The organism is Mucilaginibacter rigui (genome assembly GCF_014773275.1).
GTDB classification, from domain to species: Bacteria; Bacteroidota; Bacteroidia; order Sphingobacteriales; family Sphingobacteriaceae; genus Mucilaginibacter; species Mucilaginibacter rigui_A.
On record NZ_JACWMW010000004.1, the window covers coordinates 1 to 57,671 of the forward strand.

A 57,671-nucleotide genomic window follows, 5' to 3' on the forward strand; every position below is an offset into this window, starting at 1 on the left:
CCTTAAAACGCCCCCAAAACGTCCTTAAACGCCCTCGGACCTCACCGGGTGTTCACGTTCACTGCCGTGAACACTTGTCAATACCATCAATAGGCTTATTATCAGCTGTTTATTGTACGCGATACTGACAATGTTATGCCAGACCGGGTAACCTAAACCCGATAGCAGCGGATACCGGCCCCGTGCCTAAGGCCGATGTGGCGTATGAGCGGATAGCGGGGCTACAGCATCCATGTGCAACACTACCGCACATTTTCAGAATATTGATTTTCAATAAATCAGAACTAAACCGCAAACGGCTTGTTAACTTACAAAACAACAGTTATGAAAAATCCATTTAAAAAACACGATAGCAGCGGTAAATTATTAGCAGGTTTGGCCCTTGGGGTAGCTTTTGCAGGTGCAATTGTATACCTGTATATTAAACGTAAAGCAGATATTGATGCTGCCGCTGCTGAACTTAAAGAGCATGCGCAGGATTACCTTAAAGAAAGAGGCAAGGGTGCTAAAAAGATAAAAACCGACGTAAGCGAACTGGCAAACGTTATTCATCACTAAGCGGCAGTAAAGTTTAGAGGTATTTTTATAAATGCCTTGCCTGGTAGTTTCTTGCCCAAAAGCTGATACAGCACAAGGCAATGTTTAGGATTAGCACAGTGTAAAGTATCTGGCTATTATGGGCAATGGCGCCAAGATAGTCTACCAGCGGTAGTTTTTGGGTAACCAGATATGTTATGAGAAAAAATACGATCTCGTAAAGTTTTTTGCCACCGCTAACTATGCCCATACATACGGCCAGCAGCACAATAAAAACAGCGCCCAATAAAATGTTAACTATAGCAAAGCCATTTAATACCAACAAATAGCGTATTATTAAAGGCAGGGCAAGGGTTACCATCAGGGTTACACCTGCAAGGATCTGGGCGGGTAACATGCGTTGTAGTGGTTTGTATGACGACCATGTGAAGTAATGCAAACGGTTGGTTTTCTCTTTTGTGGCCAGCTCACTCAGGCGGGTTACCTGTAAAAACCATAGCACAGGTAAAAGGTAAGTATGCGATATGTTCAGTGGTGCAAACAGCATGCTTACACATAAACCGGCATTAAGCAGCCAAAGCCATTTAGATCCCTTCCTGATCAACAGCATTAGCTCGGTTTTAATAAGCGGGACAATGCTGTAATTTTTTATTATGGCTGGCAACGCCGCCATACTGATTGCGGTAATGGCCGGTGTTATCACTGGTATGTTATCAGCATATTGGGTTGCTTTTTTCTTTTTGTGGGCTATCTGCTTAAAATCGAACCGGTGAAAAAAGAAAGAGGAGATATATACCAGGCTAAATGCAAGTATGATCCATAATAACCGGCTAAACATAAATACAGGTGTCCAGGTAATCCCGTTCCAGGTAAAAGTACGGAAGGCATTATCTTTTTTATGAAAGGTGAAACCCATTGATACGCCGTCTACGTGGGTATGGAACTCGTTATTTACCTGGTTTTGGATGCTCATGGTCATGGTGCGTAAACCAAAAGGATCGGTAACTACAGCTATGGTATCGTTCGTTTCTCCTTTGGTATGCCCCATAATTGCACCAAAAAGAAATACAAAACCAATATATTGCAGTATAGCGCGCTTGCCTAAAAATACCTCACCAACCACCGCTATAGCTGATATGAACAGCAATGCCGGTAAGGCAAGTAATAAAAATGGGACAATAAAATTGCTGATAACAAATGGGTAGCCGCTGCTGCGTAAAAAAAACATGGCAAGGCTTACCACAAACGTGGTACCTGCAATGGTGAGCAAAACCAGAAAGTTGCTTAGCATTTTACTAAGCAGATAACCAAAATTGCTGATAGGGGTTGTTGCTATTATTAAGCCCACTTCGGTATCAACATCTTTTTTGATGCCACCGGTAACCAAAAAGAACCCATACAGCGATAGCATAACAGTAGTCATCATGGCCGACAGGTGGCCTACCCACGCGGAATTATATACCCCTTTAAAGCCCACAATATTTAAGGTGGTGTAATGCGCGCTTGGCGGTGGTACAAAAGAATAAGCCGCATAAATAGTGATAGCCATAGTTATCAGAAATACGTAGCTGCGCGTGCGTTGCAGATAATCGGCCTTAATAATGCTGTAGATGTATTTCAAGGTTAGGCGTTGCTATGGGTTAAAAATAGGTAAGCGTCTTCCAGGGTGGCAGTAAGTGCTGTTGAACCTGCAAGCGGTGTTGTGGTAATATAACGTACCCTTGTTTTATCCTTTTGGCGGTTGGTATCTATAACCAGGTGTTTCGTTTTAAAATCGGGAAGGTGGCTGCTATCTATCAGCGTTTCAAAAACGCGGCCTTCTACACTTTTTATAATATCGGGTTGTATGGCTTTGGCCAGCAAACGGCCGTTTTGCATAATGGCCACCTCATCGGCAATAGTTTCAATATCTGATACAATGTGTGAGGAAAGGATGATGATGCAATCATCGGCCAGGTCTGATACCAGCTGCCTGAAACGTACCCGCTCTTCGGGATCGAGCCCAACGGTGGGCTCATCAAATATTAATATTTTAGGATCGTTAAGCAATGCCTGGGCTATGCCTATCCGCTGTTTCATCCCGCCGGAGTAAGTACCTATCGGTCGTTTGGCATCGGCGGTTAAATTAACCCCTTCCAAAAGCATATCTATGCGCTTACGCAGGTCATTGCCACCCAAACCTTTCAGCGCGGCTATATAAGTTAAAAATTCATAAGCGTTAAGGTTGGGGTAAACGCCAAAGTCCTGTGGTAGATAGCCTAATACTTTACGGATGCGGCCGGGGTTGGCTACAATATCCTCGCCATCTAAAAAAACGGTACCCTGTGTAGGTTTGCTGATGGTTGCAATTATCTTCATCAGGGTAGATTTGCCGGCGCCATTTGGCCCTAATAAACCCAGTATACCTTTATTTATGGTGATGGAGTAATCGGCTAAGCCGGTTTTGTGTTTATTGTATTGCTTGGTAAGGTTGGTAATTACTAAAGCCATTTATGAGAGTTATGACCTTAGGACGCCGGCATGAAAAATAAGTTACATCAATACTTCAAATAAACATCCCCGAGGGTTACCTTACATACCGGGTATGTCTATTTTCTGATCAGCCTGCTATCAAAACCACCCTCGGTAGCGTTGGTTATTACACGGTAAACAGTCCAGTCGTTGGTTTCATATACCTTGCGGAAGTTAACATTGGGGATAGTGTGGCGGATGCTGATAATGTATTTGTTATTGAGCTGTGTATAGCCCGATACTATGTTTTTGGCAGTTGCAACCACCACGTAATCTACATACTTATCAGGCGACTCCAGCGCACTTAAAAAATTGCCCTGATAAGGCATTATCACAGGTTTAATATCGGTGGTAAAAGCTATTATGCCATAAGCAATGGCATCGTCTGCCAATACATGCGCATCTCCGGGTAAGCTGTTCAGATAGTTGGCAACGTCAACATTATCCTGTTGTACTGTATCATCCTTATTTTCAGTTAATACTTTTACAAAGTTACGCTCTTCGGGAACAAGTGAGTTTTTTAAGTAATCCCAACCAAAATAAAGCTGAAATAGTATGGTTACAGCCAGCAATAGTTTAAAGCTTTTGTGATTTTTTACAGTATGCGCTTTGAATATTACGCACAGGTACGCCAGTATCAAAAATATCATGTAATACTGGTAGGCTAAAAATACCTTATCATACTTAATGTGCAAAAACTCGATGAATGCAAAAGGGATCAGTATGGTTAGTACCTGGTAGGTACTTTCCCTAAACAGGTATATGGCAATCAGGATCATGGGGGCAAACAACACCACGCGGGCCGATAGCAGGATAGATGTTTCAGGGATCTGATATTTAGAGTTGGTGGATATCTGGTCAAAACTCAGCTTATCTATCAGCACGTTCCAGGTGGCGTAAGGGCTTTCTGCAAAGTAGTTAAGATCGCTGGCGTGGGTAAGGTTTAGCAGCTTATAACAAAGTACTGCGGCCAATGGCAAACTAAACAGTATAATATAAAGCGCAAAGGTTTTATTAACCAGCTTACGCCTTAACGACGGGCTGTTGAAGCTTAAGAACAGCCTGAAGATAGACTCCTGCTCGCCCAGGTTTAAACTGTGTATGGTGATGGATAATACCAGCGGCAAAAAGAAAAGCGTAAGCCAGATAAACTTGTAATCGCAAAATATAAGGATAACCAAACACAGGCTGGCAATAGATACGTGGAAGGTAGTGTTTGACCGGTAAAACTTAAACAGGTTGAGGAAAAATAAAAAAAAGAAAATGAGTATAAGGTAGATGCTTTTACCCGATGCTGCCGTATAGATAATGCCCGGGTGAAACAGGAAGATGATGAGCAGTAACCAGATGTAACCATCATCATTCAGCCGTTTGGTAATGGTGCTTGCTATTACATAAAACAATACTGCCGTACCCACTGCCGATGCCAGTACCGGTGCCAGCGTTGCGCTAAAACCGGTAAATATAAACGTAGCGTAAAAAGGGATCAAAGGGGCAGTTAGCCCCATAACTTTAAGGCGATTGCCTGTGCCTTCAAAAACAATCTTGGCTTTCTCAATATAAAACAGCGACTCGTGGTTGTAGTAGCCCAGATTATTGAGGTAAATACCACAAACCAGGTAGTATATTACCAGTATAAGGGTAAGTATAGATAAATATATGCCACTGGTTAGCTTCATTATTTTACAACGTTTGTTGGGCTGTTAACTTTACTTAAGCCATGATTTGTTTTTTCCCAGTAGAAGGGTTTTACAATTAACTGGTATAAGCCTTTATATGCCGATATAGAGTGCATTAACCAGTAAATAGGGTTGGCTATGGCAAACAATATCAGTTCATAATAACGGCGCTTAAATACCGCTATCATGTTAATATATATCATCAGTATGTTACCCACCATCAGGTTAAATATCGACATGAACAGCACCCAGTCCGGAAAGAGCGTACGGATGGTAGACAAATCGAAAACTACGTAGCAGATAAAAAAGGTTAACAGCAGCGGGTAAACTAAAAAAGTTATTGGCGTAGCGCCGATAAAGAAGTTAAAGCCCAGGAAACCCTTCCAGCCAATTTCTTTCCAAAGGGCTACCGGGTCGCGCATGTGTACCAGGTAAGTTTGCATATACCCCTTTATCCAGCGCGAGCGCTGGCGGATCCAGTTAAACGGTTCGTTGTTGGCTTCCTCGTAAGTGGTAGAGTTGATGATGGCAATTTTATAACCCTTAGCATAAGCACGTACACCAAGGTCGGCATCTTCGGTTACATTAAACGGATCCCATGCGCCAAGGTCAACCAGCTCATCAAGCTTAAAGTGGTTACTGGTACCACCCAGTGGGATGGGGATATCCAGCGTATCCAGACCGGGCAGCATATAATCAAACCAATACGAGTACTCAAGTGTAAACATACGGGTAAGGAAGTTCTCGTTACGGTTAAAGTAATTTAAGGCACTTTGTATGCAGATATATTCATCTGGCAGTTTGCCAAAAAGCGATACCACTTTCTTTAGCTGATCGGTATCGGGTATATCCTCTGCATCGTAAATGGTGAGGTACTTGCCACGGGCAAAGTGCAGGCCATAGTTACAAGCTTTGGGCTTGGTTTTTGGCATGTGGAAAGGCACTACTATCACCTCAAATATGGCGGGGAAATCAAGATTTTTTACCGCGTTAAAAGTTTTATCGTCATCTTCCTCTATCAATAGTTTTATATCAAGCTTGTGGCGCGGGTAATCTATTGATTGCAGGTTCCAGATCAGCTTTTTTATCAGCTTATCTTCCTTATATACCGGTAGTAATATGGTGTATATCGGTAACTCGTCATCAACAACCAGTTTAAGCTCTTCTTTGGTAACGGCCTGGTGCAGCTCGAAACGGGAGCCTACAAGCGCCAGGAAAAGCTTAAAGATAATGGCTACCAAAAAGAACGAGCTGATGATAACATTAATAATAATGGAGGTGTTTTTGAAACTGAGCACCAGCCCTATGGTAACCAGCGCTATGATAACAAATATGACAATAAGCTGTGTAGTAGAAAAGGTAACCACGGCTGAGCTATCCGGGTCGCGTTTCATGAGCTCAAATACTGCCGATTTTGTGTACTTCTCGCCCAGTAGTTTGTTGCTTAACCAAGTAATATCCAGATCGGAAGCGAGGATGATCTCGGGTTCCATATCATAGGTAAAACGGATAAAATCTATAAACAGGTCGTCATCCGGCGAAGCCATTAAAACCACCACCTTGCCATTTTCTATGCGCAGGGGCATAGCCAGGCGGTCGTGCGCAAAAGTAAGGTCTATCTTATCCAGCACATCCTGGTCGTACGCTTCATCGCGCGGGTGCTCATGGATCTGGTAACCCGCGTTTTGTATAGATCTGTCGTAATTTTTACGTGAGATGTACCCCGAAGTGAGCGCTATCTTGATGTAGGATAAACCCGAGGCAGCTGAGTGTTGCTCAATTGCCTCGCGGTCACCTGCTGTGATAAACCCATCATTAGTTAGCAATTCAGGAATTGATATCCTCATGAAAAAAATACTATATAATTAAAATCTTGCTAAATACACAGGAAACATTAGTCGTTAAACAGCTCCTGCGATTTTTGAACCTTTGAACGTATGTAAAGGAATGATAACAGAATGAGCACCAGTATACCTAATAAAATATACAGGTTATAACTATCCCAGAAACGGGTTAGCGCGCTCTTGGTGTCGATATACTCCAGGTTCTCGCTTGATTTATTTATATTAAACAGGTACTTGTTGTTGTTAACATCGGATATACAAACGTTACTGCTTAGTGTTGAGAGCTGCTCGGTTATTGATTTTGATGCAGCCAGGAACGCTTCAGACAGGTGCTTACCTGTGGCGGTTAATACCAATGTGGCGTTATTGCTTCGGCCGTAAAATATCTGGGCCAACCCGTTCGAGGTGGTGTCTGACAGGGAGTAAACCACTGTATTGTTATCGGTATTATAAAGCCTGAAATTGCGGTTAAACTTAACCGGCGCATCCGGAAACTCATTCAACAGCTTATCATCCTTGGCAAGCAGGGCAATAATATTGTTTTTCTTAAGCTCAGATGGGTTAGCTAACACATCATCAGAGTACATAAACTCGGGGAAATTATTGGCGTTGATGTTATTATTCAGCTCGTAAATGATCTCGCCCATTGCGCCGGCTGCATATTTTGCATATGGTTTTGATACCACTACGCGGGTTGTGCCGCTGTTAAATGCTTCGGGGTATTGATAAAAGCTCAAATCGCTTGTTATGAACGGGTTTTTTGATTCGAGGTATGATTTATCTACATCTATCTCTGAGAAGAAATTGGTGAAGCTGTTTTTACAGTTACCACTGTTAGGGTAAAACCTAAACTCGGCCTCCAGCGTATTATATTTATGGTGCTGGTACCTGTTAATAGTTACCGATGTATTTAGTTTACCGGATGCATCCAGTTTCTCGCTGCTTAATAATAAACCGTTAAGGTAAATGTTAAAGAAGCCGCGGTCGCCCGGGTTTAAGCTGCTGTAGTTTGCAACAATACGTATCTCAACTTCTTTTGGGGTAAAGCTAAAATCGGAGTTTTTAAAATTGAATGCGCTTTTTAACGAACCAATACCCGATAAGAAATCGCTTACACCACCAATTTGCTTTAACGATAATTTTGAGCGGTTCTCATCAATAGTTTTAAAGAAGGTGTTTTGCGCTTTATTAACTAGAAGGTAATCGCCAAAGGTGGAGTTTAGCACGTTCATATTACCTAAAGCGGTTATACTTTTTTCGTAACCGGCATCATCGCCACCGGTAACAAACAGTATCTCGGTAGGTACAGCCTCCTGCGATACGGATTTAACCGGTGTAAACCTGCCATGGTTTTCAACCATGCGGGTTATGGTATCTGTTACGGTAGTTACCGCTTTATGCAGGTACAATAAACCCTGGTTGGTTTGCGGTGTAACTTTTACCAACGCGCGTTTATCATCGCGCAGGGTTGGCATGCTTCCAACCATAATATAGTTGCGCACACTATCAGGTAGTTTGCTTATCTCAAATACGCCTATATTTCTTGTTTGGGTCTTTTTTAATCTCGCGTATGCCCAGGCAACAGCCTTAAGGTCATGCAGGGATGGATTACTGTTATACACAATAGCCGTTTTTGAATCGAAACAGTTACTGATATTGATGTTATTAAAGAAGTTTTTATTGCTTTTTATTAACGAGAGGTAAGAGTAGTTTTTGATCTTCACCCACATGGCGGGGTTATCCAGGTCGCGGCACTGGTCGTCGGTAATGGCCAGCAGGGTTTTAACCTGTATCTTTAGGTAATTATCGGCAGATACATCGGCTTTTGTAAGCGCAATAGTAATGTGCTGGATAGAATCTTTTGTTAAACGGCCGCTATAAACCGGTTTAGTACCCACGAACAAGTTAATGTATGACCTGTCGCGGATCAATGCCTGCGATGGCTCAAAGTAAATAACCAGCTTACTTCCAACTATTTCATATTGCGGGGTAATTTTAAAATAAAAAGAAGTAGCGCCGCTCATGCCAAATACAGGCTCATCATCATTATGGCCCATTGCCTTGAATGAAATAATGGACTGGGCAAACGAAGCTGTACTAAGTACTATTAAAGCCAGGAGTGTAAAAAATCTCTTCATCAGATATAAGCGTTAGTTTATTACGTAAAATTCTACTCTAAAATAATTTCCGTTATCGTCACTGCGGTAAACAAGCTCACCGCCAAGTTCCTTTGTCATTAACAGGGCTATTGAAAGGCCCAGGCCAAGCCTGCTCTCAATGGTGCCCGATGCATCATTAAGCGTTTTTAGCTTGTTGAACATCATATCCAGTTCTTGCTGGCCAATAGCAACACCTTCGTCAATAATTTCGAAAACAAACTTTTGGCGTTGCAAGCTGGTAACAACTTTAATATTGTTGTTTGTTTGCGAAAACTTGATAGCGTTTGAGAGTAAGTTCTGGAAAACCTGCCCAACAAAAACCTTGTCCAGCTTAACATTCAGGGGTAGTTTTAATATATTATCAACCAAATGGATGTTCTTCATCTGGGCGGTTTCAATCAGGCCTTTGTATACGTGCACCACCTCGGCGTTAATATCAAAGATCTCCATGTTGAATTTCATCTCAGGCGATTCTATCTCTTTAACATCCATCAGTTTGTTAAGCATATACTGCATTTTCTCTGCCGATTCTGATATGTAATGGGTGTATTCTTTCTGGTCGGCGCTTAAGCGATAGTCTTCTTCTTTAAGCATGTTATTGCACATTACAATAGAGCCTATAAGGTTTTTAAGGTCGTGGCCAGCAATGTTGATGAAGCTGTTCTTTTGGTCGTCAAGTTTACGCAGTTGCTCGTACTGGCGGTCAATAATGTTGTTCTTTTCGTTAATGTCGTGGTTTTGCTCTTTAAGCTGCTCGTTGCTTTTTTCGATCAGTATCTGTGAGCGTACCTCGCGTGCAATTACCTTATACCGCGCATTGGGGATAAGGCATGATATAAAAGCTACGATGAAGAACATTGAGCCACCGTTGCTTATTACAAGGTCTAAAGTGTAATCACTTAAAAGGTTATAGAATACGGCAAGCAGCAATAACGCTACTAAAGTTTGTACGATAGAATTTATAGGTTCCCAAAAAACCTGCAGGTTAAAGAACAGGATAATGGTGGCAAAAATTAAGTAGTAAGTTGCTTGCTGCTGTATATTTACTACATTACATAAAATGGCCGATGTGGCAGATAACAGGAAAAAACAAATATGGAGCAACGTTCGGTAGTTGTACTTACGTGCCTGGAAAAAGCTATACAAGCCGTATATGATAAGTATTGTAATAATTCTTACAATAAAAAATTGCAGCCATATATTATTAGCGTAAATAAAGTCAACAATACTAAATATGGGATATAGAAATATAATTGTCCAGATTATATTATTTGTTTGATACCAGGCTTTCTTTGATATCTCTTTTTTGTATTCCTCTTTTGAAATTTGAACAAACATTTGTATCCTTAATTATTAATATAAATAAGACCAGTTCTTAATAACCATTAAGATATTGAAAAAAACAGCCTTAACAAACACGTTCCCAAAACTGCCAATAAATCTGCTTATTATAATATTAATTATAATTATGCACTGTGGTAATGCAAAAAGTACTCCAACCCCGCTAACCGTAAGGCAAATTGCCTTTAAGCGCGCGCAAAGCTTAAACAACGGCGTTAGCGTTTCCTGGTTCGAACAGACCTGGAATAAGAACGTTTTAAGGCAAAACCCCCTTACAACTACAGATTTTAAGCTTTTTAAAAAACTTGGTTTCAAAAGTCTTCGCCTCCCTGTAGCATTCGAATACTTTACTGACGCAGGTATCTCGCCTGAGAAAGTATTTGCACAAATTGATGAAGTTTTGAAACAATGTAAGTTATACCGCATAAAGCTCATAATAGATTACCATTATGGTAAATTAAATGATAGTAATTATTTAACCGAAACCCAAAAAGCAATTGCGCTATGGTTAAAATTAACTAAAAGGTACGGTAATGAAAGCTACGATAGCCTGTTTTTTGAACTTTATAATGAACCGCCCCACATGAACCCCAAAGTGTGGAAGGACGCCGCATATAATATAGTTACCGCTATAAGGGGGGCCGACAAGAAGAGGACATTGATAGTAGGCGCATCAAACTTTAATAGTATTTATGAATTGAGCCGCATGGAAAGGCTGGCTGATGAAAATATTATTTATACGTTCCATTTTTATGAGCCGTTCTTTTTTACGCACCAGGGCGCCGATTGGGTAGGCGACCAGGTAGCAACCACGGGTGTGCCTTTCCCTTATAACGCCAAAACCTATCCGCCAATTAACCCTAAAGTGATAGGCACCTGGGGCGAGCATAATTATTATCAGTATAAAAATGATGGCAACGAGCAGTCTGTTCATGATAAACTGCAAATAGTTAAAAACTGGAGCAACAAATACGGCGTACCGGTGTTGTGCGGAGAGTACGGTGTATTTAATAAGTATACAGATGCCGATAGCCGTTGCAGATATATTAAGGCTGTACGCAAAAACCTAAAGGCGATGAATATGCCGGGGATATTATGGGATTATAACACCAATTTTTCGATATTTAATGGGGCGCCGGGTATAAATAATTTAAGCGACTGTATGAAACAGGCAATTGATTACACGGGTTCAAAATAATATTGTAGTTTTAAATGATTAACTTTGCCGACCTAAGATAGTGCTATGAAATTTTTTGAGGAAAAACGTAAGGAAGTAATGGGGCATATAGAGAAGTTCATGCTTGAAAAGATGAGCGAGTATCTAAAGCCTATTGATACCATTTGGCAACCGTCGGACTTTTTGCCGGATGCGTCCAGAGATACGTTTTTCAGTGAGATTAAAGAAATGCAGGAAAGCGCTAAAGGCTTATCATATGACCTTGTTGCTGTACTGATAGGTGATACCATTACCGAAGAAGCCCTGCCTACCTACGAATCGTGGTTAACCATGGTTGAAGGTGTATCTGATAACGAAGAAGGCGGCTGGATGAAATGGACCCGCCACTGGACTGCCGAAGAGAACCGCCACGGCGATCTGTTAAATAAATACCTGTACCTGAGCGGCCGTGTTAACATGCGCGCCATGGAGGTATCTACCCAATACTTAATTGCCGATGGTTTTGATATAGGTACCGGCCACGATCCGTACCGTAACTTTATCTACACATCGTTCCAGGAACTGGCTACCAATGTATCTCACCGCCGTGTGGCTTCGCAAGCTAAAAAGGATGGCGATACGTTGTTATCAAAAATGTGTGGTGTTATTGCCGGTGATGAGGCCCGCCACGCAAAGGCATACAAATACTTTATCCAAAAAATATTTGAGGTTGACCCTAACGAAGCCATGCTGGCCTTTGAGGATATGATGCGCAAAAAGATTGTAATGCCGGCGCATTTCCTGCGCGAAATTGGTTTAAAGATTGGCCAAACATTTGGTCACTTTACCGACGCGGCAGAACGCCTGGGTATTTATACCGCTATAGACTATGTTGATATATTAAAAGAACTAATAGAAGACTGGCACATTGCAAGCGTGGTAGACCTGAAAGAAGACGGCGAAAAAGCACGTGATTATATCATGAACCTGCCAGGCCGTTTAATTCGCGTTGCCGAACGTATGAAAAACCCAATGCTGGAATATAAGTTCAGCTGGATCTACGGATAAGCATGTTTGAATAATATTAATGAAACCACAAGGAGATGATCTTTGTGGTTTTTTTGCTTTAGCAGTATTGTCAGTCTGAGCTTGTCGAAGACTTATACGCCCGTGCATAATGGCTAATGGTTCGACAGGCTCACCATGACAATGTTCTACTTGTCCTTATTAAAGCCAAATCCCGGCGTTTTATACCCATCAGGCTTATAGTTATCTGGTATTTGTATGCCATTACCATCGCGCAGCGAAGTAAAGTGCGGCGACATGATCTCTACCCCGGCCTCGTTAAATTTATCCTGAATATTGCGGTTTAATGCAGAATAGGTAATAGCCATAATGCCCGGGTTATTGGTGTACGCATTTACCTGGTAGCTCACGTTAAAATCGTTCAGCGCGGTTTGTAATACAAAAGGTTTGGGCTCGGGTAAGATGCCTTCGGTAGCTTCGGCCGCATTAATTAGTAGCTGTTGTATTTGTTGCCAGGGGGCGTCGTACCCAATAGTAATGGTTGTGTTTAATATTAGCCCGGCAGTTTTAGCGGTTGATGAATAGTTAATGGTATGCCCGCCTAAAATTGTTGCGTTAGGGATGGTAATATCTTCGTTTTTAATGGTGCGCAAACGGGTAACCAGTATGTTTTTTTCTATAACTGTACCCATTATGTCACCAACCTTAACCACATCACCAAGTTTAAATGGCCGCATATAAGTAAGTACCAGGCCCGATACCATATTAGATATAGCAGATGACGAACCAAACGAAAACAGGATACCTAAAAATACCGTAACACCCTGAAATATCTTAGAATCGGACCCGGGCAGATAAGGGAATATCACCACAAACATAAAAGCGTAAAGTATCACTCTTATTATATTGTAAGTAGGCATTGCCCAATCCGGGTAAAAATTTTTGATGGTGAACGCACCGTTCTTTATTTCGGTGGCAATAAAGCCAATCAATTTTACAATATACCGGGTTACCATATAAATAACCAATACCGTTAGCAGGTTGGGGATGTACCGTAAAAACGCGAGCGCAATACTTTTTAGTGGGTTGATAACGTAGCCCAATAGTTGAGTGGCGATGGGCTTTGTCCACGGGAAGATGTAAAACAGTACCGGCAGGGCAAGGTATACCAGCAGGATAATAACAGCAAATTTTACTGCCCGCAACAGCGTATTTACAAAAGGCAGCAGCCGGTTTACATAATTTGCCGGTGCGCCTTTTTGTGCAAGAGCTTCCACCCGCTGGTTCCAACTGCCGATGATGCGCTTGCTTAGCCAGCCAAACGCGCGGTTAACCAGCCATATCAAAAGTATAAGCAGGGCAAATACCAATATAGCTTCGCCTACCTGTATGGCCAACTCTTTAAGGTTATAGCTTTCGGTAGCGGTTTTAAGGCGTTGTTTTAAAAGGGCATAGTAGTTATCTGCAAGGGCTTTGCGGCTTAGCTCGCTAAATTTGCTGTCTTGTTCATTTATGGCAAAAACAACTTCGGCCTTATAGGTTATAACAGATAGTGTGCTATCGTGGGTCAGTTTCAGCGAATCGGCAACAAAATCAAGCCGGCTTATCAATCCGTTTATCCTTTTGGTTACCACCTGTGCCCGTTCGGCGGGCGTAAAAAGCCCCTGGCCGGTGTAAAATGCAAAAAGGGTATCCTTATTAATAATAACCGGGTACCCTGTTGCAGTTACAGGCTTTTGCGCTTTAACCGGGTTAAGGGCTATACAAAGGCATATAAATAGCACATAAAATTTAGGCATAGCAGGTTTTTATGCTAAAGCTAAATATTATATTTAAGTATAAATAGTAAAAAGATCAACCTTCCTGCACCAGATCGGTGCCCAGGCCGTTGGACAGATCATCAAACAAACTGTTCAGTATTGATTCTAAGGTGATGGCGTTCACATCATCTACATAATGTTCGTTGCGGGTAATCCATAGTTCATCATCCTGCACAGTAATAGTAAACAAGGCGCCTTCATATAATTGCGGGTAGCTTATCTCTATACCGGTTGGCGTATTGGCTATATTAAAGCTGATATCGCTTTGCCTTTGCTCCTGAAAGATGGGGTTCAACCTTTCTTGCAGGTGGGTGTAAAGCTCGTTAATGTTAACCGGTTTATGCAGGGTGATGATCTTCATGGCTTATGTGTTTGATATATTTACAATTGGGTTACCCGTATTGTTTAACACACATTTTTATTTAAGCTTTTAAAACAGGAGTTTTGCTTACAGCGTTTATTATAAAACTACCACTATGAAATATAAATTACTGGGCCGGTCGGGCCTTAAAGTATCCGAGCTTTGTTTAGGCACTATGGGTTTTGGCACCGAAGGCGGGTGGGGAGCAGATGCTGCCACCAGCTTCGAGATAATGGATGCCTACGCCAATGCAGGCGGCAATTTTCTGGATACCGCTAATATATACAAACTGGGCACCAGCGAGAAGATCATAGGCGATTACCTTTCAACGCAGGACCGCGACTATTTTGTACTGGCTACCAAATACACCTTAAAGGATAACATTACCAACCCCAATGCCAGCGGCAACAGCCGTAAAAACATGATGCGCAGCGTGGAGGAAAGCCTGAAGCGTTTAAAGACCGATTTTATAGATGTGCTATACCTTCACATTTGGGATGATATTACCCCGATAGATGAAGTGCTGCGCGGGCTGGATGACCTGATAAAACAAGGCAAAGTAACCTATGCCGCCATAAGTGATACCCCTGCATGGGTAGTAGCCAAAGGCAATACCCTTGCCGAGTTAATGGGCTGGAGCCAATTCATAGCTCTGCAGGTAGAATACAGCCTGCTTGCCCGTACTGCCGAACGCGAGCTGATCCCGATGGCCAAACATTTTGGGATGACGGTTACTCCATGGGCGCCATTGGCAGGCGGCGCATTAACAGGTAAATACCTTAAAGGCGACAAAGGCCGTATAAAAGCCGACAGCAAACGCCTGGATGCCCGCGCCGAGAGCATCACCAAAGTGGTAATGGAAATTGCGCAAGAGCTTGGCGTATCTGAAAGCCATGTTGCCCTGCAATGGACCATGAGCAAAGGTTTCAGCTGCATCCCAATTGTAGGTGCCACCAAGATAGACCAGCTAAATGATAATCTTAAAACGGTAGATGTAACCCTTGAGCCATCGCATATTGCCAAACTGGACGAAGCCAGCAAAATTGAGTTAGGCTTCCCCGGCGATTTCTTTAACGAGGAAGCTGTGAAGGTTAATTCGTTCGGCGGGTTTTATGATAGGGTAGAGAAGAGGTGGTAATATATATAGGTCTCATAATATACCACGCGTCTTTGCGAGGAGCGATAGCGATGTGGCAATCTTCGATATGCTTGTCACCGACCTTCTATCGAATAGTGTCATGCTAAGCTCGCAAAATGGGTTGGCCGTAGAGACGCGATACTTCGCGTCTCTTTATATTTAGAATGTTGCGTTAGGGATTGCAGCGGATACCGGCCCCGCGCCTAAGGCCTGTGCAGTATGAGCGAAAAGCCCGGGCCGCAGGTAACGCCATAACATTTACCTCCTGGGTTAATATACAAAATCAACATAATATCTCTTTAAATATTACAGCCTTTGCCTTTCCAACCCTCTCATAATATTATAAATAACTACCTTTAATAACCAGTTTAACCACCTAATTAACCCACCATACCAAACCTTAAACAATCTCCCTAATAATTCCTCAAAAACCATTTGTTAATTAAACAATTAAGCCTATCTTTGCAGTCCCGTAATTACGGGGTAAAGTATACGTTTAATAAATTTAATTAAAAGCAAGTGAATACGTTAAGTTACAAAACTGTCTCAGCCAACAAGAAAACCGTTAATAAAGAATGGGTTGTTGTTGATGCAAACAATGAGATTTTGGGGCGCTTGTGTACTAAGATCGCGATGATGATCAGAGGTAAACACAAGCCAGGGTTCACCCCACACGTAGACTGCGGCGATAATGTAATTGTTATCAATGCAGACAAGGTTAGACTGACCGGAAACAAATTCAGCGAAAAGCAGTATGTTTCTTACACCGGTTACCCGGGTGGTCAGCGTTTCATTTCTCCAAAAGAGTTAATGGCAAAGCATCCTGAGCGTGTGATTGAAAAAGCCGTACGTGGTATGTTACCTAAAAATCGTTTAGGCCGTGCTATTTATGGTAACCTGCATGTTTACGCAGGTGCAGAGCATCCTCATGCAGCTCAAAATCCAACAACCATTTAATTTTTAATCACAAGGAGAAAAGAAAATGCCAACAACTAACACTTCAGGCAGAAGAAAAACCGCTGTGGCCCGTATCTATTTGAACGAAGGCAGTGGCGTAATTACCGTAAACGGTAAAGATTACAAAGAGTACTTCCCTACCTTACCATTACAATACATCGTTATGCAATCAACAGAAGTTTCTGGCTCTGCCGGTAAATTTGATGTTAAAGTAAACGTTGCAGGTGGTGGTGTTAAAGGCCAGGCAGAAGCCGTTCGTTTAGCTATTGCGAAAGCTATTGTTGAACTGGATCCGGAGAAAAAACCAGCTCTACGCGCTAAAGGTTTAATGACACGTGATGACCGTATGGTTGAGCGTAAGAAACCAGGACGTAAGAAAGCACGTAAGAAATTCCAATTCAGTAAACGATAATTTAAGGAGGACACAAACAATGGCAAGAACAACATATCAGGACTTACTGGATGCAGGTGTACACTTTGGTCACCTTACCCGCAAATGGGATCCGAAAATGTCACAGTACATTTTCATGGAGCGTAACGGTATCCACATTATAGATTTAAACAAAACCTTATCAAAGGTTGAGGAAGCTGCTGCAGCAATAAAACAAATTGTAAAATCAGGTCGTAAAGTATTATTCGTAGCTACAAAGAAACAAGCGAAAGATATCGTAGCTGAATATGCAAAAGGCGTAAACATGCCTTATATCACCGAGCGTTGGTTGGGTGGTATGTTAACCAACTTTGCTACCGTACGTAAGTCGATCAAAAAGATGTCAAACATCGATAAATTGACTAAAGACGGTACTTACAGCAACCTTTCAAAGAAAGAGCGTTTAATGATACAGCGCGAGCGTATCAAATTAGAAACCTTGTTAGGTGGTATTGCGGACCTTAACCGTTTACCTGCTGCATTGTTCCTGATCGACGTTAAGAAAGAGCACATCGCGGTATCTGAAGCTTTAAAGCTTAACATACCAACATTTGCAATGGTTGATACAAACTCTGATCCTTCAAACATCGATTTCCCTATCCCGGCGAATGACGATGCTACCAAATCAATTTCATTGATCACCGGTATTATCATCAAAGCTATTGAAGAAGGTTTAGATGAGCGCAAACGCGAAAAAGAAGACGAAACTGAAAAAGAAGCAGCTGCTGCTAAAGCAAAAGCTGATGCTCCTGAAGTAGCTGACCGCTCTGAAGGTGGCAAACGTAAAAGGACTGCAGAAGTAACCGCTGAGGCTACTGAAACTGAAGCTCCTGCTGCTGATTCAACAGAAGAGTAATAATATTTAGTCGTAAGTCTTGAGCCTGCAGTCTTAAGTGACTTCAGACTTATGACTTGCGACTTTTAACATAATAAAAAAACTAAAAACATGTCTACAGTACAAATATCTGCATCAGATGTAAACAAACTGCGCCAGCAAACAGGTGCGGGCATGATGGATTGCAAAAAAGCTTTAACAGAAACCAACGGTGATTTTGAAGCTGCTATTGATTTTTTAAGAAAAAAAGGCGCTAAAGTTGCTGCCAGCCGTCAGGATCGTGAATCAAACGAAGGTGCTGTTATTGCACGTACTTCTGAAGATTTCAAAACCGGTGTTATCATCGAACTTAACTGCGAAACTGATTTCGTAGCTAAAAACGCTGAGTTTATTGCTTTTGCTAACGAAATTGCGAATACAGCTGTTCAGAATAAACCAGCTTCAATCGAAGAACTTTACAACTTAGAGATCGACGTTGAAAATTCACGTGTTAAAATTGGTGATGCTATCATCGATAAAACAGGTAAAATCGGCGAAAAGATCGGCGTATCTAAATACGAAGTGATTGAAGGCGATAAAGTTGTTGCTTATATACACGGTAACTACCGTTTAGGTGTATTGGTTGGTTTAAGCAAAGCTGTTGCCGGTGCTGACGAAGCGGGTAAAGACGTTGCAATGCAAATTGCAGCTATGAACCCTGTTGCTATTGATAAAGATGGCGTTGACGCTACTACTATTGAGCGTGAGATGGAAATTGCAAAAGACCAGATCCGCGCAGAAGGTAAACCGGAAGCAATGGTTGAAAAAATTGCTGCAGGTAAACTGAACAAATTCTACAAAGATTCTACCTTATTAAACCAGGAGTTTGTTAAAGACTCTTCTAAAACTGTTGCTCAGTTCTTAGATACGGTTGATAAAGGCCTAACCGTTACCGCATTTAAGCGGGTAGCTTTAGGAGCTTAATTATACTATCCCCCTCGTTATTAACGAGGGGGATTTTTTTTGCCCTTTTCTTTTAAAGGATTTAGAGGCGCAATACTTTGCGTCTTTTTGTACGACGTAACATTGCGTAAATCATATTTGGACACTATGATAACAGCACTTCATAACCTCACCATCATCTCGGGCGGTAGCCTTACCGCGGGTAAAGCCGTTTTAATAGATGGCAGCCAGATCAAAGCTATTGTTGATGAAACAGCCATCCCTGCTAATGCGGAGAAGAAAGATCTTAATGGCGCTTATCTTGCCCCGGGCTTTATCGATTTGCAGATCTACGGTAGTGGTGGTAAACTATTTGCCGGCAAGCCCGAAGTAGCCGCACTGAAGCGTATGGAGGATGACCTGCTTAACCAGGGCACTACAGGCTTTTTTGCAACCATTGGTACAAACACCAATGACATTGTTGAAAAGGGCATAGCCGCAGCTAAAGAGTACCGCAAAACCGCAAGGGGTAACTTTTGGGGCGTGCATCTGGAAGGGCCGTATCTTAACCCTGCCAAAAAAGGGGCACACCCGGCAAACCTGATCAAAAAAGCCACCCTTGCCGAAGTTAAAAGTTGGGTAGAACAGGCAGATGGTGTAATCACCATGATAACCATAGCACCCGAATTGCAGGACCAGGAAGTGATAGATTACCTGCACGCGCAGGGTATCATTATATCATCGGGCCATAGTAATGCTACTTACGAGCAGGGTAAAAGCTTTTTAAACAAGCCTATACCGGCCGTTACACACTTGTTTAACGCCATGCCCCAGATGCATCACCGCGAACCGGGTTATATCCCCGCAATATTTGAGGAAAAGCCATACACCAGCATTGTTGCCGATGGTAACCATGTAGACTGGCCGATGATCAGGTTAGCAAAACGCGAACTTGGGGATAAACTGTTCCTGATAACGGACGCGGTTACCGCTGCTACCGAAGGTACTTACCAGCACCGGCTGGAAGGTGATAAATATGTAATGCCCGACGGAACGCTTTCAGGCTCGAGTCTTACTATGCTTAAGGCAGTGCAAAATTGCGTAGACAAGGTGGGGATTGGCCTGGCCGAAGCTGTGAACATGGCATCGCTTTACCCGGCACAACTGGCATCTAAAATAAAAAAGGGCAAAATTGAAGCTGGCTTTGATACCGACCTCATTATTTTTAACAAACAATACGAAACCCTGGCAACCATATTGCAGGGTAATTATTTAACGAAGGCGTTATAAAATTTTAACAATACCATTTATTATCTATTTTTGATAAATCTTCCTTATAAATGAAATACAAAAGAGTATTACTAAAGCTTAGCGGCGAATCCCTGATGGGCGAACATCAGTATGGTATTGATAATAACCAGGTTCTGCAATACGCGCACGACATCAAGAACGTAAAAGACCAGGGCATAGAAATAGCTATTGTTGTTGGTGGCGGTAACATTTTTAGAGGGTTAAGTGCCGAAAAAAGCGGTATGGAACGCGCCCAGGCCGATTATATGGGTATGCTGGCAACCGTTATTAACTGTATGGCCCTGCAAAACGCGTTGGAAAGCATCGGTGTAGAAACCCGCTTACAATCGGCCATTAAAATGGAGCAGATCTGCGAACCTTACATCCGTCGCCGTGCCATGCACCACTTAGAGGTTGGTAAAATTGTCATCTTCGGCGCCGGTACCGGTAACCCGTATTTTACTACTGATACCGCAGCATCGTTACGGGCTATAGAGATAAAAGCTGATGTTGTGTTGAAAGGTACCCGTGTGGATGGCATCTACACCGCCGACCCGGAGAAAGACCCATCAGCAACCCGTTATGACGAGATCAGTTTCCAGGAAGTTTATGACAAAGGCCTTAACGTAATGGACATGACTGCCATTACCCTTTGCCAGGAAAACAAACTGCCTATCATCGTATTTGATATGAACAAAGAAGGCAATTTTATGAAGATTGCCAAAGGCGAGCCAATAGGTACGCTGGTGAAATAATAAAAAACCCAATAAGAAAGCCCTGCTGATTTCAGCAGGGCTTTCTTTATTTAAAAATCCGTCATTGCAGGAGCGTAGCGACGTGGCAATCTTCGACATATTTGTTGCCGACTTTTCTATCGAAGATTGCCACGCTATCGCTCGCAATTACGCGCAAAGGAGAAACGTAGCGCTTACTTACGCATCCACCGTATGCTTTTCGCCAATTTGCTGCCTCCACATGGCGTAGTACAGGCCTTTCTGCTCTATCAGGTCAAAGTGCTTGCCCGATTCTATGATATTGCCTTTCTCCAATACATAAATGCGATCTGCATGCATAATGGTTGATAAGCGGTGAGCTATCAGTATGGTGATATGGTCGTCTAATACTGATACGTCGCGGATGGTATCGGTTATCTCTTCTTCGGTGATCGAATCAAGTGAAGACGTAGCCTCATCAAATACCAGTATATCCGGATTGCGTAATAATGCGCGAGCAATAGATAAACGTTGCTTTTCGCCGCCCGATACCTTTACACCGCCCTCACCAATTACAGTATCTAAGCCTTTATCCGCACGGGCAAGCAGTGTTTGGCAGGCTGCGCGTTGTAATACGTTCATACAATCCTCGTCGGTTGCGGTTGGGTTAACAAACAACAGGTTTTCGCGAATAGTGCCCGAGAATAACTGCGTATCCTGCGTAACAAAACCTATTTTCTCGCGTAGCTGATCAAGGTCAATGTCTTTGCTCAGAATGCTATTGTACAATACATCGCCCTGTAGCGGCTGATATAAACCAACCAGCAATTTAACCAATGTAGTTTTACCCGAGCCCGATGGCCCAACGAACGCGATAGTTTCGCCGCTGTTAGCTTTAAAGTTGATATTATTTAGTGCATTACGGTTAGCGGTTAAGTGTTTAAAGCTCACATCACTGAAAGTAAGGGTGCTCACTTTCTCTAACAGCACAGGTTTTTCGGGTTTTTTATCAATAGGGATGCTTAGGATGTTTTTGAAATTAGCTAACGAAACCTCGGCCTCGCGCCAGCTTAGTATCACGTTACCGAGCTCCTGTAAGGGGTTGAACAGGAAGAACGAGTAGAACAAAAAGCTAAAATATTGCCCCGGTGATATGGTTTGCTTAAATATCAGCATCAGTAAAACCACCACCATAACACTGCGTACAAAGTTTACAGTAGTGCCTTGTACAAAACTCATGCTACGCACATATTTCACCTTTTTTAATTCCAGATCCAGGATCTTGTAGGTGGTAGTATTCAGGCGTTTTATCTCCTGTTTGGCCAGGCCAAGGCTTTTTATCAGTTCAATATTCCTTAATGATTCGGTAGTTGAACCTGCCAGCGCGGTGGTTTCGGCTACGATGTTTTTCTGGATCCGTTTAATCTTACGGCTCATGGCCATGCTTACAAAGGTAATAACCGGGATAGCAGCAAAATAAACAAGCGTTACCTGGTAACTTACCGTGGCCGAGTAAACGATAACGAATACCATACCTATGAGGCTTACAAATAATATACTGATAAAGGAGGTGATGAATTTTTCGCAATCTAAACGCACCTTTTGCAATATGCCCAGGGTTTCGCCGCTGCGCTGGTCTTCGAATACCTGGTAGGGGAGTTCAAGGGAATGCTTAAGCCCGTCAGCATACATTTCTGCACCCACTTTTTGGGTGATGATGTTGGTGAAATAATCCTGGAAATTTTTTGCTATACGCGATACCATGGCCACGCCAATAGCAAGCCCTACAAGCTTAAGCACGCCGAACATATACTCGTCATGACTGAGAACTTTATATTTCTCGATAAAGTTATCTACAATGCGGCCGGTGATGTAAGGGTCGAGCAGGGAGAAACCGATGTTGGTAGCCGCTAAAAACAGCGCCAAAATTACCACCCAGCGGTGTTTGGATAAATAAGATAATAATATTTTCATGTTGTAACACAAAAATAAAAAAAGGGAATGGCTAAGCAGCTCATTCCCTTTAATTTGACAATACGGTTAAATTGCGCTTTGTTGTATAAGGTGATATTTAACCACAGAGTGGATGGAGTTTCACAGAGTTCCGCAGAGCCAGAGTTGTTTATTATAACGTATGTCATAGTGAGCTTGTCGGGCCATTAGTTAAACTGTAAAAGCCTTCGACAGGCTCAGGCTGATACCCTGTCCCCTCACAGCTCCAGCATCATCTGGATATTACACCGCTCATACGGCGAGGGGATACCCGTAACCTTTTTAAACCCAAGTTTGTGGTAAAGGTTAATGGCAGGTTTTAATATCGTATTGCTTTCCAGATAGATTTTTTTGGCACCTAAACTTTTTGCTTTGGCTATGCAGGCGTTGCCTAATATAAAACCTATACCCTTCCCTTTAGCCTTTGGCGATACCGCCATTTTGGCCAGTTCGTACATATCGCTATCCATTTTGATAAGTGCGCAGGCGCCAACAGGCTCATTATTATATATAGCCATTAGGATGTGGCCGCCTTTGTTCAGAATATAATCGTCCGGGTGGTCGAGCGATTTGTAATCTGTTTCTTCCATTTTAAAATATTGGGTTATCCATTCTTCGTTTAAACGTTTAAAGGCTGCCTGGTATTCCGGTTTGTAATCAACTACCTGCACATTAGCACTTTCGCGGAGTTTTTTCTCGTCTATTACACGGTTAAGCAGGCTTTTCTGTTCCAATAAAAACTCCCATTCTTCAATAGCCTTCCAAATGTTGTACTGGGTTTCGTTCAGTGCGTTTTCAACAGCCGTGTTCACATCGGTATATTGTACCTGTATATGCTTATTTATCTCCCAGCCCTTATCCGTAAGGCGGATATAATTCTTACGGCCGTCGGCTTTGTTGGCTATTTCCTGTGCAACACCATTTTTTACCATTTCTTTTACAATGGTGCTTACCGATGGGTGCGAATGACTGATCTCCTGCGCTATCTGCATAATTGATTTATCCTCGCCCTCGGCCAGCGCGTAAAATACGGGGAACCACTTTGGGTTCATATCTATATCATATACTTTATATACCTCACCTGCTTGTTCGGTTAACTTTTCGCTTAGCCTACGCAGCCTGCTGCCCAATGCCATCTTACCCACTTTGTTATAAAATTCCATAACGGATATTAATTACGTAATTGATTACGCAAATATACAAGTAGAATATTCTTTTGCAAATATCTTTATTCATATAACAAGGTTTGAATAGATTAATTCGAACTATTTATTGGCTCTATTAGCTTCAACAACCTCATACTTAATTAATATATAGTTTAAGGCGCTGTCGATGTTTAAAGTAATTTCCTTTTGTGGTGTAAGGATATGTTTTTCTGTTTTTTCAGATATAACACCATTATTACCCTTTATATATGCCTTGCAAATAAAAGCTATGTTATAATTAGTCGACTTATTAGTTAGATGATATACACGTGCTGCAAGTGTTACAGGCCGAACTTTATTATTGCTTGTATCTATAGTCGGTATCGAATCAATTTCACTTGTAATTACACCGTATCGTTTAAAATCTGGTGCCGAATTGCAAGAAAAACTAATTACTGTTAATATGTAAAAAAAAATGAATATGTTTCCTCTTAACCGAAAAGGGACTAACGCCATAAGTTAAAATTACATATTAGTTTGATAGTTATAGTGCAAAAAAAGGGATGACCTTTCGGCTATCCCTTTTACTATAACAAGTTTATAAAATTAAACTGTCATGATATCTTTTTCTTTCAGTTCTGAAAGCTGGTCTATCTTTACAATGTAAGCGTCGGTTAGTTTTTGTACTTCACCTTCGCCAACTTTTATCTCATCTTCAGAAACACCTTCACTTTTCAATTTTTTGATCTTCTCGTTAGCATCTTTACGGATGTTACGGATAGCTATTTTACCGGTTTCGGCTTCGCCTTTGGCTTTCTTAACCAAATCGCGGCGACGCTCTTCGGTTAGAGGCGGAACGTTGATGCGGATAATTACCCCATCATTTTGCGGGTTAACACCCAGGTTAGCTTCTTTAATAGCTTTTTCAATAGCAGGAAGCAATGATTTTTCCCATGGCTGTACAATAATAGTACGCGCATCAGGTGTATTTACACTGCCTACCTGGCTTAAAGGTGTAGGGGTGCCATAATAATCAACGCTAACATCATCCAACATAGATGGGTTGGCCTTGCCGGCACGTATCTTGGTTAATTCGCTATCTGCATGGGCAATTGCTTTTTCCATTAAAGCTTTTGCATCATTTACTTGTTTTTTAATGAGTTCGCTCATTGGTCATGATTTTTGACAAAAATAATAAAAAGTATCAAAGCCCCTTAAATTCTTACCTATAGCAACAAATAAATATTAGGCTTAATAACACAATATTTTGCAGTTATTTTTAATGATCTATCGTAGAGGAAGATAAGCTATTGTAAATAACAGTCGTAAAACGCTAAAAAAAGGCAATAAAAAGCACGCTAACAAAAATTGAAAGCGTGTTTAACATTTTTTAAAGCAAAACATCGCAATATGTATACGATGCTTTGCTTTTTAACCTTTACAGATTATTACCAACGGCTACCGCCGCCGCCGCCTCTGCTATCTTTAGAGTAGCCGCCACCGCCGCCACCTCTGTTGTTATCTCTTGAGTAGCCACCGCCACCGCCGCCGCGGTTGCCGCCACCAAAACCACCGCTTCTGCGGTCGCCTGGTTTTTTGTCTTCAGCCTGGCTAACAGCAATTGAACGGCCACTAACTTCAGAACCGTTTAAGCCCGAAATAGCTTTTTGTGCAGCTTCGTCATCAGACATCTCAACAAAACCAAAACCTTTGCTTCTGCCAGACTCTCTGTCAATAATAATTTTCACGGTGGTTACTTCACCATAAGCTTCAAAAAGCTCTTGTAAATCTGCTTCCTGCAATGAGTAAGGAAGGCTTCCTACGAATATGTTCATCAAAAAATTAGTTTAGTAATGATCAGTTTGTTACCGTCATTTATTTGTTTACATCAAATATAGAATAGAAATCAATCAATTGTATAATAATTTGTTAAACTATATTTTTTATTTTCTATTTCAACTCAAATAGCAGGCCGTAAAATCAAAGAATTGACTGTATTTGATAAGTTTTTTCGTTTAAAATAAATTTATCACCGGCTATTTTATCTTTTAAGTTATAGCCAATGGGCGATGCGGCCGATACCGCAAAGTAATTTATGCCATCTAAAGTCAGCACTCCGGCACTAATAGCCAAATAAAAGTTGCCATTGTTAGTAATGATAACGCTTCCATTTTCGGCCTTCTTAGATTCGCCGTTAAAGGAGATCTGGTTTAAAGCCACCATTAGCTTGTTGGCCTCGTTAAGCTGGGCCAGGTTACGGTTGGTTTCCTGCTGAGCCATTTCGCGCCCGGTTTCATATTTGTCGCCAGCGCTGCTTTTTGTGTCATCGTTTTGCGCCTGCTGTGCCTCGGCAATGGCTTGCTCTGCCGCTTGCATACGGCTTTGTACGTAAGCAACGCACAACGCGTGCAGCTTTGCTTTTATATCACTCATTATATATAGTTAAAAAACGAAGATGGTTTAATTTGTTGGGAAATTGCAAAGGGCTTAAAAATAAAAGCCCCGCGCACTCGCTGCCCGGGGACTTTCAACCTAAACCTTATCACAATGTAAATGCGAGGCACTTACGGTACTAATAACGTAATTCATGAGCAAATGATACGTGCTTAAACATAAATGTTACATATTTATGATATTTTACCCTGAAATATAGCCAATAGTGGTAAGCAAACAAACACGGGGTATTGTGGTTAATGATTAGTTGTTACACACATAACTAATTATATAACATGAACTTAAAACGTACTTTTGGCGCTATACTTACAGTATTAGGTATTGTAGGCCTTATTTATACAGGTGTGCAAATTATTCAGCACAGCGGCGCGGCAACTACATTAATTGTAGTGGGCCTTATAGCTATTATCTTTTTCTTCACCGGCATAAGCCTGGTGCGCAACACAAAAGACGAAGCTTAATTAATAACAGAAGGGGTAATCTGCCCCGATGGCGAGATACTTAACCCGGGCCGGATAAAATCGGCCTCGGTTAATGCTTTTATACGCAGCGCAGCGCGGTTTAAGGGATCTGCCTGCAGCCCTTTATCATGCCCTTGCCGGTATGATACTATTTGCCCGCCCAAAAATTCACCCTTTTTATTGATGTGTAGCTTTAGCAATGGGGCCAGGCCGCATATGCCGCTTACGCTTACCCCTTTATAAGTTACAAAATTACCCATGCTGTAAGCTATCAACCTTTTTTTATAAAGTTCCATAGCGCGTACAACATGTGGGCCGTGGCCTAATATAACATCTGCACCGGCATCAATTGCTGCATGGCTAAAAAGGCGGAGATTGCCGCGATTTTCTCCTTTAAATGTTTCGGTAGAGTCGGGCACATGTTCATGATCGGTGCCCTCGCCACCACCATGAAAAGATACAATAACAATATCATTATTTGCTTTTAAGTTGCTGATGAGCTGTTTTGCGGCAGCTATACCTAATAATGATACCGTTTGACCATTGGGCGAGAATGCGCAAAAGCCATATTTAACCCCATCTTTAGTGAACGTTTTTGAGGGATGGCTTTTAAAGCCTGCCGTATGTATGCCCAGGCTATCTAAAACTTTAATTGTGCTTTTACGGCCGGCCAGGTCAAAATCATTTGAGTGGTTGTTGCCTACGCTTAAAATATTAAAGCCGGCGTCTTTAAAAACCTCGCCATACTTTACCGGCATCCTAAACAAATAGCCTTTATGTTTAAACCGTAATTTGTAACCAACAGGTGCACCGGTATCTAATAATACCCCTTCCAGGTTGCCAAAGGCAATGTCGGCTTTGCGCAGATTTTCTAAAGCGGGTTTAAAACTATTCAGTGCGCTATCAGGCGGTAGGGAAGTACTGTCGGGATATGATGATCCCAGCATCATATCACCAACGGCGGCAATGGTAATGGCAGTATCTTTTGGGTTTTTTATAATGGTGTCTGTTGGGGTAACATCCTTTTGGGCACTACTCTGTTTTTTTAATTCGGGGTTGGTGCAGGCCATTATAGCGATAAGTAAACTGAAGAATAGGGTTAACCGGGTTTTCATGCAGGGCAAAAAAAATCCCTTCATGGTTAGTGAAAGGATTAAGGATATTTAATTTAGGTTTATTTAGTTAGCTGGTTGGTCATCCGCAGATGCTGATGCCGTTGAAAGTTCACCTTTAAATGATTCTAACAAGCGGCCGCCTTTATAAAAATAACGGCTGTAGTAGGCATCATCCAGGCTACTTATAGCTACACCTTTTGATGAAGCATGCGCAAACCTGTTATTGCCCAGGTAAATGCCAATATGTGATATGCTGCGGCTGTGAATTTTAAAGAAAACCAAATCTCCTTCTTTCAGATCATCTTTACCAACGGGGTTTACCATGCTAAAAATATCACGTGAACTGCGGCGAATATTCAGGTTAAATACATCATTGTACAATTGTTTTGTAAATGCAGAGCAATCAATGCCTTTACGTGAGCTCCCGCCAAAACGGTAAGGGGTGCCTATCCAATCGTATACAAAATGAAAAAGTTTCATGTTCGAGGTTGCAGATACGGCAACGCCCATAATTTGAGAAAGGTAATCTTTCGCTAAGCTTTCTTGTTCATCTTTATCAGCTACCTGATTTGGAACATTTTTTGTTTGAGCTTGAGCAGCTAAAACGCTTAGAAATAGTGCAATAGCAAGTGTAATTTTCTTCATTTAATCCCTTTAATTTGTTGAATTAGGACAACAAATGATTGTTAAATTGGACAGTGTGTCTATTGTTGGATACAAAACTATCCAATATTTTTAAACTACCAAATTAAAAGGAAGATTTTTTTTCACAACGATTCAGATAATATTTTTAACCAATGTGTATAATTATATCGCGATAGTGTTTATGGTTTCTGTTCGTGAAATTATTTTTCAATTGGCATGGTCTAATAGCGTAATTGGTAGTGAAGGTAAAACTGACGGAGTATAGCCTATACATAATAACTTAAATAAGGGTTAAAAGCCGGCGTTAACGGGCTATCTGGCATGGCTGCAGGCATATCGCGGCCACGCTTATCAAGATTTTTTTCAAAAAGAATATTGCGGAAATGAGGTGTTTCGCGGCCTTATAAGGCGTACTATTTACACCATATCCAAATGTTATTTTGCTTTTTTTAAAAATACTATGCATGCATTGGAATGGTGCTTTAAAAATTTAATTAAATCATGCTAACAAATTCGTTGCAGTTTCGGTTATTTGCAGGATATAATTAGATTTGCACTTCCAATAGAAATTTGTTTTTAATAAATGAGTTCAATCGAAATAACTAAAGACACCTACCTGATGTGGTACGAGTCTATGCTCCTGATGCGTAAGTTTGAAGAAAAGACCGGCCAATTATATGGTCAGCAAAAAATACGCGGGTTTTGTCACCTTTACATTGGGCAGGAAGCCGTATTAGCAGGCGCTATGTCTGTTATACGCCACGAAGACAGTTTAATTACTGCTTATCGCGACCATGCACATGCTTTGGCAAAAGGTACATCACCTAATGCTATTATGGCCGAGATGTATGGTAAAGCAACCGGATGTTCAAAAGGTAAAGGCGGCTCGATGCACATGTTCGACAAAGAAAACCATTTTTATGGCGGGCATGGTATTGTAGGTGGCCAGATCCCTATGGGCGCAGGTATCGCTTTTGCTGAAAAGTACAAGGGTACTGATAATGTAAATATTGCCTATATGGGCGATGGTGCCGTACGCCAGGGTGCATTAACCGAAACCTTTAACATGGCTGCGCTGTGGAAGCTACCGGTAATTTTTGTTTGCGAAAACAATGGTTATGCAATGGGTACTTCTGTTGAGCGTACTACCATACAAACCGATATTTACAAATTAGGCTTGCCTTACGGTATCCCTTCATCACCTGTTGATGGTATGGACCCGGTTGCAGTGCATAACGCAATGGACGAAGCTGTATCACGCGCACGCCGCGGTGAAGGCCCAACCTTTTTGGAAATGCGTACTTACCGGTACAAAGGGCACTCCATGAGCGACCCGCAGAAATACCGTACTAAAGAGGAACTGGAAAGCTACAAATCAAAAGACCCTATTGAGACAGTAAAACTAACTATTGAAAAAGAAGGTTACGCTGATGAGAAATGGTTTGAAGAAATAGACGCGAAAATTAAAGCACAGGTTGATGAGGCTGTTAAATTTGCAGAAGAATCGCCATGGCCTGATGCATCAGAGCTTTATACTGATGTATATGTACAACAAGATTATCCGTACATCCGCGACTAATATCTTATATTTATAAATATTAACAATATTCATCACAGTATATGGCTGAAGTAGTTAAAATGCCTAAAATGAGCGATACCATGACCGAAGGGGTATTGGCGAAATGGCATAAAAAAGTGGGCGATAAGGTAAAATCGGGCGATGTATTGGCCGAGATAGAAACCGATAAAGCCACTATGGATTTTGAATCGTACCAGGACGGCACCCTGCTTTATATAGGTGTTGAAGAAGGTAGCGCTGTGCCGGTTGATGCCGTTATTGCCGTTTTAGGTAAAGAAGGGGAAGATTATAAAGCCCTTTTAGATGGCGCATCAGCACCTGCAAAAACAGAAGAAAAACCTGCTGACGAGGCCAAACCCGCAGCAACTGAAGATAAAAAACCTGCTGCAACAGCAGCACCGGCAAAAGCAAAGGTTGATACCTCAAGCATCCCGGCTACTGTAATACGTATGCCGTTGCTGAGCGATACCATGACCGAGGGTACCATTGAAAAATGGAACTTTAAGGTTGGCGATAAAGTTAAAGCAGATGATTCATTAGCTGATGTGGCAACCGATAAGGCTACCATGGAAGTTGTGGGTTACGAAGCCGGTACATTATTATATATTGGTGTTAAAGAAGGTGAAGCCGCTCAGGTAAATGGTATTATTGCTATTGTAGGTAAAGAAGGTACCGATATACAGCCTCTATTAGATGCTGATAATGGCGCCGGGGCACCTGCAGAAGCACCTGCTGCCGTAGAGGGTAAAGAAGAAACAGCGCCAGCTGCCAAATCTGATGCTGCACCAACTGCTACGTCTGCCGGTTCAACCGAAGACGATAGTCGCGTTAAAGCATCACCACTGGCCCGCAAAATTGCTAAAGACAAAGGCATTAACCTTAATGATGTAAAAGGCAGCGCTGATGGCGGCCGTATCATCAAAAAAGATATAGAAAGCTTTACACCGTCTGCAAAACCTGCAGAAACCGCAAAACCGCAAGAAGGATCAGCAGCTGCTGCCCCTGCTGAAAAAGTACCGGTTGTATTGCCAACTTACACGGGCGAAGAGAAATTTACGGAAAGAAACGTTACGCAAATGCGTAAAGCCATTAGCCGTAGGTTATCTGAAAGCTTGTTCACTGCGCCACACTTCTATGTTACCATGTCGATAGATATGGACCAGGCAATTGCTGCCCGTAACAAAATGAACGAGGTTGCGCCGGTTAAGATCTCATTTAATGATTTTGTAGTGAAAGCTGTAGCCGTTTCCTTGAAACAGCACCCTGCCATTAACTCATCATTCCTGGGCGATAAGATCCGCACAAACGAGCACGTACACATTGGGGTAGCCGTAGCGGTTGATGAAGGCCTGCTGGTACCGGTTATTAAATTTGCCGATGGTAAATCGTTAAGCCATATCTCGCAAGAGGTTAAAGAGTTTGCCGGTAAAGCCAAAGCAAAAAAATTACAACCTGCCGAAATGGAAGGCTCAACCTTCACCATATCAAACCTTGGTATGTTTGGTGTTGATGAGTTTACCGCAATTATTAACACACCAAATGCTTGTATCCTTGCCGTTAGCGGTATAGCACAGGTGCCGGTTGTTAAAAACGGCGCGGTAGTACCGGGCAACGTAATGAAGGTAACCCTAAGCTGCGACCACCGTGTGGTTGATGGTGCAATGGGTGCCGCATTCCTGCAAACCCTAAAATCATTACTGGAAGAACCGGTAAGGATGATGATATAAGTTGGAGGTCCGTTAACGTAAACTTCCGAAAGATTTAAAATAGCGATGGGTTTACTCATCGCTATTTTTGTTTCTACTATCACCACCATCACTGCCGCGAGCTTCAGCTCGTGGTATAGCATGAAGTCAGCTTTTAGCTGACGCAAGCTGAAAGCTTGCCCTGTCGAAGGTCGCGCGAAGGGATAGGTTGCTAATGGTTCGACAAGCTAACCATGACCTCCTGCTTTTTTATTACCTTGCCTCTTCACTTACCATCATGATATATTTCACCATTATTATAGCTGTGGTTATTTGCTATTCTTTATTTCAAAGAAAAAAAAACCGCGCCCTTACCCAAACCATCCTAACCGATGCACAAAAGCAACTGCTTGCGCAGCATATCGATTACTACAACAAACTATCGGCTACCGATAAGCTTTACTTTGAAGATAAGATAGAGCAGTTTTTGGATGCCGTACGCATTGAAGGCGTGGGCCTTGAGCTAAACGATACCGACCGTCTGATGGTGGCATCCAGCGCGGTGATCCCTATTTTCGCGTTTAAAGACTGGACCTACCGTAACGTTACCAACGTGCTTTTATACCCGGATACCTTCGATAAGGATTTTCAGTTTGAAGGCAGCGAAGGCGAGGGACGCAATATTATGGGTATGGTAGGCAGCGGGTACATGAATGGGCAAATGATACTATCGCGCAATGCGCTTACAAAAGGGTTTTCAAAAAACTCTGGGAAAGAGAATACCGGCATTCATGAGTTTGTGCATCTTTTGGATAAAGCCGATGGCGCTACGGATGGCATCCCCGAAGGGTTCCTGCCGCATGAGTATGTTGAACCCTGGGTGAGAATGATGCACCAGGAGATCCACAAGATAGAGGCCGGTCGTTCAGATATAGATGTTTATGCTACCACAAACGAGGCCGAATTTTTCGCGGTGGTGTCCGAATATTTTTTTGAAAAACCCGAGCAATTCCAAACCAAGCACCCCGAATTGTATAATATGCTGAGTAAAGTGTTTGGGCAGGATCCGGCAAAACAATAACGATGATGACATTCGCCGATAGGGTAATCGACTTTAACAAACAACTGGAATATAACGGTCCGGCATTACCTGCCAATATCCGGATCATGAATCCCTTTAAAGAGGAAGAAAACGCTTTGGGTATCTCATCAACCTTTTATAAAAAATATTACAATGACGATAATAAACGCCACCTTATCATGGGGATTAACCCCGGCAGGTTTGGCAGCGGTTTAACAGGTGTGCCCTTCACAGACCCCAAGCGCCTAAAATCGGAATGTGGTATTGATTACGAGGGCAAGATCACTCATGAACCCTCATCGGTTTACGTTTACGAAATGATTAACGCTTATGGAGGGGCCGGGGCTTTTTACAATAAATTCTATATCAGTTCGCTTTGTCCGCTGGGTTTTACTACCATAGATAACAAAGGCAAGGAAAAGAACTATAACTATTACGATAGCAAAGAACTATGTGCAGCCGTAACCCCGTTTATTATCGATAACATCAAAAAGCAGATCGCCCTGGGCTGCTATAACGATACGTGTTTCTGTTTCGGTACAGGGCAAAACGAAAAGTTTTTGAATAAGCTGAACAATGAGTATGGCTTTTTTAATAAGATCATAGCGCTGGAGCACCCTCGCTTCATCATGCAGTATAAAGCCAAAGCAAAGCAGTTTTATATCGATAAATACCTGGAAGCGTTTAGCGGGGTGCGATGATAAGTCTCTGACATCGATGCGTATCCGGATGCAATAGATAATTTCCATAAGCCATTAAAAAAAATTATTTTGCAGCCCTCTTAATGAAGTTTTTTACCAAACCAGTTAAACCAGAAGATACCGCAGACGAAGCTTTACTGAACAGCTACCGGGAAACCCGCGACTTAAAAGTTTTGGGCCGGTTGTATGAGCGTTATATGCCACTGGTTTATGGTGTTGGTTTAAAGTATTTTAAAGATGAAGAGCAGGCACAGGATGCCGTAATGGGCATATTCGAAGAACTTGCACAGAAAGTTCACCAACACGATGTAAAACAGTTCAGGAGCTGGTTATACGTACTTAGCCGTAACCATTGCCTGATGCAGCTGCGGGCAGGCAAAAAATTAGAAACCGTAACTTTAGATGAGTTTGTGGAATTTGACCCGGTTTTGCATCCTGATAACGAGGGCCGGGAAGAAGCTATGCAGGCTTTGGAACGATGTATGGATAAGTTAATACCTGCGCAAAAGCAAAGTGTTAAATTATTTTACCTTGATGAGAAGTGTTATAAAGAAGTTGCCGACGAAACCGGCTTTACCATGAATGAGGTAAAGAGTTATATACAGAACGGTAAGCGCAACCTTAAAATTTGTTTGGAAAAGAATAGTGGACAATAAAAGGGCCGACATACAGCAAATACAAAAGTACCTTAACGGGGAACTTGATACAAAAGCTATGCACCGCTTAGAGCGCGAGGCGCAGGGCGACCCATTTTTAATGGACGCACTGGAAGGATATGGCCGCACAAAAAATTCTCAGCAGGATAACCTGGTAGCCCTTCAGGAGCGTATACAGGCCCGTACAGTCGCTAAAACCCGCCGGATGATACCTTGGGCTGTTATATCAATTGCCGCCAGTGTAATAGGCTTTGCTATAGTTATTGGGTTGTTATATAAGGGGAAGCAACCTGTTAAGATTGAAAAAGTGGCTATTAATAATGTTAAAAGTGTAGTGCCGGATACCACAGCTATTATAAAAGATAATAAAGCAGGGCACGCAATTTTAAATATGCCGCAGCAACTTATAGCCGATAATAAAGCCAGGCCCGTAAAGAGGAATCTGCCTGTTTTTGCTAATACGGAGCGATATAAAGTGCCGGTTACAGTTGCCGAAACAAATGCGGCGCCAATGGAGGTTTTGAAAAGTTTGCCGGATAGTTCTGCAATGGAAGATAAGATAATGGGCTACATGGCCGCCAAAAGGCAGGACACGGTATTGGGTGGTGACAAGGTAGTAACAACTAATAACGCTGCTGCGTTAACGGTACTAAACAGCAAGGCAAAAGGTGCTGATATGACGGTAAGGCCGGGCAAACCTGGCGACAACAACGCTTATGCTTTGAGCCAGGCTGGCCTGCCTGCTAATTTATTGACAGGTGTGGTATTAGACCGTACGAATGGCGCGCCGTTACCGGGGGCATCTGTAAAAGTTGTTGGCAGATCGGCGGGTACACAAACTGATGCGAACGGCAAATTTACCCTTCCAAATGTTAAAAAAGACGAATCCCTATCTATTGGGTATATTGGCTATAACAGTAAAACACTTGATGTAAAAAACAAAGATAGTTTGAAGGTTGAACTGGATGAAAATAGAAGTTCGCTGAATGAGGTGGTATTAGCCGGGCGTGCTAAAAAGGTTAAAAACGAAAGGGCCCGCCCACATGCAGGCTGGGACGCGTTTAAAAAATATCTGAAAGAAAACGCGGTTAACACTGATGGTAAAGCTGGTATAGTTGAGCTGGCCTTTACGGTTAATGCTAACGGTTCTGTATCTAATATAAAGGTAACCCAAAGCCTAAGTGCAGCTACCGATGCCAAAGCTATCAGCCTGATCAAAGACGGCCCAACCTGGAGCGGTAACACCAGCGGTAAAGCCGAAGATATTAAGGTTAAGGTAGAGTTTCATCAATAGGAGCTTCATAAAAGCGATTGGCTACATGTCATGGTGAGCTTGTCGAACCATGAGGCTGCTATCAATTGATCAATCCTTCGACAAGAGCTCAGCATGATGACAATTTGCTTAGAATAGTACGAACGAAAAAGGCGACAGGTTTCAAACCTATCGCCTTTTACATATCAAAGTGCTGTATATTATTTCTTATTTCTATCGTAATAACCAAATACCTTTTGCAGTAATGGTGTGGTACGCGCGCCAAGGTTTTGGCGAATGTTCAGTTCTTCCTTTGCTATTTCTACAAACAAACCGTCAATTGCTTTTTGGGTAACATAATCTGTAATATCCGGGTTTATTTTGCTAACAAACGGCACTTTGTTATATGCCGAAGCTGCATCGGTATAGTATTTTGTAGCACCTACTTTATTTAAGCTGGTTTGTATCACCGGTTTAAATTTAGCCGATAGCTGCAATGTAGTAGTGCGTTTAAAGTATTCTGTAGCGGCATCCTGTTTGCCCAATAAAATATTGGTTACATCGGTTAAGGTCATTTGCTTAATGGCGCTTACAAAAATGGGCTTGGCCTGTACGGCGGCATCTTCGGCCGCCCGGTTAAGGGATAATATTACATTATCTGCCAGTTTACCAAGGCCAATGCTGCGTAATGTTTTTTCGGCTTTCTGCGCTTCGGGCGGGAAAAGTATCTTAACGGCAGCGTTGCCAAAAAAACCATTAACAGCCGATAGCTGGTCGGAACTTTTGCCGGTAGCCAGCTCCAGGGCTTGTTTTAAGCCGTTATTAATATCAAGTGTTGTTGGGTTGCCGGTTTGCTGTACGGTGTTTTGTGCAACCTGGTTAAGGGTATCGCAACTGCAAAACAAAACAAAAAGGATCGGAATAAGTAAAAGTGTTTTTTTCATGTAATAAGGTAAGCAAATTTACTGCCAGTATCAACCTAATTACCAGTGTCTAACCAGCATAAAAACCAAACCTGCAATAAGGGCCGAAATAGGGATGGTGATGATCCATGCCCAAACCAGGTTAATGGTTACGCCCCAGCGCACAGCCGATACACGTTTTGTTAAACCAACACCGATGATAGAACCCGTAATTGTATGCGTAGTTGAAACAGGGATGGCAAAATGCTCGGTGATAAACAGCGTTACCGCGCCCGCAGTTTCTGCGGCTACACCCTCTAAAGGCGTTATCTTGGTGATCTTTGAACCCATGGTCTTCACGATCTTCCAACCGCCAGACATAGTACCTAATGATATAGCAGAGTAACATGCCAGGGGAATCCAGTCGGGCATGGCGGCATCACTGGCAATAACCTTGGCTGCAACCAAGCTTACGTATAAAATACCCATTACTTTTTGGGCATCGTTAGTACCGTGTGCAAAGCTTAATGCCGCGGCAGATACCAGTTGCAGGCGTTTAAACCAGCGTTCGGCAACGGCGGGTTTGGCCCGCTTGCATATGTGCAATATCAATATGGTAATAACATACGCTATTATTAAACCGATAAAAGGTGCCAAAACTATATAGGCAATGATCTTGAAAATATAATCGGAATTGATCGCGTCAAACGCGTGCTGGCCCATCAATAAAGCATTGGTTATACCTGCGCCCGCAAACCCGCCTATCAGCGTATGCGATGAACTGGATGGGATACCGAACCACCAGGTGGTTAAGTTCCAGGTTATAGCGGCAATAAGGCCGGCTAATACTACATGCAGGGTAATAAATTCCTCATGTACGGTTTTAGCAACCGTGTTGGCTACTTTGTGGTCTTTTATAAAAAAGTAAGCGGCAAAGTTAAATACAGCGGCAAGCAATACTGCCTGGAAAGGCGTTAGTACCTTTGTTGAAACAATGGTAGCTATAGAGTTGGCGGCATCATGAAAACCATTTGTGTAATCAAAAATAAGCGCCAGGGCAACTACAGCAACAAGTAAAGTGGTAACCATTTAAATGATTTAAGTTATGCTTAGGCGTTTTTAATTAAAATTGATTCCATTACGTTTGCTGCATCCTCGCACATATCAGTAGCGGTTTCAAGCGCGGCTAATATCTCTTTGTATTTGATAAGGCGGATGGCATCTGTTTCGTACAGGAAAAGGTCGGCAACGGCACGGTCAAAAACATAATCAGCCTGGTTCTCTACGCTGTTTATGCGGATACATGAATCCGCAATGGCACGTACGTTTCTTAGATCTTTTAGTTCGCGCACGGCTTTTTCCAGATCGGTACCAGCCTGTAGTATCAGTTCAGATAGTTTGCGGATGTGCTCATTAAAATCGTCTATTTTGTAAAGCAGCATACGGTTGGCAGCGCCATGTATATAATCGGCAATGTCATCAATAGCGGTGGCTAAAGCATGTATATCTTCACGGTCAAATGGTGTGATGAAGTTTTTGCCCAGTTCAAGATATATCTGGTGGGTAAGTTCATCGCCTTTGTTTTCAAGCTTATCAATCTGTCTGAAAAGTTCTTCGCGTGTGGCCGGGTTAACCGAATTTACCGCTTCAACCAAAATGGTCGCCATGCTTACAACGTTACTTGCAGCCTGCTCAAACAACGGGAAGAAGGTCTTCTTATCTTTAGGAACAAAATACTGAAATATACTGTTTAGTGACATCTGCTATTTAATTTGGCGTAAAGGTAAGCTTGCAATGTTAAGTTAATGTTAACTTTTTAATACAGGAATGTTTGGAAATGGTAAAGTTTGTTTGGCTATTTGTAAGGTGAAACCAAACGTTGACCCCATGCCTTCGGTACTGCGTACGTTAATGGTTTGCTGGTGCGCTTCAATGATATGTTTAACAATGGCAAGCCCTAAGCCCGAACCGCCAATTTGCCTTGACCGGCTGGTATCTGTACGGTAAAAGCGCTCAAATAAGCGCGGAAGGAACTTTTCTTCAATACCTATACCATCGTCGGTAACCTCAATAAGCACCTGCTCGTGCAGCACAAAAATGCTTACAGCGGTGTTGCCGCCATCCTTTCCATATTTAAACGAGTTATCGATAAGGTTTACCAGAACCTGGCGTATTTTTTCGCGGTCTGCGTTAACAAATATGCCGTCGTCGTATTTTTGTTTAAACGTTAACTTAATATTGTGCTGCTTGCTTTTTAGCTCAAGCGATTCAAAAACCTCTTTAATAAGATCGTTGATCTTAAACTTGGTGTAATTGATAGGGATCTCGCCCGATTCCAGCTTAGAGATCTCATCCAGATCATGGATCAGGTAGCTTAATCGGTCAACATTCTTTGATGCTTTTTCCAGAAATTGTACGGCCAGTTCCTTGTCCTCCAGCCCATCATCCTGCAGAGCTTCTATGTAACCCTGTATAGCAAAAAGAGGTGTTTTAAACTCGTGCGAAATGTTCGATAAAAAATCCCTGCGGAATTTTTCCTGCTTTTTCAGCTCGTCAATCTCGCTCTTTTTTTGTTTTGCCCATTCCTGTACCTCGTGCTCTACATCATTTATAGGGTCGGCGCTTACGTGTTCGCCAAGGGCATCGCGCAGGTCGCGGCCAAGTTTAAGGTTATGGATAAGCTTATAAATAAGCTTAATTTTTGAGTAGATGTATTTTTCTATCAGGTAATAAAAAACAATATAGCTGGTGATGAAGGTAACCAGGAAGGTTATCATCATATCGTACCATTTATGCTGAAAGTAGTAGTTTACTGCCGATAAGGTGATTGCAACCGCGGCAGCGTTTATCAATATCAATACGCGCAATTTCATAGCATAAAGTTACTATTTGTAAACGGTTATAATTAACACAGAAGCAAGCCCCTGTGTTAATTAATTGTTATCATTTAATTGCGGTGTATTATTAGAGCTTACTTGGCCTCGAAGTTGATGGTTACTTCATCTCCCATAGTCATGCTGTTACCGCCAATGGCAAAATCCCTGCGGTTAATTTTAAAGCTTCCCTTAAACGAGTTGTCCGCATAAGTAAAAGGTACTTCAACCAGTTTGGTTTTCCCTTTCAGGGTAAGGTTAAACTGGCCTGTAAAACTATTACCATTTGCTTTTTTAAATGAAACAGACGACAGGCTGATCTTGGGATATTTTTGTACGTCGAAATAATCGTCCTTTTTAAGGTGCTCGTCGCGCATGTCATTATCTGTGTTTATGGTATTAACATCGGCAGTAGCTTCAATTTTACTTGTTGCCAAAGCAGCGGGGTCAAAGGCGATGGTGCCTTGTACGCCGCCAATTGTGCCACCGGTTTTAATACCCAGGTTTTTTATCTCGAATGATACCTTGGCGTTGCTGATGCTTTTTGTTTGAGCGAACGCCGCGGTGCTTGTAATAAGCAGTATAATAGCTAAAGAAATATGTTTCATGTTGCGAATATGACGGGTTTTACCCAGCCAGGTTTAATTTGTATTCAATTTAGTTTTGCCGGTGTTAAAACTCTACGTGCGCCCTTAACGAAAATACGTTTACCGGGCCACGATCGTGGTTATATGCCGGGTTGGCAATAAATTGGTAATCGGGCGAAAGCCAAAGCTTATGCTGGTAGGCATTCAATTTATAATATACCTCTGCTACCAGTTCGGGTGAGTAGTTCAATTGCCCATCGCCAATAATAAAACCATAGCCGCCAGCAGCCAGGTAATCTTTATGATCCTCAGAGATGCCGTTACCTACAAAGGCCAGCCCCAGTTCGTCATCCTTACGTTTCCAAGAGGTACCTTTTAAAACAGCGCCTAAACTTAATGATCGGTCAATTTCGGTAAATGCCCATGTTTCGGTTTTACCGTCGTTGTAACTTGCTTTTGCAAAAACACCAAAATCATTGGTTAAGTATTGGTCGGCACTTATACCGAAACCATATTTGTGCCTGCCGTATGCTTGGGTAGCATCCACATCGGGCGCGGTTGGGTTTTGGTTGATGGCATCGCGGTATACGCCCATTTTGCCGTTGTTACGAAAAGCCAGTAATCTTAATGTGCCTTTTTGCCCGCCAAGCGCGTAGCGTTTCTCATACTCTAACGATTGTGTGTTGGCGCGGCTTACACGTTGGTCCCAAATGGCGCCATTGGCAGTAGTAGTTGTTGCTGTGAAGCCAAAGCGTAGTGCCCATGTTGGCTGGCCAAATTCTGCAATACCACCTAAAACGTAGCCGCGGGTATTGGCGGGATAATCCCAGGCGGCGTTATCCATCAAGCTCCAGTTCATGAATTGTGAGCGGGCGTCATGGCTAAATTCGTTGCCGTCAAAAAAATCGGCCATGCCAAATTTACCAACGGTAACTTTAAAATAACGTTTGCTTTTCCATCCGGCCAGTTGGTTTACATCATCATTGATGTATTCTTTATCGTTACCCCATTCAAAGTTTTGGGTAAAATACAGGCGGGCTATATAAATTTTAGGTTCGGCACCGCCCACGCGGAAAGTTTCTCCATTGGGGAAGCCGGCAATGCCCAGTGTTTTGCTTAAGCCGGAGCCGCCGCTCATTTCGGGGTTAAAGTATGCCTCCATGCCTTTCCATAAACGTGCCCCGCCAAAAAGGGTTGTGGTTAATGATGTTTGTGTTTCCTCGCCGGTAAGCAAACTGTTATTGCCGGTATAGGGTGCATTAAAGCCGGGTTTGTATTGTGTAATAATGGTTTGCTGAAAGTGTAAATTAAAGCGCTGGTTTTTTAGCGTATCCTGCGCGGCAGCAAATTGGGTTAGGTTAAATAGTATAACTAATGATAGTAAAAGTTTTTTCATGCTGATGAAAAGTTAGGGGTTTGGTTTATTGTACTTCGCTGTAAAATTGCTGCAGGTAGCTTTCCATAAAATTATGGCGCTGCTTTGCAAGTTGTTTACCTGTAGGAGTGTTCATCTTGTCTTTAAGCAGCAGCAGTTTTTCGTAAAAGTGGTTTATGGTGGGGGCGGTAGTGTTTTTGTACTCTTCCTTGTTCATGTTTAGGTTAGGCTTAATATTGGGGTTATATATCTCCCTGGCCTTAAAGCCACCGTAAGTAAACGCACGTGCAATACCTATTGCGCCAATTGCATCCAGGCGGTCGGCATCCTGCACAATAGCCAATTCGTTAGAGTAAAATGTGGCTTTATCAAAGCTTGCCTTAAAGCTCATGTGCCTGATGATCTGCTGCACATGGCTTACGGTACCTGCATCAACCTGAAGGCTGTTTAGGAATTTACCTGCTGTGGCAGGGCCTATTTCTTCATCACCGTTATGGAATTTGCTGTCGGCAATATCATGCAGCAGGGCGGCAAGTTCAACTATAAGTAAGTCGCAATCTTCTGTTTGGGCTATCAGTTTGGCGTTGGTCCAAACGCGGTGTATGTGCCACCAATCATGGCCCCCTTCGGCATTCTTTAGCGTGTCTTGTACAAAACTTATGGTTTTTTCAACAATATCAGGGGTATTCATATTTGCAGTATTTGGGTGCAAATATAACAGGTACAGGCACTACTTTGCTGATTTTTTAGTTAGTTATGCTGCCTCGGCGTTTTCCGTTTTTATGAGCTCTGTAAGTTCTGTTTCCAAAATATCAGCTATCTGAAAAAGGCGTTCAACGGTTATTTTGGTGTACCCTAACTCAATTTTGCTGTAGGCATTTTGAGAGATGCTGAGCTTGGCAGCAAGATATTCTTGTGTGTAATTTAATGATTCGCGTTTGTTGCGGATGTTGCTTGCAACTGCTTTAACCTTGTAATTGAGCATATCTGTCATTCTTTGCAATTGGATATTTATATATAAACGAGATTGCTGCGAACGCGGATTTAAGAAGCGTGTTTTTTGGTTAAATTTTTTTCGTCGCCGGGGCAGTAAAACAATAAAGCCGGCATTTGCCGGCTTTATTGTTTTACTGTATATCGTACTTTACTACCACCGTTGGCAGCAAAGTAGCTGCATTTAAGGGGATCTGATCATGAGCTACAATAGGCCGGCGCTTTTTGTAAAAATCGTACGCTGCTTTTTGTACATCAGCTACACTGGTAGTTGGGTCGTTAAAGTTGATGGAAAACGGGATGATAAAATCGTGAAATTTCTCTTTGTTAGGGATAATCCATTTTTTAGTCGATTTTTTTAGTGCCTCAATGGCCGGAATAGTAAGCAGGTAATCGTCGGCATAATAAATAACCAGTTTTGACAAATTACCGTTAACATCCGCCGTAAATTTAATTACAGCTACACCAGCCGCTTTTTTAGCTATTATTTCGGGGCTTACTACCAGGTTGTCTCTAAAAAAAGTATTCATAACCGGGCCACCTCCCTGAAAAGGGAACGCCAGGTCCTCCTGCGCGTTTGCGCAAAACGATGATAATAACAGGGCAAATATGATCAGTTTCTTCATTCTGTTTCTTTTGGTTCGCGTTTGCTGCCTTCGTACAGCTCATATTCAAATAAGCGGCAATCAAGCTTGCCGTTGTAAAATTCAATTTTTCGGGCAGCCCTTAACCCTATCTTTTTGGCCAGGTCGGGGTTGCCGGTAAACACATAGCCGCGGTAGCCCAGGCATTTCTTTTTAAGGTAATCGCCAATGCGTTTATAGGTTATTTCCAGTTTGGTGTGTACGCCTAAGCGTTCGCCATACTCGGGGTTAAACATCACAATGCCTGCATCCTCCGGCACTTCAGTATCTTCAAAATCACAAACGTAAAATTCTATCAAATGTTCTACACCCGCAGTATTTGCATTTTTGCGGGCAATATCTACTGCATCTTCGGATATATCTGTGGCGATGATCTTAAAGTCGACCGCCTTTTTGGCTTTATCCTTTAATTTACGGCGCTCCACAAAAAATACCTGCTCGTCGTACCCCATAATGTGCATAAAGCCGTAGTTCATACGGAACAGGCCGGGATGTTTATCGGTAGCTAGCAGCGCTGCTTCAATAGCCAGTGTACCCGAACCACACATGGGGTTAATGAACGTACTGTTCCTGTCCCAGTTGGTGGCCATAATGGTTGATGTAGCCAAAGCCTCAAGCATAGGGGCTTTGCCCGGTATTTTACGGTAACTGTGTTTGGCCAGGGTTTCGCCTGATGTATCTATAAATATATCAGCTTTGTTGTCCTGCCAGTAAAGGTGTATAACTGTTTTGTTGGCATCAGCACCCGAGTTTGGGCGGATACCCTTTTTATCTTTTATCCTGTCAACAATAGCATCTTTTACCTTAACGTTGGCAAACAGTGGGGTAAGGATGTGCTCGTTATTAACGTTTGAGGTTACCGAAAAGTAGCCCGAAAAATCGATATACTCTTCCCATTCAATTTGTACCAGTTCGTCGTACAGCGCTTTAGGGTCGGCAGCATCAAAGCTTTTTAGCAGGTAAAGTACCTGGCTTGCGCAACGCAGGTTAAGGTTAAGCGCTATGGTATCGGTAACGGTACCCTGCAACTCAACGCCGGTTTGAAAAACGCGTGTGGGTTTAAAGCCTAATGCCTCAACCTCTTGCTGCAAATATGGCGATAGCCTTTTGTTGCAGGTGATAATGATCTTACTCTCAGTGTGGAAAACTTGCATAATTATTTTGCGAATTTATGAATTAAATACGCCGCTATTTAATTTCATACTATTAACTTTACATTTTAAACATTTTCTGAAATTATGGAAGTTAAAGGTAAGGTATATGAAGTATCGGCAACACAACAGGTTACCGAGTCGTTAAAGAAGAGAGAATTGATACTTGAGTACATCGAGAACCCACAATATCCCGAGTATTTAAAGTTTGAAGCTATACAGGATCGTTGCAATTTATTGGATAACGTTAAAGTAGGCGATGATATAGAAGTGTTTTTTAACCTGCGCGGCCGCCCATGGACGGACAAAACAGGTAAAAAAACTTACTTTAACTCTTTACAATTATGGAAAATTAACGCTTTAGGTGGCGCAGGCGGTAGCTCTGCCCCAGAATACGCGGCACCTGCGGATATCAGCTCAGCACCTGACGACGACGATCTGCCGTTTTAAGACCTTGTAAACAGTTGCGAAACTGAGTGCAATTTTATTTAGACATAAAAATGAAAGGCCCTTCTAAATTTTTAGAAAGGCCTTTTTTGTTTAGTTGGTTACCTGGCTATTTAGTTGCCGGTTGTATCATTTCGCGAATGGTTGCCCAGCCTGTTGGGCTTTCTTTATAACGGATATAAATGATCATTGCGCGGCCTTCAAATACAAAAGGCTCACCACCGCTTTTGGGCGTGCCCTTTATTGTAAATAGTGTTTGCTCTACAGCAGTATCCCCGTTTATTAAAAGACTTTCGACCTTGTTTTTTGAAAACTCCAGGTTGTATATGTTGAGTGTTTTGAGCAGGTCGGCCTTTACCGCTTCACGCCCGTTTGAATAAGATGCGTAGTTAAGTGCTTTAACTACATCGGGGTGATGGTAACTCATTATAGCTGCAACATCACCGTGGGCAAAACCAGCTCTGATGGCTTCGCTGGTTTGTTTTAACATATCCTGATCTTTTTTTAGATCGACAGGGGGTATTATAGCAGATATTGGATCAATATTTTTATATGCCTTTGCCATTACCAAAGGTGGCAGGCCTAATATGGCTATCAAAGCAACCGAGAATATAAACTCGAAATTGGGTTTTATAAATTTCTTCATTAGTATATGCTGATTTAAGTTGGTGACGCAAATTTAAAAACTCTTGCTAATCAGTAGCTTAATGTAACGAAGGTAAATTGTTAAAAATTGTTAAAAGCCATTATTCTCGTATAATTTAAAATATTTTTGTTGTTGCATGAAAAAAAGAAGCATCGGGCTTATTATTGGTTTAATGGGTTTTGCCCTTTTGGGGGTGGTTGTTATGCAATTATATTTTTTGCGGCAATCATACCTAATGCAATCCGAGCTTTTTAACCGGTCGGTTAACGAGGCATTAAACAACGTGGCGTCAAAAATCATGAAGCAGGATGCCCTTAACTTTTTAAACGCGAAGTCGCAGGAGTCGCATATCTATAAGTTAAGATCAACCGACCTTGATGATAAGAAAACCGAAATAAGTATCAACGGAAAGAAAAGTATTATTGACGACCCTGCCGTTGTTAAGAAAAAGCAAACCCGCCGCGAGCGTAAACTGGCCATGCTGCGCGATAGCCTGAAACGCATGATCATGCATAAAAAAATGGATGATGAGCTGGCCTCTTTAGTGCAGCAAGGCTCGGTTAATCTGCGCATCCGTATTGAAGAATACACTGATGAATTTGGCGAAGTACATGGCCGCTTTATACCTGAGATAGTAAAATCGGCACCGCGGCCGTTTAAGCAAAAGCTGCATAAATATGATACCCTGCGTTACACGTATATGGACCCACAGTTTGGCAGGCAGATCATATCTGTAGCAAACCTAAACCCGCTATGGGTACAGGAGCAGGAGCGTTTGCAAAAAGAAAGGCAGTTTAAACAGGTTAAAAAAATGCTGGAGGCCGATTCGTTGGAGAATGCACCTCAGAATGCTAAAAAACCAAATGTAATTGAGAACCTTGCCGAAGAGTACCGAAAATCTGACGAGCCGCTGGTAAAACGTTTAAATGGGTTTTGGATTGATTCGTTATTGCGTTTTGAATTGCACAACCGTGGCATATTCCTGCCGGTTAGCTATGAGGTGAGCACTGCCAACAGCGATTCGCTGATCTTCTCGAGCGCGCTGGATACCAAGGGTACCAAGCCCGAATTTATACCGGCAAACACATACCAAAAAGTTATTTTTAGTAATGAATTGATAAATGACCCCGGTAAAATAAAGATAACCTTTCCGCAAAAAAGCTCATTTATATTAGGCAACATGACAGCTACCATTGGTACCACAGGCGGCTTGTTGTTTGTACTGATATTTTGTTTCGGTTATACCATCTTCTCTATACTAAGGCAAAAGAAGATCTCTGAAATGAAAATAGACTTCATTAACAACATGACGCATGAGTTTAAAACCCCGGTATCAACCATTATGATAGCCAGCGAAGCGTTAAAGGATGATGAGATAGCCCAGGATAAAACGCGTGTTGCACGCCTGGCCAGTGTTATTTATGAAGAGAATGTACGCCTGGGCAGCCATATTGAACGCGTACTTAATATTGCCCGTATAGAAAAGAACGACTTTAAGCTGGATAAAAAGCCGCTTGATGTAAATGAAATGATTACCATTGTGCTGGATAGCATGGCACTTAAAATGCAAAAATGCCAGGCTGTTGTTACCCTGAATTTAGATGCCGAAAATGCAGTTATCATGGCAGACGAGTTACATTTTAGTAATGTAATGTTCAATTTGATAGATAATGCTATAAAATACAGCACCAATACACCAGAGATTGCTATTAGCACGTTAAATAAAAACGGGCATATCGTAATACGCGTGGCAGATAAAGGAATAGGTATGGGCCGCGACCAGCAAACAAAAATATTTGAACAGTTTTACCGTATACCAACCGGCAACCTGCACGATGTGAAAGGCTTTGGCCTTGGCTTAAGCTATGTAAATACCATAGTGAAAAGGCTGGAGGGCGTTATAGGTGTAAGATCTGAAAAGGATAAGGGCTCAGAGTTTGAGCTGAAATTTCCTGTCGCATAATATAAGTCCGGAAGTCCGAAGGTCGGGAAAGTACGGAAGTGAATACAAAGTATAAAATAACCGTACGGACTATCGGTCTTCCCGACAGCCGGTCACAATTATGAAAAGAATATTACTTGTTGAGGACGATCCAAACCTGGGCCTGTTATTGCAGGATTATTTACAGCTAAAAGGGAAATTTGATGTTACGCTTTGTAAAGATGGCGATGAAGGTTTGCGCGCTTTTACCAAACAACAATATGACCTGCTGATACTTGATGTAATGATGCCCAAAAAGGATGGTTTTACTTTGGGTAAAGAAATCAGAAAGATAAACGGGACGGTGCCTATTATTTTTGCAACGGCTAAGGCCATGATAGAAGACAAGACGATGGCTTTTAACCTTGGCGGCGATGATTATATCACCAAGCCGTTCCGCATTGAAGAACTTTTGCTCAGGATAAACGCGCTTTTAAAAAGATCAGACACCACCGAGAAAAAAGGGGATGATAAACCATCGCAATTTAAACTGGGTATCTACAATTTTGATTATACCTCGCAACTGATAACCCACGGTGATACTATCCAGAAGCTATCAACCAAAGAAGCCGAACTGTTGCGCTTGCTTTGCATCAAAAAAAATGAGGTGCTAACCCGGGAGGAAGCTTTACTCAATATATGGCACGATGATAACTACTTTAACGGCCGCAGTATGGATGTTTTTCTGAGCAAAATTCGTAAGTATTTAAAGGATGACCCATCGGTAGAGATCATTAATGTGCATGGCAGGGGCTATAAGCTGCTGATTAACTAATCTTCCCCGCCCCAGATGTATCTTCCCCAAAATGATGTTGCCGTCGTTATCCAATATACTAAACTGGAGCATCTCCCAGGGCATATCCTGTAGTTCGCCGTTTGGGTGTATCACACCCTGTGCTTTAAATTCTGCGAATAGCTTATCTACTGTCGTTACATTTATATAGCAGCCTGTGGCTTTGGGTATCTCCGGGCCTTTACAAGGCCACATGTGGATATTTATCCCATCGCTTTTAAACTTTATGCTTCCTCATTAAGTGAGGCTAAAATGGGTATGGCTGATTGGAACATAAGCGCAAATTTCAGATAGCCCAAGCTTAATTATTACTTGTAACAACTTTGTTAAAACTTACTTAAGAAATTTACAATTCTAATTAGATAAGTTTGTGCTAAACTAACTGACTCATTATGAAATTAAAATTACTCTACACTTGTATGGCTATAACAGGTTTAGCAGGTACTGCCTTTGCGCAGGAAACTGTTGACCAGGCCGCTGTTCAAAAAATCCGCGAAGAGGGTTTAAACCACTCGCAGGTAATGAAAACCGCTTTTTATTTAACCGATGTTTCCGGGCCGCGTTTAGCAGGTTCGCCGGGTTTAAAACGTGCCCAGGATTGGGCTGTTAGCCAGCTAAAAACATGGGGAATGGTAAACTCTAAACTGGAGCCATGGGGTAAGTTTGGTAAAGGCTGGGAAGTTCAAAAAAACTATGCAGCTATTACCGTACCTTATTACCACGCTATCATTGCTATACCTAAAGCCTGGACACCCGGCACTAACGGTGCTATAAAAGGCGAAGTTATTTTGGTAAAAGCTGATAGCGTTGCCGAATTGGATAAATACAAAGGCAAACTTGCCGGTAAAATTGTAATTTTTGATACCCAAAATACTTTAAAACGTTCGGCTAAGCCCGATCTTGAGCGTTACACCGACGAGCAGTTAGCCGAAATGGCAGCTGCCAAGCCACAGCCAGCCGGCCAGCGCAGGGCGTTTGACCAAAATTCGCCGCAATTTGTTGCAATGCGTAAAGCAAGGGCAATGCGTACAGCTATCAGCCAGTTTTTAATTGATGAAAAAGTTGGCCTGATATTAAGCCAGGGCCGCGGTACCGATGGTACTACCTTTACAACTAATGGTGCATCATACGCAGATACTGCAAAAGCTGTAGCCCCTGAATTGGAAACCAGCGGCGAAGACTTTTTACGCATTTTACGTTTAGTAAAAGCCGGGCAAAAAGTGGAGCTGGAAGCTGATATCAAAACCCAGTTCTTTACTTCAGATTTGCAAGGCTATAACGTTATTGCCGAAATACCGGGCACCGATAAAAAACTTAAAGAACAGGTTGTTATGATTGGCGGCCACCTTGACTCATGGCATGGTGCAACCGGTGCAACAGATAATGCTGCCGGCAGCGCGGTGATGATGGAGGCTATGCGTATTTTAAAAGCAATTGGGTATAAACCGAAACGTACTATCCGCATTGCATTATGGAGCAGCGAAGAGCAGGGCTTATTTGGCTCGCGCGGTTATGTGGCCGCTCATTTCGGCGATCCTAAAACCATGCAGTTAAAACCCGAGCAAAAAACACTTGATGCTTACTACAACCTTGATAACGGGACCGGTAAAATTCGTGGTATATATTTGCAGGGTGATAGCGCAGCAGGGCCAATATTCCAGGCCTGGTTAGCTCCGTTCAAAGACCTTGGCGCTACAACTGTTACCGTAAGCAATACAGGCGGAACCGATCACCAGTCATTTGATGCAGTTGGCCTTCCGGGCTTCCAGTTCATACAGGATGCTATGGATTATGGTACACGTACCCACCACAGTAATCAGGATACTTACGATCGTTTAAGCGAAGATGATCTTAAGCAAGCCGCCACCATTGTAGCATCGTTTGTTTATAACACATCCGAAAGGCAAGACATGATCCCGCGCAAGGCGTTGCCAACCCCTCCGCCAGCCGCACCTGGCAGGTAATATTAGGTTTGGCAATTTTAAAGTTGCCAGATCCCTAAAACAAAAGCGCCATCTGAAAATCAGGTGGCGCTTTTGTTTTATAAAAATGTTGAAGATTTACGACGCTATAATATGCGTATTATCTCTTTTTATGGCGTTTTTTTTGATCTCGGCGGCAATGCCTGCAGCATCGTAACCACACTCGGCCCAAAGCTCGGGCTGGTCGCCGTGTTCAATAAATTTATCCGGGATGCCTAAACGTACAACATCCGCTTTATATTTGTTATCGGCCATAAATTCCAATACCGCGCTGCCCATACCGCCTTCAAGGCAACCATCTTCAACCGTAATAATATGATTGAATTTTTTGAACACCTCGTGCAGTAAAGCCTCATCAAGCGGTTTTACAAAACGCAGGTCATAGTGGGCGGGGTAATAGCCCTGAGCATTTAGCCGGGCAATGGCTGTTATAGCCTCGTTGCCAATAGTGCCGATAGACAGAACAGCAACTTCTTCACCATCGCATATTATGCGGCCTTTACCAACCGGGATAGGTTTTAAAGGGCGTTGCCAATCAACCATAACACCGTTGCCGCGTGGGTAACGTATCACAAACGGCCCCATATTATCCAATTGTGCAGTATACATCAGGTTTCGCAGTTCTTCCTCATTCATAGGGGCAGATACCGTCATGTTAGGGATGCAGCGCATGTAGGCAAGGTCATAAGCACCGTGGTGTGTTGCGCCATCGGCACCGGCAAAACCGGCACGGTCAAGGCAAAAAACAATATTTAGCTTTTGTATGGCTACATCGTGTATCACCTGGTCGTAAGCCCGTTGCATAAAGCTGGAGTATATATTACAAAAAGGTACTAAGCCCTGTGTAGCCAGCCCTGCGCTAAATGTTACGGCATGCTGCTCGGCAATACCCACATCAAAAGCACGGTTAGGCATAGCTTTCATCATCAGGTTTAATGAACAACCCGAGGGCATAGCCGGGGTAACGCCCATTATTTTTGAATTTTGTTCGGCAAGTTCAATAATGGTATGGCCAAAAACATCCTGGTACTTAGGCGGCTGTGGCTTATCGTATTTGGTTTTTTTTATTTCGCCGGTTATTTTATCAAACAAGCCGGGGGCGTGCCATTTGGTCTGGTCCTTTTCGGCCAGGGCATAACCTTTACCCTTTACGGTAACGCAATGCAGCAGTTTTGGCCCTGGGATATCCCTAAGGTCCTGCAATAGCTTAACAAGGTGTTTTACATCATGCCCGTCAACGGGGCCAAAATACCTGAATTTAAGTGCTTCAAAAAAGTTGCTGCGTTTAAGCAGGGTACCCTTTATGCTTTTCTCTATCTTTTTAGCGATCTTAAAAGCATCCGGCCCCATTGATGATATCTTGGTTAAAACAGTTGCGATATCGTCGCGGAAGCGGTTATATGGTTTTGAAGTGGTAATATCTGTTAAATACTCTTTAAGTGCCCCAACATTTGGGTCTATCGACATATTGTTGTCGTTCAGGATCACCAAAATATTAGAGTTTTCTATCCCCGCGTGGTTCAATGCTTCAAAAGCAAGGCCCGCTGTCATGGCGCCATCTCCAATAACGGCAACGTGCTGGCGGTCTGTTTCGCCTTTGTATTGCGATGCAACAGCCATGCCTAAAGCTGCGGATATAGAGGTAGAAGAGTGGCCCACGCCAAAAGTATCAAAGATGCTCTCGCTGCGTTTCGGGAAACCGCTTAAACCATTGTAAACACGGTTGGTGTGAAAATTTTCCCGGCGGCCCGTAAGTATTTTGTGGCCGTAAGCCTGGTGGCCAACGTCCCAAACCAATTGGTCGTAAGGGGTGTTTAATACGTATTGGAGGGCAACGGTAAGTTCTACAGTGCCCAGGCTGGCTGCAAAGTGCCCCCCGTTTACCGATACTACATCAATAATGTACTGGCGTAGTTCGTTGCAAATTTGCTCAAGATCGTCTTCTTTAAATTGCTTTAAATCAGAAGGATAGTTGATGCTTTTTAATAAATCACCGGCGGTTACCTGCATGTATGATATTCACTCTGTTATAACCTACAAAGTAAGCTATTTAATTACTAATAATTGGAATATATTAAAGGTAATTATTGTTTTGATTTTATTAGTTTATAATTTTTTAAATCGTAAATAGCTGTATTTTTGACACATGACCGAAGATGGGTTCTCCATAAAGTTATCGCAGTTTGAAGGCCCCTTCGATCTTTTGCTGTTTTTTATCGAGCGGGATGAACTGGATATCCATGATATCCCTATTGCCAAAATAACCGACGATTTCCTGCATTATATTCACCAGATGAAGGTGCTTAACATGGAACTGGCCAGCGAGTTTATTTTTGTTGCAGCCACGCTGATGCGCATTAAGGCCAAAATGCTGCTGCCCCGCCACAATACCGGCGAGGAGGAGAACGAGATGGATACCAAAGAGGGCCTGATTCGTAAACTCATCGAGTACAAGAAGTTTAAAGTGCTTTGCGACGAACTGCGGCCTTATGAGGACGAACGCTTTAAACAGGAGAAACGAGGCAACATTAAGGCCGACCTGGAGCAGGTGGAAAAAGTGACCGTGCCCGGCGAGGAGCTATCTGAGCTAAACCTGTACAAGCTGATGATGGTATATAACCGCATGATGCGCCAGTACATGACCCGCACCGAAGAGGTGCACCATACGGTAGTGCAATACCCATACACTATAGAAAAACAAAAGGAAGCCATAAACAACCTGCTGCGCATCAACAAAAAAATGGATTTTAAGAATATAGCCGGCAACAGCGAGAACAAAGTGCACTTTGTATATAATTTTTTAGCCGTGCTGGAGATGTTGCAGCAGGAAATGATAGATATAACTATAGGATTGGGATACAATAATTTTTGGATAGCGCCGAAGGCCCAAAGCTAAAAGACTAAAGCCAAAAGCTTTTTGCTTTGGACTTTCAGCTTTTAGCTTCTAATAACTAACTTAGCACCGTTTTACACACAACAATGAAAAGAGACAAATTAATATTCAAGCTGTTAGACGAAGAGCAGCAACGCCAGGAAGAAGGAATTGAGCTTATTGCATCAGAAAACTTTGTAAGCAAGCAGGTAATGGAAGCAGCAGGCTCTGTTGCAACCAATAAATACGCCGAAGGCTTACCGGGCAAGCGCTATTATGGCGGCTGCGAGGTTGTTGATGAAATTGAGACCATTGCTATTGAGCGTGCCAAACAACTGTTTAATGCCGAGTGGGCAAACGTGCAGCCACATAGCGGTGCGCAGGCAAATGCGGCGGTTATGCTTGCCGTATTAAACCCCGGCGATAAAATATTAGGGTTTGATCTTTCTCATGGTGGGCACTTAACGCATGGCTCGCCTGTTAACTTTTCTGGTAAACTTTACGAGCCGCATTTTTACGGTGTTGTAAAAGAAACCGGTCTTATCGACTATAAACAGCTTGAAAAAGTTGCCCTGGCCGAAAAACCAAAACTTATCATCTGCGGTGCTTCGGCTTACTCGCGCGATTGGGATTACGCTTTTATCCGTAAAGTGGCCGATAAAGTTGGCGCTTTGGTATTGGCAGATATAAGCCACCCGGCAGGTTTAATTGCCCGTGGTTTATTGACCGACCCGCTTCCGCATTGCCACATTGTTACTACTACTACACATAAAACATTACGCGGCCCGCGTGGCGGCCTTATCCTTTTAGGTAAAGATTTTGCAAACCCATGGGGTTTAAAAACACCAAAAGGCGAGATTAAAATGATGTCAGCCCTGTTAGATATGGCCGTGTTCCCGGGTACACAGGGTGGGCCGTTAGAGCATATCATTGCAGCAAAAGCAGTTGCATTTGGCGAAGCCTTGACCGATGGCTACATGAAATATATTGCCCAGGTAAAATTAAACGCGGCCGCAATGGCAAAAGCGTTTGTTGCCAGGGGGTATGACATTATATCGGGCGGTACGGATAACCATTTGATGCTTATTGACCTGCGTAACAAAAATATAACCGGGAAAGCTGCCGAGAACGTACTGGTTAGTGCAGATATTACCGTAAACAAAAACATGGTTCCTTATGATGATAAATCGCCATTTGTAACATCGGGCATACGTGTTGGTACGGCGGCTATTACAACACGCGGTTTAAAAGAGAAACACATGGAAACCATTGTTGATCTGATAGATGCTGTATTAATAGATCCGGAAAATGAAACTTCTATCAAGAAAATCCGTAAAAAGGTTCATAAATTGATGGAAGATTTCCCGTTGTATAGGGATAAAGATTAATATAATAGATGGGGCGAAGGCAGGAAAACTCTTTGGATGTTGAAAATAGGCGCCTCCAGGCACTGAATTCATATGACGTGCTTGATACGTTGCCCGAGAAAGAGTACGATGCCATAACCCGCCTGGCATCCTATATATGCCAGGCACCTATTGCTTTGATAACCTTAATTGATAATGATAAGCAATGGGTTAAATCAAAAGTAGGGCTTGATATTACCGAAACGCCCCGTAACGAGGCGTTTTGTAATTATACCATACAAGGCGATCAGGTTTTTGAGGTGCCTGACGCTTTGTTGAACGAACAGCTAAAAAGCAACCCTTTTGTTGATACTGCAGATGGCGTACGGTTTTATGCCGGTGCGCCATTGATAGATCCTGAAGGATACCGCCTGGGATCGCTTTGCGTAATTGACATGATGCCACGTAAGCTTACCAATGAGCAGCGCGACGCATTGCGTACACTAGCGGATGAGGTGATGTCGCACCTTACGCTGCGTAAGCAAAAAAAGGAACTGGAGAAAAGCCTGGATATTCATAAAGAGTTTTCTAACCTCTTCAACAGCTCTTCCGAAATCCACTTTATAGCAGGCGCCGACTCAAACATAGAAACCATTAATAATGCTGTTGAACCTATTTTGGGGTATACGCCGGAGCAGGCTATAGGTAAATCGTTGTGGGATTTTGTTGCCGGCCGCAACCGCGAACAATTTGTGCCGCTTATTGAAGTGGCCATAAAGTCGCAAAAGCCCTTTGAGATAGAGACAGAAACGGTAACCCGCACAGGCGAGGTAAAGCACATCAGTTGGACTGCCATTAACCGTGCAGGCAAGTGGTATGCCAGCGGCCGCGATACCACCTTTCAACAAAAACTGATAAACGAAACCAAGCAGCTATCGCTGGTAGCCAGCAAAATAAAAAACGGAGTTGTTATCAGCAATGCCAATGATGAGGTAGTGTGGATAAATGATGCATTTGTAAACATCACCGGTTATACACTGGAGGATGTGGCAGGCAAATTTTTGGGAGAGGTTTTAAAGGGGAAACCCAAAGATGCCGAGGCTGAGCAGGTATTGATAGACGCACGTAAAAACAATCAATCGTACGAGGTTGAGCTTTCAATGATAAGTAAAAACGGCCAGCCTTTGTGGATTTCGGTAACCAACTCTATTATTTACACTGCCGAGGGCGCTATAGAAAAATCCATCCGCATTATTATTGATATTACCAAGCGCAGGCAGGCCGAGCAGGATGTAGAGATACTATCATTTGCCGCCCGTAAATCGCCAAGCGGTATCATGATACGCGACAGTAAGGGTAGCATTATTTGGATGAATGAATCCATGGAGCACATCATTGGCTATTCTTTTGAGGAGCTAAAAGGCCAAACTGTAGGCAATAAACTAATTGGCGAAGAAACAGACATGGCCGTTTTTGAAAGCGCGGTACGGGCTGTTAAGGAAAACAAACCTTACGAGGTTGAGATAAAGATATATAAGAAAGATGGTTCTACCGCATGGGTATTTATATCAAACAGCCCACTGTTTAACGGAGTAGGTAACGTTGAGCGCCAGATAGGTGTAATGGTTGATATTACCGGGCGTAAAAAAGCGGAAGAAGAACTGACTATGCTATCCCTTGTAGCCAGTAAAACAACCAGCGGTGTTGTAATAAATAATAGCGATGGTAAGGTTGAATGGGTAAATAACGCATTTGAACAAATAACCGGCTACGCTTTAAATGATGTAAAAGACAGGCACCTGGGTGATTCGTTGAAGGGCGAACTTACTGACGTAGCTATTATACAAAAAGCGCGTGAGTTATCAGAGAAAAAGCAATCGTTTGAGGTTGACCTGCTCATATACCGCAAGGATGGGCAGCCGCTATGGATCTCGGTGATCAACTCGGTAATTATAGGCGATAGCGGCAAGGTTGATAAATACATTGAAACCATTATTGATATCACTGCTAAGAAGAAAGCCGAGCTTGAACTTATAGCAGCCAAAGAAGAAGCATTGCAGTTAAGCCGCGCCAAAGATATGTTTATCAGCGTGATGAGCCACGAGATGCGTACGCCGTTAAATGCAGTTATTGGCATGTCGCACCTGTTGCTTGACGGCAATCCGTTAGAATCGCAAAAAGAAAACCTGAGTATACTTAAATTCTCGGCCGAAAATTTAATGACCCTGATAAACGATGTACTGGATTTTACGAAAATTGAAACAGGAAACATCGAACTGGAAAAAGCCCGGATAGATATCCGAGAGATGATACAGAGCATTATAGGCTCGATGAAATATAAGGCACAAGAGAAAAATATCTATCTTACCCATGGTGTTGATACAGATATTCCGGCCCTTGTTATTGGGGACAGGGCAAGGCTTGTTCAAATTTTATTGAATTTGGTAAGTAATTCTGTTAAATTTACCAGCCAGGGCGGTGTAAACATCGATTTAAAGGTAATTGAACAAAATGATGATACGGTACGTATACGTTTTGGTGTATCAGACACCGGTATTGGCATTGCCGAGAACAAATTAAACACCATATTTGAATCGTTTAAGCAGGCAGAGGCCGATACTACCCGTAATTACGGCGGCACAGGTTTAGGTTTGGCCATTAGCAAACGTTTAATAGAGCTGCACGACTCGCGTATAAATGTTGACAGTGTGCTCGGCGAAGGTTCAACATTTTGGTTCACAATTACCTTTAATAAGGTGGTTGGCCATGCAATTAATAATAATAACAAAGTGGATACAGGATTAAATATTAATGTGTTGGTAGTTGATGATAACCAAATAAACAGGCTCCTTATTAATAAGGTGCTAAAAAAATGGGGCGCCACTGCTGATTTTGCCGAGAATGGACAGGAAGCCATTAATAAGCTTGAAGCGCACCAAAACTTTGATGTTGTATTGATGGATATCCATATGCCTGTTATGGGCGGGCTTGAAGCCGCCGGTATAATCCGTTCAAAAACCAATACTTATTTCCAAAAACTACCTATTATTGCCTTAACTGCGTCTATGTTGAGCAACCAAATGGGCCAGATAGAGGATGCCGGCATGAATGATTACATCCTGAAACCATTTGACCCTACAACCCTTTTCGAAAAACTGAGCCGCTATCAGAAGCAGTAGGTAGAGGTTAGCGGTTTGAGATCAGAGATTAGTTGTGATTTTTTAGAAAAAACCTAACCTCTAATCACTAAATGTTACTCTGCGTATGCAATCGTGGCAATACTCAATTTTAGCCCGGGTACTTTAAGCAATTCTATCCCGCAGGCTTCAAGCGTCGATCCGGTAGTGATGATATCATCAACCAATAGAACATGCTTATTCTCTAAAACTTCTGGGCGGGCAACAGCAAATACCTCCTGCATGTTTTGAAACCTGGCAAAGCGCGATTTATGCGTTTGTGTTTTGGTAGCTACGGTACGTATCAGGTTGTTTAATTCAACAATACCGCTTAGCGAAGTTGCCAGGCCTTCGGCAAAGCAGGCGCTTTGGTTATACCCCCGTTTTTTTAAACGTTTTTGATGAAGAGGTACCGGGAT

General features: G+C 42.5%; 52 protein-coding genes (1 of these 52 running past the window's edge). 24 read left to right on the top strand and 28 right to left on the bottom strand.

The window, feature by feature from the left end; genetic code table 11:
* Positions 1-324: 324 nt before the first annotated feature.
* Positions 325-558: a hypothetical protein gene (locus IDJ75_RS16700; RefSeq protein WP_191176792.1), complete on the top strand. Its 234-nt coding sequence runs from the start codon at positions 325-327 to the stop codon at positions 556-558.
* Positions 559-583: 25 nt separating this feature from the next.
* On the opposite strand, the gene IDJ75_RS16705 is transcribed toward IDJ75_RS16700, so the two are convergent.
* The 6 genes from IDJ75_RS16705 to IDJ75_RS16730 all read right to left on the bottom strand — a co-directional run bounded on the left by IDJ75_RS16705 (position 584) and on the right by IDJ75_RS16730 (position 10,068).
* Positions 584-2,158 (bottom strand): hypothetical protein, encoded by a 1,575-nt coding sequence (locus tag IDJ75_RS16705; RefSeq protein ID WP_191176793.1) that lies wholly within the window; start codon positions 2,156-2,158, stop codon positions 584-586.
* A 2-nt stretch (positions 2,159-2,160) separates the two neighbouring features.
* Positions 2,161-3,027 (bottom strand): ABC transporter ATP-binding protein, encoded by an 867-nt coding sequence (locus tag IDJ75_RS16710; RefSeq protein WP_191176794.1) that lies wholly within the window; start codon positions 3,025-3,027, stop codon positions 2,161-2,163.
* A gap of 98 nt (positions 3,028-3,125) precedes the next feature.
* Positions 3,126-4,727, bottom strand: a complete 1,602-nt coding sequence (locus tag IDJ75_RS16715) for a hypothetical protein (RefSeq protein WP_191176795.1) — start codon at positions 4,725-4,727, stop codon at positions 3,126-3,128.
* Positions 4,727-6,574: a glycosyltransferase family 2 protein gene (locus tag IDJ75_RS16720; RefSeq protein WP_191176796.1), complete on the bottom strand. Its 1,848-nt coding sequence runs from the start codon at positions 6,572-6,574 to the stop codon at positions 4,727-4,729. Before IDJ75_RS16720 ends, IDJ75_RS16715 begins: the two co-directional genes overlap by 1 nt.
* 47 nt (positions 6,575-6,621) lie before the next feature.
* Positions 6,622-8,709, bottom strand: a complete 2,088-nt coding sequence (locus tag IDJ75_RS16725; protein ID WP_191176797.1) for a cellulose biosynthesis cyclic di-GMP-binding regulatory protein BcsB — start codon at positions 8,707-8,709, stop codon at positions 6,622-6,624.
* Positions 8,710-8,721: 12 nt separating this feature from the next.
* Entirely contained in the window at positions 8,722-10,068 is a 1,347-nt protein-coding gene (locus tag IDJ75_RS16730; RefSeq protein WP_191176798.1) for a sensor histidine kinase, read from the bottom strand.
* A gap of 55 nt (positions 10,069-10,123) precedes the next feature.
* On the opposite strand from IDJ75_RS16730, the gene IDJ75_RS16735 reads away from it, so the two are divergent.
* Both IDJ75_RS16735 and IDJ75_RS16740 read left to right on the top strand, forming a co-directional pair.
* Complete coding sequence (locus tag IDJ75_RS16735) at positions 10,124-11,269, top strand: glycoside hydrolase family 5 protein (RefSeq protein WP_191176799.1); 1,146 nt, start codon at positions 10,124-10,126, stop codon at positions 11,267-11,269.
* 45 nt (positions 11,270-11,314) lie between these two features.
* Positions 11,315-12,295, top strand: coding sequence for an acyl-ACP desaturase (locus IDJ75_RS16740; protein WP_191176800.1), 981 nt, complete (start codon positions 11,315-11,317; stop codon positions 12,293-12,295).
* Positions 12,296-12,441: 146 nt separating this feature from the next.
* On the opposite strand, the gene IDJ75_RS16745 is transcribed toward IDJ75_RS16740, so the two are convergent.
* Entirely contained in the window at positions 12,442-14,052 is a 1,611-nt protein-coding gene (locus IDJ75_RS16745) for a mechanosensitive ion channel family protein (protein WP_191176801.1), read from the bottom strand.
* Between the two features lie 55 nt (positions 14,053-14,107).
* A complete protein-coding gene (locus IDJ75_RS16750; RefSeq protein ID WP_191176802.1) occupies positions 14,108-14,434 on the bottom strand; it encodes a hypothetical protein in 327 nt (108 codons plus the stop codon).
* Positions 14,435-14,549: 115 nt separating this feature from the next.
* On the opposite strand from IDJ75_RS16750, the gene IDJ75_RS16755 reads away from it, so the two are divergent.
* The 7 genes from IDJ75_RS16755 (at position 14,550) to pyrH (ending at position 20,760) form a co-directional block, all read left to right on the top strand.
* Positions 14,550-15,572, top strand: coding sequence for an aldo/keto reductase (locus IDJ75_RS16755; protein WP_191176803.1), 1,023 nt, complete (start codon positions 14,550-14,552; stop codon positions 15,570-15,572).
* Positions 15,573-16,091: 519 nt separating this feature from the next.
* Positions 16,092-16,529: a 50S ribosomal protein L13 gene (gene rplM / locus IDJ75_RS16760; protein WP_191176804.1), complete on the top strand. Its 438-nt coding sequence runs from the start codon at positions 16,092-16,094 to the stop codon at positions 16,527-16,529.
* Positions 16,530-16,554: 25 nt separating this feature from the next.
* The gene (rpsI, locus tag IDJ75_RS16765; protein WP_191176805.1) at positions 16,555-16,941 is read left to right on the top strand and encodes a 30S ribosomal protein S9; all 387 of its coding nucleotides are present in this window, start codon (positions 16,555-16,557) and stop codon (positions 16,939-16,941) included.
* 19 nt (positions 16,942-16,960) lie between these two features.
* Positions 16,961-17,815, top strand: a complete 855-nt coding sequence (rpsB, locus tag IDJ75_RS16770) for a 30S ribosomal protein S2 (RefSeq protein ID WP_191176806.1) — start codon at positions 16,961-16,963, stop codon at positions 17,813-17,815.
* A 90-nt stretch (positions 17,816-17,905) separates the two neighbouring features.
* Positions 17,906-18,757 carry a translation elongation factor Ts gene (gene tsf / locus IDJ75_RS16775; RefSeq protein WP_191176807.1) on the top strand — a complete coding sequence of 284 codons (852 nt, stop codon included), beginning with the start codon at positions 17,906-17,908 and terminating at the stop codon, positions 18,755-18,757.
* Between the two features lie 126 nt (positions 18,758-18,883).
* On the top strand, positions 18,884-20,005 hold the full coding sequence (gene nagA, locus IDJ75_RS16780) for an N-acetylglucosamine-6-phosphate deacetylase (protein ID WP_191176808.1): 1,122 nt from the start codon (positions 18,884-18,886) through the stop codon (positions 20,003-20,005).
* A gap of 50 nt (positions 20,006-20,055) precedes the next feature.
* Positions 20,056-20,760: a UMP kinase gene (pyrH, locus tag IDJ75_RS16785; RefSeq protein ID WP_191176809.1), complete on the top strand. Its 705-nt coding sequence runs from the start codon at positions 20,056-20,058 to the stop codon at positions 20,758-20,760.
* Between the two features lie 177 nt (positions 20,761-20,937).
* On the opposite strand, the gene IDJ75_RS16790 is transcribed toward pyrH, so the two are convergent.
* From IDJ75_RS16790 to IDJ75_RS16810, 5 genes are all read right to left on the bottom strand, one after another.
* The gene (locus tag IDJ75_RS16790) at positions 20,938-22,692 is read right to left on the bottom strand and encodes an ABC transporter ATP-binding protein (protein WP_191176810.1); all 1,755 of its coding nucleotides are present in this window, start codon (positions 22,690-22,692) and stop codon (positions 20,938-20,940) included.
* A 236-nt stretch (positions 22,693-22,928) separates the two neighbouring features.
* Positions 22,929-23,873: a bifunctional helix-turn-helix transcriptional regulator/GNAT family N-acetyltransferase gene (locus IDJ75_RS16795; RefSeq protein ID WP_191176811.1), complete on the bottom strand. Its 945-nt coding sequence runs from the start codon at positions 23,871-23,873 to the stop codon at positions 22,929-22,931.
* A gap of 588 nt (positions 23,874-24,461) precedes the next feature.
* Positions 24,462-25,025 (bottom strand): ribosome recycling factor, encoded by a 564-nt coding sequence (gene frr / locus IDJ75_RS16800; RefSeq protein WP_191176812.1) that lies wholly within the window; start codon positions 25,023-25,025, stop codon positions 24,462-24,464.
* 278 nt (positions 25,026-25,303) lie between these two features.
* Positions 25,304-25,690 (bottom strand): RNA recognition motif domain-containing protein, encoded by a 387-nt coding sequence (locus IDJ75_RS16805; RefSeq protein ID WP_191176813.1) that lies wholly within the window; start codon positions 25,688-25,690, stop codon positions 25,304-25,306.
* 145 nt (positions 25,691-25,835) lie between these two features.
* Entirely contained in the window at positions 25,836-26,288 is a 453-nt protein-coding gene (locus IDJ75_RS16810) for a 3-oxoacyl-ACP synthase (protein ID WP_191176814.1), read from the bottom strand.
* 296 nt (positions 26,289-26,584) lie between these two features.
* Here IDJ75_RS16810 and IDJ75_RS16815 point away from each other — a divergent pair, with 296 nt between their 5' ends.
* Entirely contained in the window at positions 26,585-26,770 is a 186-nt protein-coding gene (locus IDJ75_RS16815) for a hypothetical protein (protein WP_191176815.1), read from the top strand.
* Here IDJ75_RS16815 and IDJ75_RS16820 read toward each other — a convergent pair.
* Both IDJ75_RS16820 and IDJ75_RS16825 read right to left on the bottom strand, forming a co-directional pair.
* Positions 26,767-27,885 (bottom strand): CapA family protein, encoded by a 1,119-nt coding sequence (locus IDJ75_RS16820; RefSeq protein ID WP_191176816.1) that lies wholly within the window; start codon positions 27,883-27,885, stop codon positions 26,767-26,769. The genes IDJ75_RS16815 and IDJ75_RS16820 overlap by 4 nt on opposite strands.
* Before the next feature lie 63 nt (positions 27,886-27,948).
* Entirely contained in the window at positions 27,949-28,530 is a 582-nt protein-coding gene (locus IDJ75_RS16825; RefSeq protein ID WP_191176817.1) for a C40 family peptidase, read from the bottom strand.
* 583 nt (positions 28,531-29,113) lie between these two features.
* Here IDJ75_RS16825 and pdhA point away from each other — a divergent pair.
* The 6 genes from pdhA to IDJ75_RS21410 all read left to right on the top strand — a co-directional run bounded on the left by pdhA (position 29,114) and on the right by IDJ75_RS21410 (position 35,526).
* Positions 29,114-30,109 carry a pyruvate dehydrogenase (acetyl-transferring) E1 component subunit alpha gene (gene pdhA, locus IDJ75_RS16830; RefSeq protein WP_191176818.1) on the top strand — a complete coding sequence of 332 codons (996 nt, stop codon included), beginning with the start codon at positions 29,114-29,116 and terminating at the stop codon, positions 30,107-30,109.
* 41 nt (positions 30,110-30,150) lie between these two features.
* On the top strand, positions 30,151-31,836 hold the full coding sequence (locus IDJ75_RS16835) for a pyruvate dehydrogenase complex dihydrolipoamide acetyltransferase (RefSeq protein ID WP_191176819.1): 1,686 nt from the start codon (positions 30,151-30,153) through the stop codon (positions 31,834-31,836).
* A gap of 256 nt (positions 31,837-32,092) precedes the next feature.
* On the top strand, positions 32,093-32,875 hold the full coding sequence (locus tag IDJ75_RS16840) for a M90 family metallopeptidase (RefSeq protein ID WP_191176820.1): 783 nt from the start codon (positions 32,093-32,095) through the stop codon (positions 32,873-32,875).
* Positions 32,876-32,877: 2 nt separating this feature from the next.
* The gene (locus IDJ75_RS16845; RefSeq protein ID WP_191176821.1) at positions 32,878-33,576 is read left to right on the top strand and encodes a uracil-DNA glycosylase family protein; all 699 of its coding nucleotides are present in this window, start codon (positions 32,878-32,880) and stop codon (positions 33,574-33,576) included.
* An 83-nt stretch (positions 33,577-33,659) separates the two neighbouring features.
* Positions 33,660-34,232 carry an RNA polymerase sigma factor gene (locus IDJ75_RS16850; RefSeq protein WP_191176822.1) on the top strand — a complete coding sequence of 191 codons (573 nt, stop codon included), beginning with the start codon at positions 33,660-33,662 and terminating at the stop codon, positions 34,230-34,232.
* The gene (locus IDJ75_RS21410; RefSeq protein ID WP_191176823.1) at positions 34,222-35,526 is read left to right on the top strand and encodes an energy transducer TonB; all 1,305 of its coding nucleotides are present in this window, start codon (positions 34,222-34,224) and stop codon (positions 35,524-35,526) included. Before IDJ75_RS16850 ends, IDJ75_RS21410 begins: the two co-directional genes overlap by 11 nt.
* A gap of 179 nt (positions 35,527-35,705) precedes the next feature.
* Here the strand turns inward: IDJ75_RS21410 and IDJ75_RS16860 are convergent, their stop codons facing one another.
* The 10 genes from IDJ75_RS16860 to IDJ75_RS16905 all read right to left on the bottom strand — a co-directional run bounded on the left by IDJ75_RS16860 (position 35,706) and on the right by IDJ75_RS16905 (position 44,012).
* Complete coding sequence (locus IDJ75_RS16860) at positions 35,706-36,428, bottom strand: DUF4197 domain-containing protein (protein ID WP_191176824.1); 723 nt, start codon at positions 36,426-36,428, stop codon at positions 35,706-35,708.
* Between the two features lie 39 nt (positions 36,429-36,467).
* The gene (locus IDJ75_RS16865; protein WP_191176825.1) at positions 36,468-37,475 is read right to left on the bottom strand and encodes an inorganic phosphate transporter; all 1,008 of its coding nucleotides are present in this window, start codon (positions 37,473-37,475) and stop codon (positions 36,468-36,470) included.
* A gap of 20 nt (positions 37,476-37,495) precedes the next feature.
* Complete coding sequence (locus IDJ75_RS16870) at positions 37,496-38,146, bottom strand: DUF47 domain-containing protein (RefSeq protein ID WP_191176826.1); 651 nt, start codon at positions 38,144-38,146, stop codon at positions 37,496-37,498.
* Positions 38,147-38,194: 48 nt separating this feature from the next.
* Positions 38,195-39,259 (bottom strand): sensor histidine kinase, encoded by a 1,065-nt coding sequence (locus IDJ75_RS16875; protein WP_191176827.1) that lies wholly within the window; start codon positions 39,257-39,259, stop codon positions 38,195-38,197.
* Positions 39,260-39,357: 98 nt separating this feature from the next.
* A complete protein-coding gene (locus IDJ75_RS16880; RefSeq protein WP_191176828.1) occupies positions 39,358-39,867 on the bottom strand; it encodes a YceI family protein in 510 nt (169 codons plus the stop codon).
* Positions 39,868-39,931: 64 nt separating this feature from the next.
* Entirely contained in the window at positions 39,932-41,242 is a 1,311-nt protein-coding gene (locus IDJ75_RS16885; protein ID WP_191176829.1) for a carbohydrate porin, read from the bottom strand.
* Positions 41,243-41,267: 25 nt separating this feature from the next.
* The gene (locus IDJ75_RS16890) at positions 41,268-41,912 is read right to left on the bottom strand and encodes an HD domain-containing protein (RefSeq protein WP_191176830.1); all 645 of its coding nucleotides are present in this window, start codon (positions 41,910-41,912) and stop codon (positions 41,268-41,270) included.
* A gap of 63 nt (positions 41,913-41,975) precedes the next feature.
* The gene (locus tag IDJ75_RS16895; RefSeq protein ID WP_191176831.1) at positions 41,976-42,215 is read right to left on the bottom strand and encodes a helix-turn-helix domain-containing protein; all 240 of its coding nucleotides are present in this window, start codon (positions 42,213-42,215) and stop codon (positions 41,976-41,978) included.
* 133 nt (positions 42,216-42,348) lie between these two features.
* Positions 42,349-42,840 (bottom strand): hypothetical protein, encoded by a 492-nt coding sequence (locus tag IDJ75_RS16900; RefSeq protein WP_191176832.1) that lies wholly within the window; start codon positions 42,838-42,840, stop codon positions 42,349-42,351.
* On the bottom strand, positions 42,837-44,012 hold the full coding sequence (locus IDJ75_RS16905) for a THUMP domain-containing class I SAM-dependent RNA methyltransferase (protein WP_191176833.1): 1,176 nt from the start codon (positions 44,010-44,012) through the stop codon (positions 42,837-42,839). The genes IDJ75_RS16900 and IDJ75_RS16905 overlap by 4 nt, the downstream gene beginning before the upstream one ends.
* An 84-nt stretch (positions 44,013-44,096) precedes the next feature.
* Here IDJ75_RS16905 and IDJ75_RS16910 point away from each other — a divergent pair, with 84 nt between their 5' ends.
* Entirely contained in the window at positions 44,097-44,459 is a 363-nt protein-coding gene (locus tag IDJ75_RS16910; protein ID WP_191176834.1) for a DUF3127 domain-containing protein, read from the top strand.
* 106 nt (positions 44,460-44,565) lie between these two features.
* Here the strand turns inward: IDJ75_RS16910 and IDJ75_RS16915 are convergent, their stop codons facing one another.
* Complete coding sequence (locus IDJ75_RS16915) at positions 44,566-45,102, bottom strand: YybH family protein (protein WP_191176835.1); 537 nt, start codon at positions 45,100-45,102, stop codon at positions 44,566-44,568.
* Between the two features lie 136 nt (positions 45,103-45,238).
* Between IDJ75_RS16915 and IDJ75_RS16920 the strand changes: the two genes are divergently transcribed.
* The 3 genes from IDJ75_RS16920 to IDJ75_RS16930 all read left to right on the top strand — a co-directional run bounded on the left by IDJ75_RS16920 (position 45,239) and on the right by IDJ75_RS16930 (position 49,840).
* The gene (locus IDJ75_RS16920; RefSeq protein WP_191176836.1) at positions 45,239-47,065 is read left to right on the top strand and encodes a sensor histidine kinase; all 1,827 of its coding nucleotides are present in this window, start codon (positions 45,239-45,241) and stop codon (positions 47,063-47,065) included.
* A gap of 100 nt (positions 47,066-47,165) precedes the next feature.
* Positions 47,166-47,858, top strand: a complete 693-nt coding sequence (locus IDJ75_RS16925; RefSeq protein WP_191176837.1) for a response regulator transcription factor — start codon at positions 47,166-47,168, stop codon at positions 47,856-47,858.
* 410 nt (positions 47,859-48,268) lie between these two features.
* Entirely contained in the window at positions 48,269-49,840 is a 1,572-nt protein-coding gene (locus IDJ75_RS16930; protein ID WP_191176838.1) for a M28 family metallopeptidase, read from the top strand.
* A 96-nt stretch (positions 49,841-49,936) separates the two neighbouring features.
* Here the strand turns inward: IDJ75_RS16930 and dxs are convergent, their stop codons facing one another.
* Complete coding sequence (gene dxs / locus IDJ75_RS16935; protein ID WP_191176839.1) at positions 49,937-51,868, bottom strand: 1-deoxy-D-xylulose-5-phosphate synthase; 1,932 nt, start codon at positions 51,866-51,868, stop codon at positions 49,937-49,939.
* Positions 51,869-52,004: 136 nt separating this feature from the next.
* Here dxs and IDJ75_RS16940 point away from each other — a divergent pair, with 136 nt between their 5' ends.
* From IDJ75_RS16940 to IDJ75_RS16950, 3 genes are all read left to right on the top strand, one after another.
* Positions 52,005-52,754, top strand: a complete 750-nt coding sequence (locus IDJ75_RS16940; protein WP_191176840.1) for a segregation and condensation protein A — start codon at positions 52,005-52,007, stop codon at positions 52,752-52,754.
* A gap of 83 nt (positions 52,755-52,837) precedes the next feature.
* Positions 52,838-54,118 carry a serine hydroxymethyltransferase gene (locus IDJ75_RS16945; RefSeq protein WP_191176841.1) on the top strand — a complete coding sequence of 427 codons (1,281 nt, stop codon included), beginning with the start codon at positions 52,838-52,840 and terminating at the stop codon, positions 54,116-54,118.
* Positions 54,119-54,150: 32 nt separating this feature from the next.
* Positions 54,151-57,255 carry a PAS domain S-box protein gene (locus IDJ75_RS16950; RefSeq protein ID WP_191176842.1) on the top strand — a complete coding sequence of 1,035 codons (3,105 nt, stop codon included), beginning with the start codon at positions 54,151-54,153 and terminating at the stop codon, positions 57,253-57,255.
* A 74-nt stretch (positions 57,256-57,329) separates the two neighbouring features.
* Here IDJ75_RS16950 and IDJ75_RS16955 read toward each other — a convergent pair whose 3' ends face one another.
* Positions 57,330-57,671 carry the final stretch of a ComF family protein gene (locus tag IDJ75_RS16955; protein ID WP_191176843.1) on the bottom strand. Its footprint extends 357 nt past the window's final position, so 342 of the gene's 699 nt are visible here — the last part of the coding sequence; its start codon lies off the right edge, out of view — the gene reads right to left on this strand; it ends in the stop codon at positions 57,330-57,332.

Coding starts and splice junctions, on each gene's coding strand:
- IDJ75_RS16905 (WP_191176833.1), bottom strand. CDS start 44,012: ATGCAAGTTTTCCACACTGAGAGTAAGATCATTATCACCTGCAACAAA.
- tsf (WP_191176807.1), top strand. CDS start 17,906: ATGTCTACAGTACAAATATCTGCATCAGATGTAAACAAACTGCGCCAG.
- IDJ75_RS16930 (WP_191176838.1), top strand. CDS start 48,269: ATGAAATTAAAATTACTCTACACTTGTATGGCTATAACAGGTTTAGCA.
- IDJ75_RS16755 (WP_191176803.1), top strand. CDS start 14,550: ATGAAATATAAATTACTGGGCCGGTCGGGCCTTAAAGTATCCGAGCTT.
- IDJ75_RS16890 (WP_191176830.1), bottom strand. CDS start 41,912: ATGAATACCCCTGATATTGTTGAAAAAACCATAAGTTTTGTACAAGAC.
- IDJ75_RS16810 (WP_191176814.1), bottom strand. CDS start 26,288: ATGAGTGATATAAAAGCAAAGCTGCACGCGTTGTGCGTTGCTTACGTA.
- IDJ75_RS16825 (WP_191176817.1), bottom strand. CDS start 28,530: ATGAAGAAAATTACACTTGCTATTGCACTATTTCTAAGCGTTTTAGCT.
- IDJ75_RS16710 (WP_191176794.1), bottom strand. CDS start 3,027: ATGGCTTTAGTAATTACCAACCTTACCAAGCAATACAATAAACACAAA.
- nagA (WP_191176808.1), top strand. CDS start 18,884: ATGATAACAGCACTTCATAACCTCACCATCATCTCGGGCGGTAGCCTT.
- IDJ75_RS16885 (WP_191176829.1), bottom strand. CDS start 41,242: ATGAAAAAACTTTTACTATCATTAGTTATACTATTTAACCTAACCCAA.
- IDJ75_RS16730 (WP_191176798.1), bottom strand. CDS start 10,068: ATGTTTGTTCAAATTTCAAAAGAGGAATACAAAAAAGAGATATCAAAG.
- IDJ75_RS16835 (WP_191176819.1), top strand. CDS start 30,151: ATGGCTGAAGTAGTTAAAATGCCTAAAATGAGCGATACCATGACCGAA.
- IDJ75_RS16870 (WP_191176826.1), bottom strand. CDS start 38,146: ATGTCACTAAACAGTATATTTCAGTATTTTGTTCCTAAAGATAAGAAG.
- IDJ75_RS16940 (WP_191176840.1), top strand. CDS start 52,005: ATGACCGAAGATGGGTTCTCCATAAAGTTATCGCAGTTTGAAGGCCCC.
- IDJ75_RS16865 (WP_191176825.1), bottom strand. CDS start 37,475: ATGGTTACCACTTTACTTGTTGCTGTAGTTGCCCTGGCGCTTATTTTT.
- pyrH (WP_191176809.1), top strand. CDS start 20,056: ATGAAATACAAAAGAGTATTACTAAAGCTTAGCGGCGAATCCCTGATG.
- IDJ75_RS16740 (WP_191176800.1), top strand. CDS start 11,315: ATGAAATTTTTTGAGGAAAAACGTAAGGAAGTAATGGGGCATATAGAG.
- IDJ75_RS16700 (WP_191176792.1), top strand. CDS start 325: ATGAAAAATCCATTTAAAAAACACGATAGCAGCGGTAAATTATTAGCA.
- frr (WP_191176812.1), bottom strand. CDS start 25,025: ATGAGCGAACTCATTAAAAAACAAGTAAATGATGCAAAAGCTTTAATG.
- IDJ75_RS16795 (WP_191176811.1), bottom strand. CDS start 23,873: ATGGAATTTTATAACAAAGTGGGTAAGATGGCATTGGGCAGCAGGCTG.
- IDJ75_RS16860 (WP_191176824.1), bottom strand. CDS start 36,428: ATGAAAAAAACACTTTTACTTATTCCGATCCTTTTTGTTTTGTTTTGC.
- pdhA (WP_191176818.1), top strand. CDS start 29,114: ATGAGTTCAATCGAAATAACTAAAGACACCTACCTGATGTGGTACGAG.
- IDJ75_RS16815 (WP_191176815.1), top strand. CDS start 26,585: ATGAACTTAAAACGTACTTTTGGCGCTATACTTACAGTATTAGGTATT.
- IDJ75_RS16915 (WP_191176835.1), bottom strand. CDS start 45,102: ATGAAGAAATTTATAAAACCCAATTTCGAGTTTATATTCTCGGTTGCT.
- IDJ75_RS16900 (WP_191176832.1), bottom strand. CDS start 42,840: ATGAAGAAACTGATCATATTTGCCCTGTTATTATCATCGTTTTGCGCA.
- IDJ75_RS16880 (WP_191176828.1), bottom strand. CDS start 39,867: ATGAAACATATTTCTTTAGCTATTATACTGCTTATTACAAGCACCGCG.
- IDJ75_RS16920 (WP_191176836.1), top strand. CDS start 45,239: ATGAAAAAAAGAAGCATCGGGCTTATTATTGGTTTAATGGGTTTTGCC.
- IDJ75_RS16805 (WP_191176813.1), bottom strand. CDS start 25,690: ATGAACATATTCGTAGGAAGCCTTCCTTACTCATTGCAGGAAGCAGAT.
- IDJ75_RS16875 (WP_191176827.1), bottom strand. CDS start 39,259: ATGAAATTGCGCGTATTGATATTGATAAACGCTGCCGCGGTTGCAATC.
- dxs (WP_191176839.1), bottom strand. CDS start 51,868: ATGCAGGTAACCGCCGGTGATTTATTAAAAAGCATCAACTATCCTTCT.
- IDJ75_RS16745 (WP_191176801.1), bottom strand. CDS start 14,052: ATGCCTAAATTTTATGTGCTATTTATATGCCTTTGTATAGCCCTTAAC.
- IDJ75_RS16910 (WP_191176834.1), top strand. CDS start 44,097: ATGGAAGTTAAAGGTAAGGTATATGAAGTATCGGCAACACAACAGGTT.
- IDJ75_RS16725 (WP_191176797.1), bottom strand. CDS start 8,709: ATGAAGAGATTTTTTACACTCCTGGCTTTAATAGTACTTAGTACAGCT.
- IDJ75_RS16945 (WP_191176841.1), top strand. CDS start 52,838: ATGAAAAGAGACAAATTAATATTCAAGCTGTTAGACGAAGAGCAGCAA.
- IDJ75_RS16925 (WP_191176837.1), top strand. CDS start 47,166: ATGAAAAGAATATTACTTGTTGAGGACGATCCAAACCTGGGCCTGTTA.
- rpsB (WP_191176806.1), top strand. CDS start 16,961: ATGGCAAGAACAACATATCAGGACTTACTGGATGCAGGTGTACACTTT.
- IDJ75_RS16840 (WP_191176820.1), top strand. CDS start 32,093: ATGATATATTTCACCATTATTATAGCTGTGGTTATTTGCTATTCTTTA.
- IDJ75_RS16715 (WP_191176795.1), bottom strand. CDS start 4,727: ATGAAGCTAACCAGTGGCATATATTTATCTATACTTACCCTTATACTG.
- IDJ75_RS16750 (WP_191176802.1), bottom strand. CDS start 14,434: ATGAAGATCATCACCCTGCATAAACCGGTTAACATTAACGAGCTTTAC.
- IDJ75_RS16850 (WP_191176822.1), top strand. CDS start 33,660: ATGAAGTTTTTTACCAAACCAGTTAAACCAGAAGATACCGCAGACGAA.
- IDJ75_RS16895 (WP_191176831.1), bottom strand. CDS start 42,215: ATGACAGATATGCTCAATTACAAGGTTAAAGCAGTTGCAAGCAACATC.
- IDJ75_RS16845 (WP_191176821.1), top strand. CDS start 32,878: ATGATGACATTCGCCGATAGGGTAATCGACTTTAACAAACAACTGGAA.
- IDJ75_RS16720 (WP_191176796.1), bottom strand. CDS start 6,574: ATGAGGATATCAATTCCTGAATTGCTAACTAATGATGGGTTTATCACA.
- IDJ75_RS16790 (WP_191176810.1), bottom strand. CDS start 22,692: ATGAAAATATTATTATCTTATTTATCCAAACACCGCTGGGTGGTAATT.
- rpsI (WP_191176805.1), top strand. CDS start 16,555: ATGCCAACAACTAACACTTCAGGCAGAAGAAAAACCGCTGTGGCCCGT.
- IDJ75_RS16820 (WP_191176816.1), bottom strand. CDS start 27,885: ATGAAAACCCGGTTAACCCTATTCTTCAGTTTACTTATCGCTATAATG.